This is a genomic window from Laceyella sacchari (assembly GCF_004343255.1).
In the GTDB taxonomy this organism is placed as follows: Bacteria; Bacillota; Bacilli; order Thermoactinomycetales; family Thermoactinomycetaceae; genus Laceyella; species Laceyella sacchari.
This window is the reverse complement of sequence record NZ_SMDD01000008.1, coordinates 1-46,181: the sequence shown is the minus strand read 5'-3', so window position 1 is coordinate 46,181 and position 46,181 is coordinate 1. Positions and strand designations below refer to the sequence as shown.

Genomic DNA, 46,181 nt, shown 5'->3' with positions numbered 1-46,181 from the left:
GATGGGTTGGCTCAATCCATTGTCGAAGGAATCGCAAAAGCGCTGGGATTGAGCAAAAAAGATACAACCCCGAAGCCGATGTATCGCGTCACCGTGAACGGCGCGTTTGTTGTAGATACCGCTTACCCGGCCATCATAAAAGAGAAAGTCGAAAAAGCGGTGCTTGATCAAGCCGATGAAATCACAATAAAAAAGCGCGACAAATAAAAAAAAGGAGGGGCTATGCGCCCCTCCTCACACTTCATTCAGCTTATTCAGCCGCATGATCGATACAGCCATAACCAAACTCGATGTTCATTTTTACGATCTCGACGTATGTTTTTGCGTATTCCTTCGAGATTCTTCTTTTCTCCCTTTCTGTTTCCTCGTCAACAACTTGGATTGCATCTGACTGTTTTTGCAATTCGTCCAGTTTTTCGCATAATTGTTGGTATCTTTCAAGTTTTGTCATTATTGTTCTCCTCCCAACGCCTTTTTCAGTGCTTCCTCTTTGGAGGAAGCGTAAACCACAATGTCCGCGCCTGTCTCTTCGATGATGAGAGACTCCGCTTCCTCCTCTGTTTGGATACAGAGTGAGTCAGCGAGGGCTTGTAAACCGGCGTCCACTTCAAACACTTCACGGGTTTTTATCTTCACTGCGTAGATCATATGATGCCTCCAGTTCAAAATGGTAAATCATCTTTTGATAACTCTTTTATCATTTCGCCGTCTAATTTGTTTTCTTCCTTTAACTGATGGATGGTTTCTTCCAACTCATGCAAGATGGATTCCAATAAGTGCAAATCCAACTCTACAAAGTCCTTCACAACCTCATATCTACTTTTGATCGACGCCAAAATTTCGTCCAGCTCGTCAAGGTCAAAACGCCGCCACCGACTGTTAGACCGTTCCAGCGCTTCCGCCTCACTCTTTGCCCATACCGTCACATCACCTCCTGTTTTCTCTAATAACTTACGGTTCCATCCGAACCCCCACGGGCTCGCGTCTATTAGCCATTTTTTCAACTCTTCGGAAACCTCTTCCGCTCGTTGTTCTGCAAGAAAAACAATGTATTTGTTCATTTCGTCTCCTCTCCTCCTCTTTTTAATGGGAGCGGCTCATAAATAAAACGGGATGGGGATGATTGGTATTGGGTTCCCTTCATCATCTTTAGGCCAACAAACTTCGAGTAGTTCTATCTCTTTTGGCTTTTCTTTTAACCTTTTTAGTTCCTCCTCCCTTTTTCTTCTTTCTTCTTCCTCCATCTGTTCTTCTAATTTTTTCGCTCTATCGAATGTGTTCTCTACGACGCGAACAACTTCGCCATACCCTAAATATAATCCAGCGAGCCGGTCTTTATCTGGTTCTTGTTCAGACTCATCTTGTTTTTCTTTGAGTACCTCATATAATTCGTTCAAATCTCTTTTTCTTTTCGCGATCTTCACCCCTTCTTCAAAACCTTCAATATAAGATAAGGCATACTTTTCCCTTTCATCATTATCAAACCAATGGGGGCGCGTGTGAAATTTTTTTTCAAACTCAAACTCTTCCTTAAGTTCTTGTAGCATTTCTTTTCTCAGTTGTTTCCACTGCTTTTTACTGATTTTTTTCATTATTTAACATCTCCTTTTTGATGAAGTTGGTGGGCTTCCGCCCACCATTTTTTAATCAATCGCAGTCAAATGAGTTAAGATATTCTTCGTTGAATCTCAATTCTTTTCTCTTCCATTTGTCCATCTCTCCTTTTATTTGATAGTGTGCGGCCCCGTTAGGAGCCACAAACCTCTTCTGGATATTCGCCTTGAACCAAGTGCTCAAGGCATTCTTTTATTGTTGCTTTCCACACAATGCGGACACTTTCATCGTCGGCGAATAGCGGCGATGGGTAATCCAAGACAAGGCTTTTCTTTCCGTCCTCTTCAATGCAATATAGGCAAAACTCGTTTGTTTCCGCTCCAAAGCGCACTAACGCCTCGAAGTTATTCATTGTCGGTTCGTATTTCTTGCATTCTACCATTTTTTATCTCTCCTTTTATTTGGATGGTGCGGCCCCGTTAGTTAGGAGCCGCACACTCTATTTCAATACGGATACTTTCTGAAGCACACGTGTTTGAAAATACTTTTCTTTACCACACTACCATCTGGTAGCGCTTGGTCTACTGACTCCCGGCGAGTAGTGGCTAAAATAGCCACGCGCCCGTTCTTTTCGCACCACTTAGCCAGCAAAACACATGTTGCTGGTTCGCCCTGGAACCAAGCCAGATCCCCAGGGGATGTGGTTTCTTCCAGCCAATCCAAAACAGGCTGAATGTGTTCCATCGGATATTCTCCCTCAGGAGGGATTTGGGAAAAACGGGATTGAATATCTTGCGGAGGGAAATGGATAGAACCAACTCCCCATTTTTCGCGAAGCTCTTGCTCTTGTTCTGGATTCACCTTGTGAGATAACAAGATTGCGCATTTTTTCATAATCGATCACTCCTATAAGTTTTTTTGATATAATCAACTGAACTGATTTTTTTTCAAACCACCGCTCCCGGTTGCCGCCGGGAGCTTTTTTACTCTTTTTCTTTCCGCCAGAATCCTTGGGAACCGTGCTTGTACCCCAATTTACAAGCGCCTATAATCACCGCCGCTACCACGATCCCCCAAAACATTGGTTCTAGAACAAAAAGGATTTCATTTACTCCCATGCAAACCCCTCCTTTTCCTCATCCTCCTTAAGGTTTCATGATAAACCAGTCTTCCGGCTCACCTTCCGTCAAATCCAACAGGATGTCACCGGTAGACGTCCCGTTGATCTCATCCAAGACCCTCGTCAAAAACCTTATCTCCTCTAAGTCCCGATCATCCTTAAGTTCTGATCTACTGACCAGAAGCTGTATCCGTAACTCGATCACTTTTTTAAGCATCGTCCGGCTCCTCCCCCCAACGGCCACAAGTACGTCCGTTAAAAACTTTTATATACAGACCAGAGTCGCTGTCGCAGAACCAACCTGTCAGCCCTTCTCCGAAGAAAGTACCTTCGATCTCTTCCCACCCTTCCTCAACCTCAAACCCTGGTTCCTCTAAGAACCACTCCCCACAGCCTTCCTGGCCGACTAGAACCATTTCCTTAGTTTTAGTCATCTCAATCTTTCCTTTCTCCTTTGGATTTGGTTGACACCGTGAAATGACCCACGTCTTTCCTATTTTTTTTGATTGGATTTTGCCCTCAGCACACATGTTCTTTATCGTGCCAGGGGCATAACCCCATTTTTCCGCCGCCTCTTCAACTCCCATTACTTTGTCCAGTGGATTACATCTCTTTTTACTCATGGCGGTATTTTTTTCACCTCCTCGTGTGCGTCACCGCACTTCCTGATATCATAATACAATGTGCGATGACGCATGTCAACCTCTTTTTTCAGAAAAAACATACAAAACAAAAAGCCAACGAGCGCATGGGCTTCGCTGGCTTTTTGTTGCAATTTATCCGATTTTAGGAGAAAATCTACTCAATACCTTCTTCTTTTTTCACATCAGCAACGTGTTTCCAAAGAGCGTCAATCGTAAATTCCTGAAAAAAACCGGAATTTTTGTTGATTGGGGCTCCAATCTTCCGGCCGATCTTCTCAATCTCTTTGCGCAGCTCCTTTGGGATACGCACGTTATGTGGAACATGGGTTTTGTACTTGGGTTCCTTTTTGTACTTTTCCCCGTATTTGCCTGTGCTTTTTGCCTCTTGATTTACCTCTTGTTTGGGGTCATCGCCAGGTTGTTCATCCTGGGGCAGATGATCCTCTTTTTCTTGTTCTTGGTCTTGGTCAGGAGCAAACAGTGCAAACGGATCATCATAGTCTCGTCCCATGATCTAACATCTCCTTCAGCAGATTGAAGTAAATTTTGGAATGGTCGCTTTTTGGATCAGCCAAAACATGAGGCATCCCAAATTTGGCGATTGAATCGGCAAATCTGATTGTGTTGGGTATACGTGTGTTCAACAGACGAATACCGTTCCGCTTACAAAAGATATCAGCCTGCAATAAGTAGTTGGAATGTAGCTTTGTAGATGGTTTCATCATATTGGCGATGACACCATCTACTTTTGCATGTGCGCCAAGTCTCTTTTTAGCCTGATTAACAATGTCCAATACTGCCACGATCCCTTTAACCGCAAACTTTTCTGGTACAAAAGGGATGTACAGATAGTCAGCAGAGTTGATGATGTTTAGGCCGACCGTTTTGAGTTCTGGGGGAGAGTCGAAAAAAACAAAGTCATATTCACCCTTCACTTGATTTACGATCTTTTTGAAAAACTCCAAAGGATTACGCCCGCGCAAATTGGGTAAAACGTCCAACTCAAAGTAGTTTAAGTCTTGATTCCCAGGCAACAAGTCGAGATTTGGTTTCAGATTGACTATCGCATCTTTAGCCGGCAAATCCTTCACCACACAATCATACAAGGTGTTTTCAAATTTGTTGGGGTCTTTGTTGAACGCAACAGCACTGTTTCCTTGTGCGTCTCCGTCGATAATCAAAACCTTTTTGTCGGGATAAGCTAAGTGCAGCGCTGAAACAGACTCAACAACAATTGTTGTTTTACCAACCCCTCCTTTGTTAGCTATAAACGCCAGTACTTCCCCCAATAGCTTGTACCTCCCTTTATATGGTAGATGCACTGACATTTTACCACATGTCAAAAAACCAATGAACAATCTAAGCACTGATCAAGTTTAAACAGATATAATGATGCCTTTATTACTTGACGTATTATTCCGTACATTAAAACCACTAAGAAATCATTCAATGAAGGTTACTAAACAAGCGTCCTTAATGCCAACTAGAAATGGTGTAATATTTTATATTCGATATCCAATCAATATTCATTAATTAAAAGTAACATTAAACGAATGGAGATAGGTTACAGACAACCATTTATTAAATCATACAATACACGTTTCAAACATCGGTACAAATGTAATTATCATACTTGCTAGCAAGTATGAAGGTTGCTAGCAAGTTTTGTTGTTTGCCTTAAAACATATTTGATAAAAAACATTGTTGGCATCCAAACATGATGTATGGTATGATAATACAGAATAAACAAACAACTTAATATGCTAAGGAGGTTGGTCGCTTTGGAACGTTCGATGTTAATAAAAGCGCTTCAACACTTGGCGCTAAGCGATGAAGTAGCAAGGTTGACTGGCTACCCTCAAGACTACATTCCAACGTACATGGAAAGGGGGAAGATTCCAAAGTCGATAGGCAGGTTGGGGCGACATCACGTATGGGATCGGGGAGAGCTGGTGAAGTGGGTGAAAGAAAACCCACCCACGCTAAACAAACGCGTTTCTAAAAAATGAAAAGCCCTGGGCGATCTCTCACATCACCCAAGGCGCACAACACCATGAAGGAGTTGATTGAAACGATGAAATGGTATCACGAATGGCAACAAAACGCAAGAAACCGATACCTCGAAGGATACTATCCTGGACACCAAAGAGTTCCCAATGTCATTGTTCTCAGCCTGTATGGGATCGGGTATTTCATTGCTGATTTCATCCCGTTGGTCCTCAATTTGATTGACGGAGTTTACTGGACCATTAAACGGTTGGTAGGGTTTATTGTTGGCATTCTAGTCGAAGCCAGCATATTTGTTGTTCTTGCTGGCTCAGTAGTTTTTTCTGTCACCCATTCCATCGGAGAGTTACGGAAGGTCGGTGCAACGGAAGGGTTGGAATACGTCGGCGTGTTAATGTTTGAGGTTATCTTCATCGGATCAGCAGCTACTCTTACTGGTTTCTTAATGAAGAAAAAAATACCGCGTGGCTTCATCGAGTGGTTGGGTCTGGGTTTCACCGTTATCGGATTCTTCGTGGGACTCGCCTTTGTTTGGTGGGCGAACTCCAATGGAATGGCACAAACAGTTGAAGGTCAAATGATTGCCAGGGCGGTTCCGACTCTGGTGCTCATTTGTGAAGGGATTCTTGCCTATAAGTTCGTGGTCGAAAATAAAGAAGAAGCGACTTTTACTGAAATCATCCGGCGAAATCAGTTATCAATTGAAGAGGTGAAAACGGTCATCGAACAATATATACAGAAGAAGCGAGAAGGGGTTCTTTCAGAAGAAACCAACGACCAAAATGGTAGCGACCAATCGAAAAAAATAGTCGAGTCTGTGGTTGAAAATGATCACCAAAATGGCACTGAAAATGGTACCGGAAAAACGGAAAAAATGGTTGATGAAGTGGTTGAAAAAACGGGCCAAACCACTGACCAAATTGATATCAAAAATGGTCATGAATTTGGTGAACAAATGGTTAGTGAATTGGTTGAAAATCCGGTTCAAAATGGTACAGAAATTGGTGTAGAAAATGGTCACGAATTGGTTGGCGATACAATCCAAAATGGAGACCAAAAGGACACCAAAACTGACCATGAAAACGGTGCTGATTTGGACAAAGAATTGGTCGAAAATATGGTTGACAAACAGACCAATAGAAATGACGAAATGCCAGATATGTCAACGATTAAAGAAAATCAAGTTGAACCGAAAATTGAACCAAAATCTTATCCAAAAACAAACCAAAACGTTGGCGAAAAAATGGTCGAAGAAGTGGTTGAGAACTTGGCAGAAAACAAATCCAAAAAGAGTACGGAAGTTGACCAAGAAATTGAACCAAAACTTAACCAAGAAATAAACCAAAATGATAACCAGAATGGTTCTCAATATGACACCAAAAATGGTAACCAAACAACTATTGAAACGGACAAAGAAACGGTACCACTTGAAGACCAAAAAACAAGCCAATCAGAGGACAAAAATGATACCAGAAAAAAGAACAAGTTGGTCGAAGGGATGGCTGATAAACAAACCAAAAAGAGTACAGAACAGGAACCGATAATCACGGCAGACGCAGATCCAAAAGTGATCCAAAAAGTGAGAAGAAGAGTCAATAGATGGGTTAAGAAAGAGTACTTCGGCAAGAAACCACCAGGGCGTACAAAAATCAGTAATGAGTTTGATGTTGATGACAAACTGGCACGACAGTTTGCTGCTGAACTGAAAGAAAAGTACAAAGACAAAGTATCATGAAAGTCCCAGGATCGACTGGGCTTATAGATGGATTGTTGCGAAGAGTGCGCATGAAAAAACGAAAAAAGCCCCGGGATCTCCGGGGCGTCTGACAATCTATTAAATGTAATTGCCGTTTGTCGGAAACGGTGATAGAATTGGTCTCAAACAAAAGCAAAAGAAAAGATGCGTTCCCTGCCGTCGCCAAACTTTAGGGAGGACGCACCTTCTCATCCGCAAATTCAACTTCATCCCTATTGTACTGATGGTGAATATAAAAATCAACCATGTTTTTTTAGCGTACAATCGGGGAAAATTGCGAATTTTGTAAGTAAAGCGGAATGACTGGTGCAATATCCTCCCAAACGCAGGAGCGCGAAATGGGGAGGATATTTTTATGAGCATTGCTGACCAAAGAGGAAGAGTAATGAAACGGAAAAACCCGTTCATCATGATTGATCGGAAGCCGGTTGAAGATCCGCGGTTGTCGTGGAAAGCGACCGGTCTCATGACCTACTTCGTTGGGAAGCCGGATGGCTGGGAGTTCCAGATGAGCCACATCATCTCCAGCAAAACAGACGGGGAAAAGTCGGTGCGGTCTGGGATCAATGAACTCAAAGAAGCGGGGTACATCGTCCGCGTGGCCTTCCGGCAAGGCGGTAAAGTAAAGGACTATGAATTCTTTGTTTATGAGGAACCGGTGAAGTACCCGACAACAAAGGATCTCCACATCGATCTGGATCTATGGGAAAAGTATGAGCAAGAACACCAGGATGATGAGTTAATAGATATCACTGTCGCCGCAAAAGAAATCAAGGGAATGAAAAAGCAGGTTTCCCAAAACAGGCAACCAGAGAAAAATCAAGGGGTTGAGCAGGTTTCCCAAAATGGCAAACCAGAGGATTCTCAAGGCTCCGAGCAGGTTTCCGGTTTTCAGCATCCTGAAAACCAGCATCCTGGTTTCGCAGGACTATCAATAAGTACTTTATCTATATCTAATCAAACTAAGAATTATGATGATGATGCCCAGTATCTCCAATTAAGAATCTTGTTCATAAACAATGGCGGTCAGGATATAAAGAAACACGATAAGCATTACCAAAAGTATCAAGAAGCATTGGCTGCGATTGGTTCTTTTGACAAGATGAAAAAGTTAGCGGAGAAGTACATAAACAGCGGATACCATGATGCGCCACAGATTGTTTGGTTCATCTCTGATGGATGGAGAAACTTCAATGCTCCCAAGGTCAAAAAAATGATTAGACAGGATCGTTCCGATCTCCCCAAATCGCTACAAGAGGGGCAAGAGCCTGGCGAGACGAACGAGTTGCCACTATCAGAGGAAGAGCTGGCCAAAAAGCAAGCAGCAATCAAAGAGACGTTGCGGAGGATGAACGAGCGATTGCTTGCTAAGTAAAAGACGCGAAATTTTCGTCTGTAGCGACAAAAATGGTCGTTTTGATATAAGTATACCCCCTCGCCATTTTCGTCGCTTATACAGCCTCTGGTTAGCTCTCAGGGGTATCTAGTGATGTGTGTAGGAGGGTAGACTTTGTTCGCGGGAAATCCAGGGGTGTAGAATTCGCGTAAAATCCTTATACTGGAAGTAGGAGGGATGTGCGATGATCAAACGCGTGAGCCGTAAGGCAATACGCAATGTACAAACCGGACGTGCAGAGGCGCTGAGGCGGAAATTGTCTCAGCGAAAATATATTTCACCGCAATCAACTCGGAAACCAGATGCTCATATTATCCCGAAAGAAGACTGGTTTGCGGGCGATGATATATATGCGAAACTTTTATCAAGGTGACATCTGGTTGACACGTGTGGCATTTGAAGATAGAGGGATGTGGGTATATAAGGCGCGCCCCGTGATCATCGTCGGGAATCGGGCGACGATGGATCAAGATATCATCATTGTCCCTTGTACGTCCCAAGCTGCACGCAATGACTATGATGTGCTACTGTTGGAGTGGTCCATATACGGACTACCGGTACCGACAGTCGCACGTATCGCAAAAGTACAGAATGTTCACAAGAGACACTTTATCCGCTGGATTGATGGCCTTCGATCAAAGGATTGGAGCCGTATTAAAAGAAAATTGGATAAGCTATTTTGAGTGATCGGCTGGCCAGTGGCCGGCTTTTTTTTGTGAAAAAACAAAAACAGCGGCAATAACCGCTGTCAATCGAGGGAGTTAGAAAGATACCCGCTGATGCAAATATCTTCTCCAAAGCGTTGGATGGTGACATCTTTCAATGGAACAGCTAATCCCATTCGTTCAAATCCCTGACCTGAAATTGGAGTAATACTTTCCTTGCCACCAAGTAATTTGGGTGCAATGAAGGTAACTACTTTCTGAACCAGTCCTGCCTCCAACATCGACCAGTTGAGTTGCCCGCCACCCTCAAGCAAAACAGATGAAATTCCGTTTTCGCCTAAATACTTCATTGCTTTTTTAAGATCAACATGAGGACCGCTACCTGTTCGTATCACTTTCACTCCGTACTCCAAGAGTTGTTTTTCCTTCTCTGTGTCTGCTCTATCGGCGCAAAATACCCAGGTCGGAACTTCTTTTGCCGTTGTCACCAACGGCGTATCTATTGGAATACGTAACAGACTGTCAGCTACAATGCGGGTTGGACTTTTCCCACCGCCTTCTGGCAAGCGGGTTGTTAAACTGGGTCGATCCTTTAAAACTGTTCCGATCCCAACCATGATACCATCCATCCAATTACGCATGCGGTGAACATTTTCTCTCGAAAGTTCATTTGTCACCCACTTACTATCACCAGTTGAGGTGGCAATCTTGCCATCCAGTGTCATCGCTGTCTTCAAAGTAACAAATGGCATTTGTGTTCGCTTGTGATATTCCAAAGCGATTTGTTGATCACGTTCCATCTGTAAGTCCTCCCTTTTTACAAAGTGAATCGATAAACAAACTTATACATATCCGTCCGGCTGGTAAGCAGGCAATACTCTACCAGCTTACTGGATGCATCAAAAGTTCTCCTTATGATTCGCGCGACAGGAACCCCCTCAGGCATGTTTAATAATTCAACTTCTTCTTTTGAAGGTCTGTCCACGGCTATGGTTTCTTCACAAGAGATCGGCTTTCTCCCAAACGACTCTAGAGTTTTATACAGGCTGAGCGTAGGGTTCTGTTTCACTCCTTCCAAAATTTTCGATAACTCCTCAAGTGGTAAAGAGTCAGGTAAATAGGATGTGGATATGGTGATTGGCACATTATCCCTCAGTTGTAGTACTTGATATAGCAATACTGGTGATTGCAATTCCCTGCGTACTTCTTCTGGTGCATCTTCTAAAGTGTTGAGCAACCGGAGATCAATATATTTTTTAGTAGCTTTGTTGCTATGATCTCTTCCGAACCCACGGCGGGTTGATTGGAACTCCCCACCCAGAAGCCAATCAGCAGAGACCCCAAAAAAATTAGCAAGCTCTTTGAGAGTCTCTATGTTAGGCTCATAGACCCCTTTTTCCCACTTAGAGATAGTTGTGTTGTCTATGCCTAAGTGCTTTGCCAAATCTGCTTGGGTTAGCTTTTTTCGTTTCCTAAGGCTTTTTAGCCTTGCTGAAAAATCCATGTTAACCCCCATTTTCTTCACAAATTATTCAAGTACATCTTATTACAAATTTGATTATAGTTCAAATTTTTAGTTGACGTTTGATTAAACATCAAATATCATTGAATTAACAACTTGAGTAAACATCAAATTTCAGGAAGGAGGTTGAGCTCTTGAATTTAAAGGAGTTATCCAGATATAGAATTCAAAAAAAAGTGACTTTACTGGAAATGGCCAATGAACTTGGTTTAAAAACAGCCGGTGGCTATTCCAGAATTGAATCTGGAGAAGTTCGGATGAAAGTCGATCAACTTCCCGCCATAGCAAGAGTTCTTGAGCTGGATATTTACAAGTTAATCAAGATTCTTTTTGGAGTCGAAGTTGATCTTTGCTCAACTTGCCGAAGTTCAAAGCAGAAAGAGCCTACCGCGCAGGCCTGGACAGCTCAGCGGTAAGCTCTCATCTCAGAACCAGCGAAATACTGGCTGGTTCCCATGATACCACAGGAGGGGTAACGATGGGAAAAACATATCGTGTGGGCACTTGGAAAGTGACTGGACATGTTAATTTTGCCGAGAAACCGGATGTTCGCAAGTCGGTGGCCGTTCTCCGGTGCCTGTCGGGGGTGATCAACCTGAAAGAAGTCATGGTTGCATACCCGCAATTGGGGATTGACCTGAACGGCAAACCGGTCACGGAGCTGGAGAAACAATGATCAAGACAGCAAGTCTACTGTTGTTTCTCGCTGTCTTTGTCGCGCCGCTCGTTACGATCACAAGTCTGGCTTGTGAGTCGGTTTCAAATTGGATCAAAAGGAGTGTGGAAAGATGGATGCCTTGGTTGCGAAAATGATCTACCTAAGCCTGACAGTAGTCCTGATTGCGGCTATCTGGAAAAGCGTCAGCGCGTATCTGTCAGGAAAAGAAGTCAAAAAAGAAGTAAAAGCATTTCTAATAGTTTGTTTCTTTTTGGGAGCAGCACCGGGACTTACTAAAATCGCGTCTAATCTTGGAGAATCAATAGTGTCTCCGGTTGACGCTGTTGTGAAAATGGTTTCTGGCGAAATTACCAAAAGCGTGGGGAACTAACAATGGACATATTGACTTCAATGTTTTATATGTCCATCACGTTGTTAGTAGAGTGTCAGGTGTTTACGTTCATCCTCATCGGAGTGATTGTGCGCCATTCGATCAAACAAGATTGGCGCGGTCTCAACAAAACGATCTTGAGCTATATGCTGGCGATTGCGCTGGTGATCGGCCTGCCATACGGATATATAAAACTTTCCCATCCAGTGCAAGGAGCTGAAAAAAAGGTATTGGAGGAGGTAGAAAAGTGGATATCATAATGCCGTTTGTGGTTGGCTTAGTGGCTATTGGTATCATTTGGGTCACAGCCACGGTGTTAGACAAAAAACGCCTTACCCAAAAAGAGAAGATCGAAGTGGACGAGGACTTATACAAAGAGGACTGATATAGTCCTCTTTTTTCTAAGGAGGAGGCAGAACAATGGCGAGAATGATTACGTTCAAGTTTTTTGTACGAAAGGTTGGCGGTCAACCAGCTACAATCACCAAGACAGTTGAGATTCAGGACGACATTTATAAAACATTTGGCGACGCAAAGAAGGAAGTTGAAGAGGAAGGGTACCGAGTCACTGGGTGGCATCAACTCTATTGAAAAGCGAAACGGGGTTGCCCCCCGTCCGAGCAGTGTGGCGGCTGCTCGCTGATGAGCTAGCCAATTAAAGGAGGGATGAATGGTGAGAGTACGTTATTTTCCGTCAAATTGCTTCCGGATCGTGCCGATCCAAGATCGGGAGAAGACACAAAAGGATAAGCAAGAATGGCTGAGAATCATCACTGAGCTGGCCAACTTGAACCAGAAATTTATCGAGAAGGGAGCTGGTAGAAAGGTCGTCAATTCGACCGGCGAGCAAGAATACCGAGACGTTCCGCAGTTCAGCCTGAAACTTGTGAACAAGCGTGACGGCAAGATCCACGCTTATGTCAATCTGCCAAAAGATAAGGATCAGCTTCTAAAATACCGATTAGAGAAGGCATTTGAACAAGACATTGGCGATTTTCGCATGGAGGAAGACCATCTGGAGTTACATGACACGAATTTATATACGTTCGCTATCAAAGGCTATCACCATTTGGCCGTTGATCTGGACGGATCAACCAAATTCAAAAACCTATTTCGATCGGTTGGAAAAGATCAGCTCATGTACAGCCTCACAGTGAAAGAGATCGAAGACCAGCAAGCAAAACGGGATGAGCTGGTAGATGCTCGCTTAGGGTTGACGACAACCAAAGCAAAGGTGTGGCATTATACCAAAATCGGTGCAAAGTCTGCCGCAAAGGCAATATATGACTTTTGGTATGACGGCGAAGAGAAGATCAAAGAAAAGCATCGGGTAGCACTTCAGCAGATCAAGAAGCTGTTGCCAAAGAAAGAAAATAAGCAGCCATATACAGATCGCAAATTATCTTCCGAGAAGAACCGGTTCATGTTGGTGGAAGCCTTGTTCCTCTTATGGACGGACAGTGAGGATAAAGCGAAACGATTTGAAACGGAATTGCAGAAACTGGTGACGGAGCTCCAAGGTGAGAACCGGCTGGAAGTTGTCAAAGTGAAGCCGGACCTATCCAAAGTGGCGAAAGGGCGAATTCACTACAATTTGCCGACATTGTGTTTTTACCAGGCGGAACTGAGTAAGTTCCTGTTGTTGCCGGATGTTGAGGATGAGTTTTTTTACTCTGAGACCTTGCAAAAATCTAAACCACCTGAGGCTATGTATACTAACAGGATTGGAGATATTGCATTTGCAAGAGATATGGTTACCAATGAGATCGTTTCAATTCCGTTCTCTCCAAGTGGTCCAGCGCATATAAGAAAACAGGCATTAGATGATTATTCGACGCCGGTTATTAGTCCTGGTCAAATGGGAGCAGGGAAAACAGTTCAGATTGTTAATCAGGTGATTGAAACGTTTTGTGTAAAAGCGAAGGATCAGAAAGAGTGGAGAAAGAAAGCGCGTTCAGCCGTGGTGTTTGATGTAGCTGACGGCAAAATGATTTCTTCTATCCTAAACCTCATTCCGAACTGGCTCATGGACCGTGTTAAGATTCTCAATCACTTTGATACAAATCGGCCTATACCCGTTAGCTGGCACGATGTATTGAGGTTAAGCAGACAACAAGGGCATGAAGGTGCTGAATTTATCATCGCCCAAACTGAAACAGAGCTTTTGTTGGATAGCCTTGAGGATAGATCCAGTACCATTGCCATTGATCGTTACTATAAAAATGCTTTACAAGCGAGTTACACAGTAGGGAAAGGGACTATGTTGGACGCATTACGTATTATTACCGATGAAAAATACCGAGCGGAGGTTATTCAACAACTTGAGGAAAAACACCCGGTTTTACGGTTCAATCTCATTAAAGATGATCGAAGACTAAAGGACGAAAAGAGCCTTGTACACGAGACAATTGATAACCATCTTTTGCAGATAATGAACAACACCCCATGGTTTGATTGTATTTCCCAACCGGTTCATGAAGAAATTGATTTCTGGCGTTGGATGAACGGAGATGAGGATGGAGCCTATTTAGTGTTGGTGTATATCCCCAAAAAATTAGGTAAACATTTGCGGAAATTCTTGTTTGCCCATTACTTTTTAAAAACATGGCGAATGATGGAGTTAAGGGAAATCATCCCTGAAGAAAAGCGGCGTGAATGCCTTGTGATTGTTGACGAGTTACATCAAATTATCGATCAAGAAGCAGTAAAGAAAATGTTTGGCGACATTTTTAAGGAACCGAGGAAATATCGAGTACGGTATTTTTTCACCTTTCACGGTTGGTCGTCGCTTGAAAAGGCTGGAAAGAAAAAAACGGAGATTATCCAATCGATGAAGGATAGTGGTTGCAACTTGATTATGTTGAAGGGCGGAAAGGACACTTTTGAGGATATTAAAGAGATGCTTGATCCTTACGATGTTAAGGATTTTCTTTCCCTGAGTTCTATGCAATACTGTGCTATTTTCAAAATTGCTTATGGAAAGAAAAGTCATGTGTTCATGGCCAGAATGTTGGAACCGCCAGATCAGCGCTTACCCACTTATCGGACTGTCGATTTGACCAAGTATCAAAACACAGTGTTTGGCCGTCCTAAAGAAGAGGTGCGTAAGAGCATCAAATCTGATCTGGAATTAATGTTAGCAATCACTCAGTCGAAAGACAGAAAGGAAAAGAAAAAAGAGCCAGTCGAGCTTACATTTTAAGGAGTGAAAATGATGGTTATTGAAACGCTTAGTAATGAAGAGCTTGAAACCCAAGAGAAACTGATGTTGGTTGTTTACTATTTGGGGATGGCAGATCGACATCAATTGTCAAAGCTACTTAATCTGTCTGTCTACACGATCGACCAGGCTATTTCCAAGTTGAACAAAAAGAACAAGGAAGAGAAACATTTCATTTCACTATCAGCCCCGTTTAATCGGGGCCCCAAGATGTATCAACTTGGGCCTGCCGGTTGGGATTGGGTGATGGGTTGGTTGGAAGAAGACAGAAAGTATTACGAACGAAGTGATGCACAGAAGCGGCATTATCGCGGGATGACAGATATTTTAGTTAGACTCCTAGCTGCCATGGGAAGAGAGGAAGCGTTTAACAATTTGAGATTCTATAACACCAATGATGCAACAGAGCTTTTTCTTTATCCATGGCAAGTCGCTTACGGAGAAGAGTGGGAAGATCGGAAGTTCCGTCAAGAGAAATGTAAAGGGATGCCCAAACCTGACTTTTTTATTGAGAATGGCAAGGAAGGCTGGTGGGGAGAGTTTGACACCAGAAGCGAGGGGCCGAACAGGATAAAAGGAAAGGTGCGACAATACTACCGGGCGTTTAACCAGTTGGGGGAGCGTTCGAGATCCCGAAAACCGATTGTGTGGGTAACAACATCGGACAGTCGGGTGAGGGACATGAAGTCATGGCTTGAGGACATCAAGAAAGAACCGGAGTTTCAGGACATGAAAAATCCTCCACCTGACATGTTTTTCTTTGTAGAAGGGGAAGAGACACGCTTTTTTTTAGGTCAAAAATATGATGCATGTTCCTCTACAAGTCCCCTTACAAAAGCTACTACATGTTCCCTTAAACATTCTTATGCATAGCGTAGGAATCGCAAAACGCGTGCAGGTAAAGGGCAAAAGCTAGATTTTTGATGGCGACTAATTCATAGATTACCTTTGTTTTTTGTTTTTCATCTTTTCATTAAATAATTGGGGGCGCGATTTGCATGATGACAAGTGCAATTGACACGAGCATAAAATGGGCGTGCCTGACGCTCGTTGGTACTACGTGCGTGGTGTTGGTTTACTTGGTAATTGTTCTGGCCAGCATCATCAGAGGGGATCGGCACATGAAATCGGTTCTTAATATTGGATCAGAGGAGTATGTCTTCGAGAGCAAGCAGGGAAAAGAATTTCGGTTCAAGCACCACAAATTGTTTTGGATCAGCGTGGGAGCTGCCTATGCCGCGGCGGTTACTTTGATGTTTTGGTATATCATCTTGATCCCGATTGTCTTAGCCTTAGTTGGCAAAGCGTTTGCAAAATTAGGTTTCAAAAAAGCCTGAGCCATTGCGGTTTAGGCTTTTTTCGTTTTTGAGGTGACTATATTCAAAACTGTATGAAAAATTGGTATGATAGGCACGGAGGTGAGCTAATGAGAATCAATGTAACCTTTCAAGAATCATCACAGGCACGTGAGAATGCCTTTTGGCTGGCCATCCTTACATATGTGGAACCGTTCGTTTTGTGGTTTGGCATCTACAAGATGTACTCATTGCAAATCGCCGACTTTGCTTCAGTCGCGTTGCTAACAACATTGCTGATTTTCCGTTTCATGTACACTGCCAGGACATTTACATATCCGCTGGTGTGGGGCGTATTTTTATATGCGTTTACGGATGGTCAGCTCTTACCCTGGTGGATTGATGTCTTGGGGATCGCGTTGGTTGTGGGCGGGCGCTTCTGGATGCTATTTTGCCGAGGGAGATGAGCTTTATATCATTGGAAATTGTTGCTATACTGGGAGAGAAGGAGGCTGACCGATGGAAGAAATCCTGAATCAAATCCTTACCAAGCTGAATGACATGGAAGAAGAGAACCGATTGTTTCGTCAAGAGGTAGCCGAACGTTTCAACAAAATAGATCAACGCTTCGACCGTATTGAGACGGAGCTGGAAGATGTGAAGCGTGTGGTGCGTTTGTCAGCGGAGGATATTTTGGAGAATCAAGTTGAGTTTTCAGAGAAAAGCGACCTTCTTGATCAGCGTATCCGTTTGTTGGAGGAACGTCAGAACTACACTGATAAGCGCGTGCGCAAACTTGAAAAAAAAGCGAACGAACAATAAGAAGCCAGCCCATCGCCATGATGTGGTTGGCTTAGTCTTAGAGGAGGGATAGTATTGTCACAACAAACTTTGGAACAAAAGATAGCGCTAATCAGGGATGACTTGGCGCGCTACCAAAACGGAGAGTTGACAAAGTTGGAAAAGCGGCTTGTTGCAGCGCTCAAGCGGCAGTTGAAGCAGTTGGAGGAGAAAAAGTAAAAGCCAGCCCATCGGATGTGATGTAGCTGGCTTTTTTGTTTAACAACAATCTGGTTCCGACGCATCCACTGTAGTCGGAGCGGAAGTAATCGAGTGAATAGGCATCATGATTGAAAGTACGATAATGAGTGATAGGATGATCTTTTTCATAATATCCCCCTTATTTTTGCGCCTCTAGCCCAAGCCGATAGTACAGATGTTGATACTTTAAAAATTGTGTTTGGTCAGTGAACTCATAGCATTGGGCCAACAACAAACATATCTCTTGCTCTTTCTTTTTCAATCCCTGAGCGGCAGAAAGTTTCAACGCTTCCTTTAAAGGATTCACGGCTTGACCAAGTTGATCCTGATCGATACAAAGTCGTGCATATGCTTCTAACGCATGCACATATCGATGGCTTTCATATTTGATATTCAAAGCCATGGCCAAGTATCTTTTTGCCTCGTCAAATTCTCGCTTTCGGCGATGCAGATCACCTAGGTAGGTATAACCAGTCAAAAGAAGCGGGGACTTTTCAGGAAGTTTCGTTTGTAGCTTGAGCGCACGTTTGTACATACTGATGGCGTCATCAAACTCACCTTGTTGCTCAAAGATATTGGCCTTTACAATCCTCAGTTCAAAAACACGGTCGTAAAGACTGTTATCGACTGCAATCTTCTCCCCTAAACGGATATATTCCAAAGCTTCTTTGTATTGGCGATTTTCTTTTTTTACACGGGCTTGCTGCTCGTATATATTTGCTTGTCTCCATGCTTTTGTTATCTGAGAGATGTTTTCGATGAGATAAGATAAGATATCCTCAGCTTCCCTGATTCGATCCAACTTTTCTAAGTATGATGCCTTATTCATAAGGGAAAGGAAATAGACATCCATGCGCTCGCCTTCCAGATCAAACAAATCAACAGCCTTGACGATTTCGTCATATGCAGATTTTAAACCCTTTGTCTTGTAATAAATATTGCTGAGAATATTGCGCGCGCAGCTAATGATATTCATCGCGTTCGATTCGTGCTTTTCCGCTACACTAATCGCGTTAAGTGCTTCTTTTTCAGACTGGTCATAGTATTGAGGACCGGCATAAAAATAAGCTTTGGCCTTGAGATAACAGAGGACTTGGGCATAGAGATGATCGGTATCAATATTTTGTTTAATCTCTTCTAATTCCAATATGCTTTGCTCCAAATCAATCTTCGTTTCAATATCGGACTCTATTTCTTCAAGCTTTTGACGAAGCTTGTTCAAGTCCTCATAGCCAAGAATTTGGGCGACTTCTTCTAATTGGTATCCAAACTGCCGACACAACAGACGCAGTTTTTCTTCCTTTAAAAAAGATTTCAGGCCAAAGATTCTTCTGATCGTGCTTGGAGAAAGACCTTCACAGGCCAGCTCCTCCACCTTCAAATTCCGCGTTTTCCTTTGCCGCTCTAGGTATTGGACAACCTCCCGATATTTTGATTGTGTCATTCCTCAGTCAACCTTCTCTCTTATGATATCGAAAAAATGCGGACAAATTCTTCAACGGAAAAACTGTCACAATATGATTTTTTGACCGAAATTCGCTGTCAATTTTCACTTGAGAACTTTCTTTTACCCGTATTATTCGTGACTAGAACATGATTTAAAGCTGTTTTCGGTGATTTTTGACTGCGATTTTTCACCAAAATCGGCGAATTTTAATTTCATTGAAGAAAATCGAATGTAATTTTTGGAAAATAAATTTGATCACATAGTATTTTGGTGGTTAAAATATGGATAGTGATTGCAAATGCAAGAAAATTGGGAAATGATACGAAAGGGTTTTATGTAAAGTTTTGTATCAGAATGTATGTTCGATTGTATGCTATAATAAAAAAGCCCCGAGGTGATGCAGCACATGGAATATGCGAAAAAACGCCGCACGCGCAACAACACCGTAGGCTTTAGAACTGAGCAAGAACGATTTCATTATTTGATTGGTTTGATTATCGACGGAAACGAGACTTGTCTGAATGAAATAAATATAAATGATTCCGTAAAAGAAAGAGTCCTGGCCCTCGCTTTGGGAAACGAAAACCAGGGTTACAAACTGCCTGCACAATCCTCGCCGTTGCCGTTGTCATCCGGTAGAATGCCTTCTTCTCGCAAGTAGCCTTCAATAAGATCGGTGATGATTTTTAATCGTTCTTTGGGAATGTATTTCGCCTCGCCCGTTTTTGGATCGATTACATAGGGGCGTTTTTTAATCTCTTCGAGCAGATCCACAAGGTCTGCTTTCTTTGTGTTTTTGTCGCTTGTTTGGCTTTCGTCACCTCCTAATAAGTAGTCTATGCTAACCCCATAATAGTCGGCTATTTTTTGTAGCATTTCTGTATCAGGTTCATTTCTCCCGTTTTCATAATGAGAATATCGAGCGCGAGTAATCCCAAGTGTTTTCGCTACTTCGGATTGAGTACGTTTCCCTCTAAGCTGTCTTAAACGATTGCCGAGCATTCAAATGCCCTCCTATATCCGGTCTCAATAACAGTTTGTGTTTCTAAGCCCTATTATATGCTAACTTTTGTATCATGTGAAATCGTTTATCAATTGTAGAGGGGGTTCAATTTTATTTGATACGAAAAATAACTGTTGACGGATACAAAATGTATCCGTATAATAAAAAGTGTGAGGGATACGTTTTGTATCCGAACGAAGGAGGTGAGAACATGCGAATCCGCTTACGCTTAAAGGAAGAACGCAAAAAACGAAAGCTTACACAAAAAGAACTAGCTCAAAAACTTGGCATTTCTGAGGTTTGGGTGAAGAAAATCGAGAATGGGGTTAATGATCCGGGAAGGAAACTTATGTTTAAGTTTGAGGAATTCTTCGGTGTTAGTCACCGTGAGCTGTTCCCGGATCTCTCTCAGCAAAACGGTGATACTTTTTGTATCAAGAAAACTGGATAGAATTTTTCCTTATTGAAAGGAGGTGAAACCGATGCGCAATCGAGTAGCGGGCGTTGTGGATCGCGGAGTGTTAAAATTCGCAATCCACAACAAGCAAGGTCGCCTCTGCGGATGGCTCACCATCTCGGAGCTGGTCCGCCGTCAAATGTTCCAAGAACGCGAAAGGCCCACCCCGGTGGCCGCCGTGGTGAGCCTAAGAAAAAAAGCTTAAAAAATTAAACGTACACACAGCATAACACATGGTTTCCCTGTCCCGCAAGTGAGCGGAAACCACACGAGGAGCGATGCACAAATGACAATTGAATTCCCGATCAAAGGACGCATCACTTATGAGAATCTACCAGAGATCATCCAAGAGCTGTCTAAGCCACTACCTATCGAAGCAATCCAGCATGTAGACAGACAAACCAGTAAAAAAGGATACGACGCAACGGGGTATGGTTATCAGTATGTGGTCAATCGGCTTAACGAAGTGGTCCCAGGCCATTGGCGGGCAATTGAGGAAATGGATGAACCAGAGATGCGTGAGATCAAATCAGGTGCTATGTACCGACGAACTTGCCGGATGACCATAGAAATTGGAAATTGGCATTTTATCGATGGGCAAAACGTGTTTGAAGTCCTAGCCACAGGGACTAATTACGGCGGGCACGATGCACTGAACGACACAGACGCACGGAAAGGTGCATATGGCAACGCATTCAAAAAAGCGGCGGCTATGCTAGGGATCGGGCGGAAAGCCTTTGAAGGGACGTTGGATGAAGACTATTTCAGCGCCGAAGCTCAGGAAACAGGGGCATATGCGGAAGCACAGCGACAATACCAAAATCGCCAACAACCGAAGCAAGGAGCTGGCAATAAGCAACTGCCGCGCAAAAAGCCCTCGGCGCAGAAACAAGGCAACGGAGAACTGAATGCATACAAGGAGCTGGCCGAACAAAATCAAAAGCCGCAAGAAACAAGATCAGTCAACCAGCGTGGCCGATTCTTCGCAATCGCCGCCAAACGAGGTCTGAAAGAGAAGGTACAAAAAGCCCTTGTGTTCGGATTTACCGGTAAGGAGAGCCGAAAAGAAGTGGCCGATGAAGAGTTCAAGGTCATTGCAGATTTCTTAGAGAGCGCAACCAATGAAGAAATTAAACAAGCCATTGACGACGCAGTCAAGGCCAAAATCGACCAACAACAACCAGACACAAGCGACCCAACGGACGACGAAATCATGAAATTATTAGGCGAGGGGGTCGCGTAATGAACGCACTCAATCTGTTCAAACTGGCCGAAGCGATTCGATTCAATGAATCGCTTCCCATTCCGGTCAAGTGGAAACGGGCAACAACGGTGACGGGGATCAGCAAGCGGACTGGGGGTCTGATCGGCGGAAAGATCGGCCACATTCTCCTGATGGAAGATTGGGGAGGGCGGACCAGGGGAGAATTCCTTTGCGGGGCTGAGATCAAAAATCCCTTTGCTCACCAGATGCTGAACATGAGCGAGCGGGACGTGGAAGCCTCCAAACGCGAGCGAGTCACCTGTAAAAAGTGTCTGGCGGTAGCGGAACGGATGAAAAACAACGGGGCGGCTTGACGCCCCTTCCAATACAAAGGAGCGGGTTAACGTGGGATACAGTTTGAGTTACGTGAAAAGTTTCTACGGCTTGGACTTCATCAAACGCGGGATGAAGGTAAGAACACCCAAAGGGACGGGAACAGTCACGGCCGCTTACAAAACCTATATCCGAGTTCGACTGGATGGAGAGAAGAGGCCAGACGTTTTTCATCCGACTTGGGAAATGGTCTATTACGGAGCAGACGGAAGAGTCCTGGCGGACTTCAGAGAGACGGAAACAGAGACATTCTAAGACAACGGCGGTCGAGCTGGCCGCCTTCCTGGGAGGTTATGCAATGGCAGTATATCGACACGTACAAGTTTCATTCTGGCAAGACGCACGAGTTGTTGAAGAGATGACGCCGGAGGACAGGTATTTTTACCTGTACCTTCTGACCAACCCAAACACAACGCAGATTGGTATTTATCCAATCACTAAGAAACAAATTGCCTTTGACATGGGTTATTCCATCGAAAGCGCGAACGCATTGATTGATCGCTTTGAAAACTATCATAAAGTCATCAAGTACAACCCGGAAACGCGGGAGATCGCGCTGCTGAACTGGGGGAAATATAATCTCAATCGCGGCGGAAAGCCGATCGAAGATTGCATCAACAAAGAATTACGTGAGGTTAAAGACAAAACTTTGGTCAAATTGGTTGCCCAAAAAGTTGCTAATGAACGGTTGAAATCCTTGTATTTAGCGCACTTGGACGATACGTCAGACGATACGTCAGACGATACGTCAGACGATACGTCGACGATACGGGGGCAAAAAGAAAAAGAAAAAGAAAAACAAAAAGAAAAACAAAAAGAAAAACAAAAAGAAAAAAAAGATAACACCCGGGAAAAGCGAGTAAATGAAAATCTCTGCTCTCCCAAAGACATCGAGACCTTTGTTGAAAGCCAAATGGCTTCCAACCCGTTGTCTGTAAATAGAAAATTGTTGGTTAAGTACATTGATTGCTTACGGCTCACAAGAAAGAATGGGCGGATCTCTAAAAACATTATCCAAACAGAATGGGAAAAGTGGAGCAAATTTTCTCAAGCAGTTATCACATACGCCATGTGGACACACGTTGAAAAGCATGATGACAAGAAAGAAGAATACACGCTCGGGATTATGCGGAACACAAAAGAGCATGAAGCCAACCGTGGATTGTTGATCTTGAAGAACAAGTCCAAAGCATTAACAGAGGGGGAAATGCAAAATGATGTCCTTCCGACAAGCGATGAATCCAACGAACCTGATGAATACGCCAAATATTACATCTGATGATCCGATGAACGGCGCCCATTGTTGCCTGGTTTGCCGAAAAGAAATTAAACGTCTGAATCTCACCTTGATGGGCCGTCCTTTCCGCCCTCTCCCTGTATGCAATTGCGTGAAAGAAAAGTTTTTTCGAGAAGAGAGAGAAAGGGAGCTGGCGGAGAAGCGGGCGCGGATCTTGCGCCTATACGGTGACGGGTTGATGGATGATGAGTTGAAACGGGCATCATTCACGAACTTTGAACAACGGACAGGAACAGAGAACGGCTATAAAATCGCCAAAATGTTTGTTGAGAAGTTCAAGGAGCAGGACGCGGGGTTGTATCTGTTCGGCCCCGTGGGTAACGGAAAAAGCCACCTGGCTGCCTCTATCCATCATCAATTGCTTGGCCAGGGTTACGCATCAGTTTTTATTAATGTCAATCTGCTGTTCAGAAAGTTAAAAAGTACGTTCGGATCAAACAGCCAAAAAAGCGATTTTGATTACATCAATGCGGCGATGCAATGCGAAATCTTGACATTGGATGAGATCGGACTCAAGCCGCTATCAGAATACGAGTTTGGTGTACTCTATGACATCTTGGACGGACGGAAAGGGAAAATCACCAACTTCACCAGCAACCTTGATTTCAAGCGATTGCGCGAATGGCTGTCACGGGATAAGGATGGCCGCGAGCTGGACCCGGATGGGCGGGCGTTTGATCGGATCGTGGGGAGTGCGTTGCCCATCCGCTTCCAGGCTGAGTCATCATACCGCGAGTACAAACTCCAACAACGGCTGAAAGCCTTACAAGAGGTGATCTAAATGAGCGCACAGCCTAAGAAAAAAGGTCCCGCCAAGTTTTTACCGGAGATTCAACCTAACTATATCGCATGCTTAAACTGCAATTTCGGCTGGCATCATCCGCGTGATCTTGAAGAACTGCAACGGGCTTGGGAGATGGGATTGGGTTATCAAGAAATAGCCAAAGTGTTGAAACGGCCAGAGATAGAGGTTGTCATCTACATCATGGACCAGTGGGAGAAAGGAAATTTACCCGAGCGACCAGGAGGGATCTACGGAAGGAGGCGGCGGGGATGATTGAAATCATCACCAGATCAGAGGCACCGACGGAGTTTCAGCGACAATATGAGCGATTTTGGGAGGATGAGGCATCATGATTGATCCACGACACGGCGAACAGCTTGAATTGTTTCCGGAAGTGTTGGAGGAGGTAGCGCGGCAGAAGAAGCAAGAAACACGGGAGCGAGCGCGGCAACGTGCCAGGGAGCGGCGGGAGATGAAGCAAGTGGAACAAGTACAGCCGCCGAAGCTGGCAGAGGTGATACCGTTTAGACCAAAAGGCGTGGTGACAGTGACTGATTGGGGAGGGGATGCGTCGTGATAGCCAAGCAAATGGATCTATTCGCAATTGGCAAAGAAGATTACGAAGTCAACACTAACCCAATGGTCCGCAAGTATGGCCTCACCTGGAACGGAGCAGGGTGTGGGGTGACGCGGAAGGGGCAGAAGCCGTGTAAGCACTTCGATCAGGAAACTGGCCAGTGTCTACTGAGAAACAAGGAGCATTGGAGGTTGAGGGGGAAGCACGATCGTCGTTTTGATGCATGTGGGTTGTATCAACCAAATAAGGAGTGAGCAGCATGCGAGTGCTTGACCTCTTCTCAGGAATAGGCGGGTTTCGGTTAGGGATGGAGGCAGCAGGTCATAAGGCGGTCGGATGGGTCGAGATCGACAAACACGCCCGTAAATCTTACGAGGCGATTCATCAACCAGAGGGAGAGTGGACAGCTCATGACATCACCAGCGTATCAGATGACGATATTCGATTACTTGGAAGAGAACGAGGACCAATTGACATCATCTGTGGAGGATTTCCGTGTCAAGCTTTCTCAGTGGCGGGAAAGCGAGGAGGATTCAGCGATACACGAGGTACACTCTTTTTTGAAATTGCAAGGTTCGCATCTATTCTCAAACCTAAGTATCTATTCCTTGAAAACGTCAAAGGATTGCTCAACCACGACAAAGGGCGAACATTCGAAATCATCCTCCAAACGTTGGATGAGCTGGGGTATGATGCGGAATGGCAAGTGCTTAACAGCAAAGATTTCGGAGTCCCCCAAAACCGAGAGCGAGTGTTCATTGTCGGACATCTTAGAGGACGAGGTACACGAAAAGTATTTCCTATCGGACGAGAAAGCGCAGAAACTCATTGCAAGCTCGCTGGCAGGTTAGCTTTACCTGGTAAGGATCAATGGAATAGGGTCTATGATCCGTCAGGATTAGCTCCAACACTTACCACGATGCAAGGCGGGCGGCAAGAACCTAAAATCCTAGTAACAAAGCAAGGCCAACAGATTGTGAGACGAGATGCGGCAACTTGTATTGATGCGAATTATGCAAAAGGATTAGACAATCATGGACAACGGACAGGGGTTTTAGTTAGAGCGATTAATGATCCTGGCCGAATTAAAAAGACGCAGAATGGCCGGCGGATGAAAGAACCAGATGAACCAATGTTCACGCTGACAACTCAAGATATACACGGTATTTATGACGGTTATCGTATTCGTAAGCTCACCCCACGAGAGTGTTGGAGACTTCAAGGGTTTCCTGACTGGGCATTTGATCGTGCGAAGGAAGCGGGCGTATCGGATTCGCAACTTTACAAACAGGCCGGAAATTCGGTGAGTGTACCTGTCATTTTTGAAATAGCTAAAAGGATGGAGATTGTGAAATGAGTGCTCAATTTCCTGAAGAAATTCAAATCGAAATGGTTCAGCGTTATCAAAATGGAGAGTCAGCCAGAAAGATAGCAGAATCATTAGGGTTGCATGTCACTTCTGTCACTAGAGTTTTGAAACGAAGAGGGGTAAAAATACGAAGGTGCGCAGGCGAAAACCATCATCAATGGAAAGGTGGCCGAATTGATAAAGGTGATGGATATATAGGTATCTGGAAGCCTGAACACCCCAGAGCAGATAAACAAGGATATGTATTTGAACACACTTTAGTTATGGAACAGATGTTAGGACGGCTACCTAAAGAGGGAGAACAAATACACCATATAAATGGAGACAAGAAAGATAATCGACCGGAAAATCTCTATTTATGCAAGGGTTCAAAGGAACACAAGATTGCACACTGGAGTGTTGAATGGTTGCTAAAGGATTTGATAGATAGCGGCGTTATTGGGTTTAAAGACGGAAAATATTGTTTAACCGAAGAGTTCCAAAAGGTGAGAAAACATTTTCAGGCGGGGAATTCGGTCACGGTCAATGTGATTTATGAGATCGCTAAACAAATGGAGGTGGAGCAGCATGGCAATGTCAGCGAAGGTTAAGCGCGACCCAAGATTCAGGAGAGTTCAACTTCCAAAGAACGCTACTGCATCTGCTTGCAAGGTGGCGTTGAAGAACCTGATTGATCAATTGGATGTTGAGGACAATGAGAGGCCGGCGAGGATAGTCATTAAAAACGAATGGTTGGCGATTGTGTTCCAAGATAGGGAGGCGAAGAAGGGTGAAGGTTCTCTCCAAAAAGGCGAAACGGCGTAGGCGGTGGTGGTATCTCAGACGAAAAGAAAAAAGCCCCTTCGGTGATAACACACCGGGGGGCCTCAAGCAAAACCACAACGGTATTATTCTATCACATCCGAGAGGTGAGCGGGATGACAAGTCTTGAACGGCTACGGTTATGTGAGGAGGGTTTAGGTTTAGTTCGCTTCACTGTCAATCGGGATTTTAGAAACACCGGCGCCCGATGGGAACACGGGAGATCGCGGCGGAGGTAGGGGTGTCATATCAACGTGTAGGATTTGTAGTCCGCGGAGCACTTAAAAAAATGTGGGAGGTACTGGAGATGGAATATACCGAGATCACCAAAAGCGAGTTGGCATTTTACATCCGTTCAATCAAAAAGGCAATGGGTTGGCGTTGGGAAGATATGGGGGAAAAGACCGGTATTGCCGGCAGGATGTTGGCTGATTACGCAAGCCTGCGGCATTTTCCGCGAGATCCAGAAAAAGTAGTTATGTCTATTCGGCAGGCTGTTAGGGAAGAGATGAAGCAACGCAGAGCCAAACAAGCTATCTAAACGGAGGGATGCAGGATGGGAGCGGCTAAACAACCAACGACGAAGAGATGGACAAAACCTCAGTATAGAAAAGAAGTCGAGAAATGGTTACGCGATTATCCATATCTAAAGGAATCAATCGAGGATCGGGAGATGATTGACCTGTTCCCGTCCTGTGTCCCCGTGTACGGCGAGGAAAATTTCGGGGGTGGAGGTGGTTTCAGTTCTTCTACCTCTTCTACCGAGCGATACGGAATCAAACGGGCTGAACGATGGGAAAAGCAATTGTGGGTGCGGCGGATTGAGAAGGCGCTGGATGCGCTTGATCCAGATGAGCGGGGGGTGATTGAGAAAACATACTTCGATGGGTTACCTCAGGTGATCGTGTGTAGTCAACTGAAAATCAGTGAGGCGACATGCAGGCGTATTAAGGCAAGAGCGATCAACAAATTGGCACTTATCCTAAATCTGAAATGAGGAGGTGAAACACTGCTTTTTTTATTTGGGGTAATAGCTTCTACATAAAAAAATCTAATACTACTCCTGTTTGGAAGTGTGATCGGAATTTGATCGGTTCTTGATCGGATTCTTGTTAAGTTTGATCATAAAATGATAGTAAGTAACAAACCAAATGATCCCTTCATCGGTACAAGCTCTATCTATTTTCGTCGAGGTACACTATCCCTAAAAAAGCACCGGCCAGTCACCGGTGCTTTTTCTATGTAAAAAAACCGTCTCAGCGGGCTTTGTTTTCATAAACCTATTCTTTTGCTAATGATTTTACTTGCTTGTATTGGATCGCCGAACCATTTATCAATAACTTCAGGAGTCTTTTTGGTCAATATATCTTTGATAAAGTCCATGTTGACATCTTCTTCTGGGTTGTATTCGACATAGCCAACACTACCACGGAGGTTTTTGTGGCCTAATTGATTGCTGGCTAAAACCAAATTGATGAGAATAATTCCAATTGCTGTCGGGTTTAGTTGTTCATAAGGTAGTTGCTTCCCCTTTTGGTCTCTCATGAGATGCACCCTTTCTTAAAGTAATCATTCCATTCAAGTCACACAAGATAAATTCGCTATTACCCTTTGCAAAACCTGCTTATACGCGTATTTTTGTATAATATTATCCATAAGAATTTACAAATAAAATGCAATATTGTACAATAAATATAATGGATTAACATTATACAAAAACAAAGGGATGAACCAATAATGACAAGGGTTTTTGGTTATGTAAGGGTATCGACAGAGACGCAAGCCGATAAAGGGTATGGGTTGGAGACGCAGATCGAAGCGATTAAAAAATACTGTAAAGATAACAAATTGACCCTGTTGGAGATCTTCAAAGATGAGGGGATCAGCGGAGCCAAAGCCGATGAGCAATACATGGAAGTGGATCGAGAAGGGTTCCAAGATATGTTAGCGGCTATCGCTGAAACCAAGATTGACTATGTTGTTGTTTTGAATACCTCCCGTTTATGGCGGAGCGATATTGTAAAGGTTATCGTTCATAAGGAATTGAAGCGGTTTGGTGTGGATGTTAAATCGATTGAGCAACCCACGTACAGCATCCATAAGAAAGACCCAAATGATTTTTTGATCCACGGCATGATGGAGCTGTTGGATCAATATGAAAGATTGTCTATCAGCATGAAGTTGGCCAAAGGAAGACGGACAAAAGCCAAATCTGGTACGAAGGGTTGCGGCCTATGTCCTTTGGGTTATAAATGGGTGCATACGGCGGAAGGAAAGCCTTTTGTTGATATCGATCAGGAGAAAGCGCCATTGGTTGAGTTGATCTTCAAAAAGTATCTTGAATTGAAGTCGATCCACAAGGTCAAGGCTTTCTTGGATGAGGAGGGTTATAAGACCAATCGCGGCAAAGAGTTTGGCCCCATGTCGATCAGAAACATTCTCACAAATGAGTTTTACAAGGGTATCGTTAGGCATGGGGATGTTGAGCGGAAGGGGCTTCACGAGCCAATCATCAACCCTGTAACGTTTGGTAAGGTGCAGGCGCTGCTGGATAAGAATAAAAAGCGGGTCGCCCGATAAGGGGTAGAGGGAGCGAAGACCAATTTTGGTGCCATCTACCCAGCAAATGGAAAATGACTTGTAAAAACTCAAAATCGAAAAGCAAGGGGGCTATTAAGATACTCGGAACGATTTTTCGTCGCTCAGACGGCCTTCTAGCCCCCTCTATGAACGTGATAAAGCCGCCCGCACAGGACGGCTTTATTTAATGATGTCGGCCTTTTTTGGATATAACTCATCTAAGGTGCAATCCAGAAGATCAGCCAAGTGAAACATGTTAGTCGCTTTTGGGTGTTTCTCGCCTTTGATCCACATGTAAACGACTGATCTTGATACACCAAGTTCTGTCGCGAGCCAATCAACGCTGTGGGGTAGGCCTTTCTGCTTCCGTTTCAGCAATATCATTTCGATGTTTGGGATTCGGTCGTGTTGATATGACATATATTATCCCCTTTCAAGGTCATTATAGAACTAATAGTTGAATCATTCAACTATTTGTTGACATTAGGGTTTGTTCATAATATACTGAAAGTGTAGCCGATACCGATAACGAAAAAGCCGAAGGGGTCGCATCCCTCCGGCTTCACGCAAGCATATGTTCAAGATTTCGGCTACAGTATAGCACGATCCGTTGTTTGAGGCAAGATTTCATGAGGTTGAAGATGATATGTATCGCCTCGGTAGCTGATCTCGACCGGGGATGCCGGATAGTTGATATTGAGCCAGAGCCAAGAAGCGATCTTCATGTCATCTTCAACACTGCCGGCAAAAGACAGGCCGGCGTAATGAAAAAACGCACGTTTCTCATCAAGCGACTCGTTAAAAACCGCATCAGCGAAAAAACGAGCCGCTAGGGGCGGATAACCAAGTGTAACGCCTAAAATGAACACATCCTCCCAAGTACCTTCTGCGACGCCGCGCATATCGGCGAGGTATTTGGCTTTGAGTGACTCGTTTTGGAAAAATAAATGGTTGCCGCTACAGAGAACGTGCGGGTAGTTAGACTGTATGAGTGTATCAATGTCGTCAGGTTGGTATTGGCTGGACAGATAGGCTGGTTTGATTCCTTGCAGAAAGGAGTCAAGCGAATTCACACAAACACCCCTTAAGGAGATGATTGGTATGTTGAAAGAGTATAAATGCCCGAAATGTGGAGACGAGATGAAAACGAATCAGAGCAATCCAAAATGCTATGACTGCTCAAAGAAGTACGGGAAAGACATTTATTATGAAGAAAAATAAACCAAGTCGGGGTTCTCTCCCCGGCTTTTTCTTTTATCGTATCCACGTTGGCGGAGCAAATCAAGCTGTGGGGGTGTGGTACAATAGGATAAAAAATGGAGAGTTGCATTATGGCAGAAAACAGACATGGTGACTGGTATTGGGTAATCGAGACTAAACGGGAAACACTTTGGCTTCACGCTGAAAAGTATGAGATTAAAGATGGGGCTATCACTTTCCATAGCAAAAAAGGGTTCCCACTTCTTACTGTAGCAGCTGGCGAATGGATAAAGGTTCATGCGGCAAGTGTGATAGATGGCAGCCCGGTAGGGATTGAACATACTGAGAAGCAGGGGTAATGATACCCTGCTTTTTTCATTTGACGGAGGTGGGGTGGATGTAGTGGCAAAAGGCAAGTATCAGGAGTGGTTGACCGAGGAAGCGTTGTTGTTGTTGGAGGGGTGGGCACGGGACGGTCTGACCGATGAACAAATAGCACACAACATGGGAATCAGCGTGAGGGCACTATATCAGTGGAAAAAGAAGTATGTGCAGATTTTTCAGGCCCTAAAAAAGGGCAAAGAGGTGGTGGATCGACAAGTCGAAAACGCCCTTCTTAAGTCGGCGCTTGGCTATCACTATGAGGAAGAAGCGTTAACGAATAAAGGCGAAGTGGTAACGCTTCGCAAGTATCAACCGCCAAACACAACGGCGGCTATTTTTTGGCTAAAAAACCGGAAGCCTGTTGATTGGCGGGATAAAGTTATAACCGAGCATGAAGGCAAGATTGAACACGAGATCGTGGTTGAGTGGGGCGGCTCGTCAGGAGTGAGTGACAATGAAGATTAGGATTAAGTTGTACACACCGCATGAAGGACAAATCCCTCTGCATCAATCAGAAGCTCGATTTCGAGTCGCGACTTGCGGCCGCCGGTTTGGGAAGACATATGCAGCAGTCAATGAAATGGTTGAAGAAGCGTTGAAGGTTCCAGACCAAATGACTTGGTGGGTGGCTCCTACTCACCAACAGTGTCAGATTGCATACAGATTGATGAAACGCCATTTCGAGAAAGCAATCACTAGAAAAAAAGAAAGTCCCCCAATGGAGATACAATGGATCAACGGCACGATCACCCAATTTAAAGCGGCTAAGGCAGGCGATAACCTGCGTGGTGAGGGTGTCCATTTCATGGTCATTGACGAGGCGCAGGACATCAAGGACGAAGATTGGCAAGCATCAATCCGTCCTACCCTTTCTGACAAGCCAGGACGAGCTGTCATTATTGGCACGCCGAAACGGGTGGGGCACTGGTTTCATCAGATGTTCACCCGTGGCCGAGACCCAGAATGGCCAGACTATGAAAGTTTTCACTTCACCACAGAATCAAATCCCTATATCCCACGGTCAGAGATCGAAGAGGCCAGGCGCAGTTTGCCCGAGCGGATTTTTCGCCAGGAATACATGGCCGAGTTTGTCGAGGGCGAATCCGCTGTGTTCCGGGGCATTCAAAATTGTGTAAAGGGCGATTTCGAGGAGCCGATCCCAGGGAAAACCTACCGCATCGGTTGGGACGTGGCAAAACACCAGGACTATTCCGTGATGTTCGTCATGCGGGAAGATACACGTCATATTGTGGCGTGGGATCGGTTCAATCAAGTGGATTGGGAAATTCAGGTCAATCGGTTGGAGTCGCTATATCGAAAATACAATAGTGCACCTGTTCTGATTGATTCTACTGGAGTTGGCGATCCGATTTATGAAATGATTCGTCGACGAGGAATTAAGTCAGAAGGCTACAAATTCAACAACACCACTAAGGAACAACTCATTAACCGGTTGTCAGTGGCCATTGAACGCCAGGAGATCAGCTTTCCGGAAATCCCGGTGCTGTTCGATGAATTGGTCATGTTTGAATATGAGATCACCAAAGGCGGATCTGTCCGGTACGGAGCGCCAGAGGGGAAACATGACGATTGCGTGATTGCCTTGGCTCTGGCCGCTTGGAATACGTTGAATAAAACACCTGTTCAGATTTTCATTTGAAGGAGGTGAGTAGATGGACTGGAAAAAGTGGATTCAACGCAAGGGGTTGGGGACTCCGATTTGGACAGATATAAGCGGTGTCTCGGATACGGAAAACAAATATCATCTCACCGAGATCGGATATAGGGTAAACTCTCTTTCCTCCGCTTGTATCAATCTAATTGCAACATCGCTGTCGGAAGCACCTCTTAAAATATATCGCCGGCAACCAAACGGTGAAGATATCGAACTTGAAAGCCATTGGCTTAAAAAGTTGATCGATCATCCAAATGAACATATGTCTTCATTTGAAATGTGGGAGATGCTGGTGATCCACTTGTACACAGGTGGGGTAGCTTACATTTTGCTTGACCGTCAAAGTGAAAGAGGGCCAGTGGAAAGACTGCGGTTGTTGCGTCCTGATCTGATAGAACCGATACCGGACGAAAACTTGTTTATTTCAGGTTATCGTTATCGTCCAGTATTGCCTAACGGCCAAAGAGCTGAAATTACTTATCCAGCGTATCAAGTATTACGGTTGCCTTTGCCTGATCCGCTTAATGAGCATGATGGACTCTCTCCGCTAAAACGGATCTACAAGGAACTGGCGATTGATAATAATGCAACTGACTTTACCCGTCAGTTCTTCTCCAACAGCGCCGTCCCGTTTGGGATTTTAAGCACAGATCAGGAGCTGATGGAGGAAGAAGCGCAGGCTATCGAAGATCGGTGGCATAGGAAGTTTAGTGGCTATGTAAAAGGACTGTTTCGCACCGCTGTGTTGGGTAAGGGTGCCAAATATGAACAGCTTGGCATGAATTTTAAAGATATGGAATTTGAATCGCTTCGTGCACTTGTTGAAACGCGCATTTGTGCTGCATTCAAGGTACATCCGGTGATCGTTCATTCCTGGGTGGGCATCAAGTATAGTGAGCAACGCGCGACGTATAAAGAAGCAAGGAGGCAGTTTTGGGAAGATTCGTTGATTCCTATACTTCGTCGCATTGAAGCCAAGATAAACAGCCAATTGCTGATCTATGAAGAGGGTGTCTGTGCGCGCTTTGATTTGAGTGAAATTCAAGCACTTCAAGAAGATGAAAACGAAAAGAGTAAACGGGTAGTGGCTGAGTGGGAAAAGGGGATTATCAAGCTCGATGAAGCACGCGCTGAGCTTGGTTTTAGTCCGGTCGAGGGGGAATATGGTCAGAAGTTTATATTTGAGCTAAATGCACACGACCCACAAATACCAGAGGATATGAACAAAGAAGAACCGCCTGACAATCAACAGAAGGGTTCTTTTTTTTTAGCAGAAAACAAAGCAAATCTAAAGGACTTCATCCGTGTTTTGTTATCTCTTCAAGATGTCCTGATTGAGAAGATGAAAAACGCTCTTACGAAGATGTTCCAACGCTGGAAAAAAGGGTTGAACATGAGCGGGAACATCGATGATATTCGCAATCAAATTCAGGCCAAGAGGAGCGAGTGGGAAGATGAAGTGCGGGATGTAGTTGAAGATTTCATTAGCATTGCAGCTGAGCAATCCAGCCAGGAAGCGGCGGCGTATTTGGGAATATCATTAGATCAGTTGAACCCGGAGGTGCTCAGTTTCCTTGACCGTTACATCCCGAAATTCGCCCAATCAATGGTTGAAACGTCGATTACTGAACTAACTAGCCTAGTCGCCAAAGCCCAAGAAGAAGGTTGGGCGATTACAAAGCTACGCGATGAAATCCGGGCGAAGTTCAACCAATATAGCGAAGCCAAGGCGGAGATGATCGCACGATCCGAAATTATCCGCTCATCAAACGCCGGAGCCAAGGCTACTTATAAGTGGGCTGACATCCGGCAAATCCAATGGGTGGACACTGATGACAAGCGCACATGCCCATTTTGTAAAGCTCTGGATGGGAAGATCATTGGAATCGAAGAAAATTTCTTGGATTTGGATCAAGAATTTGAAGCCACTGACAACGATGGGAAACAAGTGAGGATGAAGGCGAGTTATGAACCGGTGGGGCATCCGCCGCTTCATCCGTCATGCCGGTGTACCATTGTGCCAGTGATTGATTAGGAGGGTTTGGATGGTGAGTAAGTTATATATCAAATCTGTTAACGGAAAATTGGCAGGCGCTCAAGTAATGCTAAACAACCAGCCGTTGGATCGATTGATAAATCTAGAGCTAAAAATGAGCAACGATGGGAAAACCGTTGCTGTTGTTGAATTTGAGCCAAAGGCTGTTGAAGTCAAGGCACTTGAGGTAGAAGTGGCAAAGACTCAACCAGTAGAGGAGAAGAAAGAGCGTAAAAGTGGCAAAAAGTAAGATGATATTGCGGTGGCTGCGGCCTTGAACATGCCGCAATGTGGAGGTGATTGAATGGAACAAAAATCATATATGTCCTTTGAAGTCAAGGCGGCCGAGGACGAGTTCGGGACGATCACCGGTTACGCTGGTGTCTTTGATGTTCTGGATCGCGGATATGACATTCTCAAAAAGGGAGCGCTTGGTAAAAAGAGCATCACCGTTCCTCTGATGGCAAATCATGATGAGGGGGTCATTGGGCATGCGACCGTCACGGAAGACGAGAAGGGGCTTTATTATGTTGGAAAGCTTGCCGTGAATAGCAAAAGCCAACGCCTCAGAGAGCGAGCTGAGGAATGGTACTACGCGGTCAAAGAAGGTCATATCTCCCGCAATTCTTTCGGCTACATTCCGCTTGAAACGGAGCTGGCGAGGAAAAAGGTTGGCGGTCGCGAGCTGGTTGTGCGTGAGTTGAAACGTATAGATTTGTTTGAAGTAAGCATTGTGCCAATTCCTATGAATCCAGCTGCGGGAGTGGCCAGCGTGAAATCATATACCGACGATTCAATCATTGAGACGCTATCCAGATTGGAAGAGCGTCTTTCTTTGTTGCAAAAAAAGCTGGAAAGCCAGTCAGTAAAACATGAACCAGCCCATAAGCCTGACTTTGAACCAAAACAGAAAGTAGATATATCTTTTGCTGTTTTGAAACACATGGGCTATCTATGAGGAGGATGAACAAATGAAAGTAGTTTGCAAATACCAGGACAAAACCCAAGAGGGTCTGATGGAGCTGAAAACAGCCGCATTATTCGATTGCGGCTGTGAACGTTGTTTGCCACTTGCAGAGCAAAAAGAGTACATGGACTTGAAGGCTGAAAAGCAGATCCAAGAGGCTATGAAGGCCGCCGAGTATGATGTGGAACAGAAAATGAGGACTTTGGAAGACGGCCTTAAACGCTTTGAGGAGTTGATCGAGAAAAAGGCCGAAGAGAAAATGCACGAGAAGATCAAAGAAAAGGGGTGGGATAAGAAAGGGCTGTTGGATAACCCATACTTCGTCGCCTATATGAATAACGAGTTTAAATACAGCTCCCGCCCGAAAAACGTTTATGCAAACACGCAATTTGGGCGTGATCAGCTCAGCCCAGAAATGAAAAACTTCCTTCATTACGCAAAAACTGGACAGTTTTTGTACAAGGATTTGAGCGAGGGAACCAACACCGCCGGCGGTTACTTAGTACCGGAAGAGTTTGAACGAGAAGTAATCCGCAAACTTGAGAATGACGTGGCAATTCGTCGGGCAGGTGCCCGCATATTCACGATGAACACCAATCGACTTGAGGTTCCGGTGGAATCTACTCGCGGGTCCGGCGGATGGGTGGGAGAAGGTACTGCGTACACGGAAACTGACCCCACTTTTGGCCAGATCGCTTTGACCCCGTTTAAATACACTCGCCTTATTCAATCAACAGAAGAGCTGCTTGAGGATAGCGGCATCAATGTCGTTGAATACCTCAGTGATGTGTTCGCTCGCGACTTTGCCGAGGCAGAGGACAAAGCCTTTTTGGAGGGGACAGGAACCAATCAACCAACCGGAATTCTAAACGATCCCAATATCGTTGAAAACGATGCTGATGATGTTGCATTTGGAGATAAAGCCGCCGGATTGGGGGCTGGGGACATTATCGCGCACTTTTTCAGCCTAAAAGCGCCTTACCGCCGGAATGCTGTTTGGGTCATGAACAGCACGTCTGCTCAAGCCATTCGCGAGCTGAAAGATGCAAATAACCGTTACTTGTGGGATATCAGCCGTGGCGGTTTGACGGAAGGTGTGGCCGGTGAACTGCTTGGCCGTCCAGTCATTATCACAGATAACATCAGCGATGACGCAACCGATGGAAACCAAATTCTTTTCGGTGACTTCCGCTTCTATCTGATTGGCCAACGTCGCGGGATCACCATCCAGCGTTCCGAGCATTATGCATTCAACACTGGGTTACTCACGTTCCGTGCTTCTATGCGTGTTGATGGGAAAGTAGCGCAACCCGAAGCATTTAAACAGCTGGTCAATGCACCGGCTTAATACTGAGGGGGCGTTATGCCTCCTCTCTTCCATAAAGGGAGGCGGGGTGATATAAATGGCTATCTCGCCGTATGCGTTGACCACGTTAGCCAATGCTAAAGAGTATTTGCAGATCACAGACACCTCACAGGATGCCCGCTTGGAAATCTTAATTAACGGGACTACGATTGCAATCGAAAACTATATTAAACGTAAGGTCAAGGAAAGGACCTTCACTGACGAAGCGTATGACGGCAATGGGACGGACTTGCTTTTTCTGAAAAATAAGCCGGTCAGTTCTATCGCATCCGTGAAGTATGTGGGCAACGGTATCACTGATATTTTGGAGATGGATAATTACCGTGTAGACGCTCATGGTCGCCTATACAACGCTAGCGGGTGGGTTCGTGGTTTTCAAAATTACTTAGTAACATATACCGCCGGATACAGCACAATTCCTGATGATATTCAACTGGCTTGCTTAAAGTGGGTGGAGTATTTATACAAAACCGACATCGCAAGCTATTCTTCCGCTTTTGACCAAGCAGGGAACTCTACACAATCACCACACTGGATTCCGACGGTCATTAAAGAGTTGCTCTCACCCTACAAACGGGTGGTGATTCTATGAAGATGCATGTCGAGATCGAACTAAGCCAGGATCTTAAAAGGCTGTTAAAAGATCATCGAAGCATAGCGGATAAGGCGATTAAACAGGGATTGAACCGTGTGGCGTTGGCTGGGGAAGCGGAAGCGAAAAAGTACATCACCCAAATCGGATTAGTGGACACGGGGCGTTTGCGCAGTTCTATTAATGGTCGGGTGCGTGGGAACTCTGCTCTTGTAGGGACAAACGTTAAGTATGCCCGGATTCATGAATTTGGTGGTAAAACTAAACCGCATATCATCCGAGCAAGACGTGCAAAGGCGCTCCGTTTTACGGTTAACGGGCAAGTGTTCATAAGAAAAAGCGTTAATCATCCAGGCTCACGAATCAAAGAAAAGGCGTTTTTGCGCACCCCGATTAATGAAATGGCTAGAGACGGACGGATAGAAAGCATCTTTGCTCGCACTGTACGCCAAGCGATTGAGGGGTGAAGGCATGGCTAATTTGGCAGAAATAAGGACACGGATTAAAACGATCCTCGAAGATACTGGCCACTTTCAAAAGGTGTTTGCGTATGAGCCTAACCGCTTTGCGCAGTTGCCGGCGGCCAGCATCTTTTTTGATGGATTTGAAAATAGCCCTAGGGTTTTTGGAACGGTAAAACCCTTTGAAATTGGTTGGCGTTTTATCATCCGTCTCTATGTATTGTTGCAAGATGCGGAGAAAGCGCAACAAGAAATAGACACTTATGTAAGCAGTGTAATCACACAGATGAACTCAAATACCGACTTGGGCGGGATGGCGTTTGATAACCGTGTACAAAGTGGAGATGTTTTTGTCTCGCTTGATAAAAACCAGCCACATCTTATGGCTGAAATCAATGTGATTGTTACTACTCATGAATAGGAGGGAGTACGAATGGCAACATCAGGCCGCAACACAGTTATTCAAGTGTCAACGAACGGCACGACGTTTAACAATGTCATGGAATTGAACGAGGGAACCGCAACGGTTGAGGGGGACAACCAAGATGTAACAAGGTTCGGAGACAGTTTTGTTCGCCGTATTCAAGGGCTGAAAGATGCTTCCTATGAGCTTTCTGGCTTCCGTTCTCCGGGCGACACCAACGGCCAAGAAGCTATCTTGGACGCGCTGTTGAACGATACCACTTTGCATGTGAAGTTCCTGGGCGACGGGACGAATGGTTTCCAGCAAGAGGTGAAGGTGGCCAGCTTCGAGGAATCCAGCTCAGTAGATGGCGTAGTTGAGGTATCCATTGAACTTGAAGGAACTGGGCCGGTTACAAGGGTCACGGGGTGATGATTAATGGCAATCGCAGGTAGGAAATCACTTGTGAAAATCGCGAGCTTGCCGATCAGCATGGCAAGCCCTGAGCCTACCACGGAACTGCAAGAGGGTATCAAATATCAAATCACAGACCCAGCCAAACGCATTTTGGCTCCATTCGGGGCGGTGACGGTGTATGTGGATGCAGACGGGGGCGGGGCTGGAACTCCGAGCGCGGCCGATCCGGCAACCTACACGTTGAACCGACTGACGGGGGCGGTAACGTTTAATCCCGCGTTGCCAGCGGATGCAACCGTGACGATTCAGGGCGATTATTTGAGTCCGACGACGGTCGCAGAATCATATGAGTATTCCTGGACAATTGAAGCGGATAACCAGGACGCCTCAGCGTTCCAAGATTCATTTGTTAAGCGAAAACAGGGGCTGCTGGACGTATCCGCCGAGCTTTCCCGCTGGTATGTTGACGCGTCGCTATTTGATTTACTCGATACTGATAAAACCTTTGTTGTGGAATTTTATTCAGACAGTAACACCGCGCCGTTGAGGGCATGGATGAAAATAGCCAGTAATGAAATATCCAGTGCGATTGATTCGTTAGTAGAAGAAGCGCTTGAGTTGGAAGGAACACCAGATTCGGATAGGAGAGTGGTTTCACGTGTCTAAACTACGTGACAAAGTAGCAGGTATCAAGGATATCAAAGAAGAGAACCTATACGTCCCAGAATGGGACGTAACTTTTTTGGTTCGAGCGCTAACCGGCGCAGCACGAAACAAGATCCTCAACGCCGCGATGGACAAGAACGGCAAATTGGATCTGGACCGATTTTATCCAGATTTGATCATTGCCGCTTGCTTCGACCCAGAGAGCGGCGAGCAAGTATTTGAACCAACCGACAGGGATATGTTGTTGTCTAAAAGTGGCTCCGCATTGGAACGGATCGCCCAAAAGGCCATCAAAATGTCCGGCCTGGATGACATCGAGGCGAAAGAAAAAAACTCCTAGAACACCCAGAGCTTCGCTTTTATTTTTTCTTGGCAGAGACTCTGGGCATGACCGTTTCCGAGCTTCTTCACAGCATCTCATCAGAAGAATTGGCCTATTGGATGGCTTATTACAAACTCAAGCGCAAAGAGGAAGAAGCAGAGATGAAGAAAGCCCAAAAGAGAAGGGGGTGAGCGGATGGCAGTTGCGGCTCAAGTGTTGGTGAGGATCGCGGCTCAAGCTGAAGACTTCAACCGGACGATCAAACGGATGGAAAAACAGATGGAGCGGATGGAAAAGAGGGTTGAAAGCCTGCAAACCACCTCCCAACGGACGGGTAGGCGGATGGTCGCGGCATTCGCAGCGGTGACGCCTGCTTTGTTGCCAATCGGCGCGGCAACGGTTGCGGTTGGGGGTGCGCTGGTCGCATCGTTTGGGGCAGCCGGTGCGGCTGTGGCTGGTGCTGGCGCGGTAGCCGTTGGTGTTCTAAAGGACGTTTTCGAGGTGAGCGAAGATGTTCAGAAGATCAACGAAAAGATTGCAAAAGCTCAAGCATTGGGCGAACAGAAAAAAATCAACAAACTCCTGAAAGAACGCGCACATATCATGAGCGAGCTAGGCAAAGAACAGCAACGGGCGGCCACGGCCTTGGCTGACTTCAAGAGCTTCTGGGAAGACTTCACCAAGAGTTTTGAAAAACCGGTTATTGACATGTTCGTGGTATCGCTCGATGTGCTTAGAAAAACGCTGGAGGGAATGAGACCCGCGATCAATGCCGCAATGGGCGCAATCGCCCAACTCATGAATGGCCTTTCTCGTGCTCTGGACACGGCGGAATTCCAAGCCTTCTTTCAATGGCTTGCCCGAGAAGCGGGGCCATCCGTCATGGCGTTTGGTCAAACCACCGGAAACATCTTCCGCGGCATCATGCACTTGTTCATGGCCTTCGAGCCATTGACGCGAAGCGTGCGCGCCGGAATGGTTGGTATGTCCCAGTCATTCGCCGATTGGGCGCGGAGCCTTAAACAATCCGAGGGTTTCCGGGCGTTCCTCGATTACGTCCGCGAAAACGGACCTAGGGTACTCAATATCCTGAAAAACATCGCTATTGTTGGCGGGGATCTCATCAAAGCCTTGGCGCCGCTTGGCTCAGTGATATTGAAGACGCTGGATCAAGTTTTTGAGGGGTTGGCCAACAACTTCGGCTCGCTGGTGTCCAAGATCGCCGAAGGGTTCAAGAAAAGCGACCCCAACATCATCGGAACCGCTTTTGTTGACATCATCAATAAGGGAGTAGTGGCGTTACAGGGGAAGATGGCACAAATTGACTGGGGGAGGGTAGCACAAGCAATCGGAACAGGCATCGGCATGATTGGGCAGTTCGCTGGCGTGATCGTTCCGCGATTAGTCCAAGCGTTCACCACCATCTTCAACCAAATCCCTTGGTCACAAATCGCCACAGCCATCGCCGCCCAAGCCGGAAAGATTGCACCGCAAATGGCCGCCGCCTTAGTCGCTATCATTAATGCGATGATATCGATTTTGCCAGCCATTATGCCTGCTATTATCCGGTTTGCTTATGAATTTGCTATAGCATTTACCAAAGCGCTTTTTAACCCCTCTACATGGAAACCGCTTTGGGAACAATACGGCTGGGGATTAATCGTCCAATTGATCATGTTGATTTTCGCTCCAGCAAAGGTGGTTGGACTGTTGGGGCAGGTTCTTTCAAGGATTCCGATTGTGGGGAAGCTTTTGTCATGGCTTGTGACCAGTTTGAATTCCCTAGGCGGTCCAGCGCGTGGGAAGTTCAAGGAGAAGTTCAATGAAATTCTCCAGGGCGTACTTGATGGGGCCAAACAAAAGTGGCCACAGATTAAAACGTGGCTTCAAACACAAGCGACTAATTTGGCCAATTGGTTGAAAGATAAGGCGTCAGAGAAGTTCAAGAACGCCTCTAAGAAGTGGATGGATAAGGTGATTGAGGGTTTGAAAAACCTGCCGTCCCGCCTGTATCAATCCGGGCGAAACGCGGTTTCAGAGTTTGTTTCTGGGCTTCTCAGTAAGGTTAAAGCAGTCGAAAGCGCAGCCCGGAAGCTCGCGAATAAAGTAAAAAACTTCATTGGTTTCTCCTCGCCGACCAAAGAAGGTCCTGGGCGCTTGGCTGACCGATGGGCACCGAACTTCGTCAACATGTTTGCGAAAGGGCTAGAAAAAGGTGTTCCTAAGATTGAACGGGCGATGAATTCAATGGCTCTCACGGGCGAATCAGCCTTTTCAAAGCCAGTCAATAACGCACCATCAACAAACAAAACTTATAACATCACGATCAACAACCACGGCAGCGGCGACACAACCGGACAGTCAACCATTGCGGCGCTGAGAAGATGGGAGTGGTTGGATGCCTGAGCTTGATTATATGTGGTATGGGACAAAACCGGAAATTGCTTTTACCGCAGCAACAACCACACAAACAGAAGATTTCGAGACATTCCCCGCGACCGAACTTTTTTTAACAGTAACTAACCCTAGCACAATGGCCGGGACAAACGCGGGGTGGATGGGTGCTGGTAATCTCGCTTTCTCTGGGACAAAGTCGATCCGGAGTCAACCGATGGTGAGTGTTGCCGGCACTCACCAATACGCACGGATTGATTTAGTCTTTACAATCCCTTCATTTGCTAGGAATGTAAAGATCCAATATTGGTATTACCAGGATAGCGAAGTGGGTTTCGATGGATTAAAAGTGTACTTCAATGGCTCGCTGGTTCATAACTACATCACAAGCGGAACATATGGCCAATGGACTTTGGGAGAGATCACGACGAGCCAACGCGGCCAATGTACCTTAACTTTCGAGTACGACAAGGATGGGCAAACAGACGGTGGGGGAACCGACGCCGTATATATCGACGATCTGACTGTTTCTTGGGATGTGGACACGATCGGAGAAACGCCAGGGCAAGAGCTGGTAAGGTTTGATGGAACCACTGGCTATAGCCTTCTGTATCATCGGGTTGGCGCTTGTGCCCCATCCATTTCTTTTTCTGAACAGCGAATTCCCTTTCAGCCAGGATCAATCTATATGAACACGGATATACAACCGCGTGACGTGGAATTGGGGGTGCTAATCGAGGGGGCGTCAAAATCCGATTTGCGGGATAAAGTGCGCAATCTCACCAACAAGCTCATCAACGTGGACGGCTGCCTATTCGCCAAATATGCCGACGGATCAGAGCACCGCCTATATTGCCGCTATTCGGGTGGGCTTGAGGGGGATGAGACGCCAGCGAATATGGGCGCTGGATACTTCCAGAAAGTCATTCTTACTTTTCGCGCTTTCGATCCGTTCTGGTACGAGCCTTTACGAATCACTTCTTCATCCACACAAAATTTTGTCAGCAACCTCATCAACAACGGTGCATGGTCCGCGTATCCGATGATCTACGTGGATGGTTCATCATCTATCATCGACGTAGCTATATGGGTGACAGGCGGTTCGGAACCTGGTGAGGGAACAGCTCCCCGGCTCAAGATCAACACGTCAATTCCCACGGGGCGGAAGTTGGTGATAGACACGCGGAAGCGAACCGTTAAGCTAGACGACGGAACGAATCTATACAGTTTCATTGATTCCGTGGCCAACAGCTTTCCCTCCATCCCCAACACCGGAACGGCTTATACAATTGATGTTGACATTGATGGGACGGAGGCCAACGGCCGCTATCATGTATATATTCTGAAACCTCACTGGGGGGTGTGATATGTACCGGATCCGAATTCGAGACGTCAATTTAAAATTCATTGGCGAGATCACGGACTATATCTCGCTCCAGTACACTTTGAGGATGAATGCCCTGGGAAAGTGGGTGTTGACGCTCCCGTATTCGTCGGAGTCAACTGCCCAGTTCCTGGGGCTTCTTGTTAATGGGAACAAAGGCGTAGGTGGCATCTATGTCGAGCGGAACGGCCAATATCTTTTCAGCGGCCCGCTTCTAGATCACGAATACAATCTTGATCAAAACGGCGAAACCATGACCTTCATCGGCGGGGATGAGATGGATTTTGTCGAGCGCTCATTAGCGTTGGCCCATCCGCGAGTGTTCCAGTCACCATTCATGAAGGATGCCGCTGGCAACCATACAGACTACACCCCCAACGACCGGGGACAACAGCCGGGGGAACCATCGCGATCAAGCAGCGAAGTCTTTTGGGATATATTTGAAAAGAACAAGGCCCAGAGCGCTCATCCAACAAGAAAAATTCCTCAATTGTATGTGAGATTTACGACCGGTTCCGCCAATGATGTCGGTTCTGAGCGCTACCCATCGGGCGACTTGACCACTTTCCCGAATCCCAATCCGATCGTGACCAGGGGCGATCCTATGATGGATATCCTGCAGCAAATCGTAAACTATAGCGAGTCCACAGTGTACAACCCGGATGGGACAGTGTGGAAACCACCGCATCCAATCATCTTGGACGCCAAAATGGTTTATGAACCGGCAATCGGTACCTCCTATGGCGGCTGGTGGATCACATATGAATTCCGGGTATGCCCGAACAAAACGGCATCTATTGTTTTCTCGCGAGATCAAGGAAACATTCTCCGAATCAGGCGAACTCGAACCGCGCCAACGGCAAATATGATCCAGATTGCCGGGAGCGGCGAAGGCCCCAACCGTGTTTTTATCCATAGCGGAGACGAACCCAGCCGCCAGATCTACGGTGATCGCGAAGCATTCCGGGAGTTCAGTGGATATAAACGCTCATCAACCAGTGATCACACGCAAGAGATCGAGGAGTTGAAACCGCATCTGTATGATGAGCTAAGAAGATCGACTTCCCAGACAATCATTGAAGCTGATGTCATCTCTGTTGACGGTATGGAATACCACAAGGACTGGTTTCTGGGGGATCGCGTGAGAGTGAAAACGCCACTAGGAAATGATGATGTTCTCATCCGTGAAGTGACAGGAACCGTTGATGCCAACGGGGAGAGTATCCAGATTAGGTTAGGAACCGCTCCGGCTCCCTTATACGGACTCAATGACAAAAAGAAAGTCGCCGATCATAGGGGCTGGATTCAAAACATGACGAAGAAAACGGGGGGGTTGTGATGCGCTTCGAGCCGATTTTCAAATATTACGCTTTCCCAACTAACGCCAATATGCTCATTGTCGAGATCGATCCACAGGACGGAAGCGACTGGCCATATCATTTTCTTGTCCGTTGTGAGTTGAACCCTACCACGGGACAGTGGGAATTGTATAAAAACGAATGGGTGCCGTTGGGCGTTTCCGCACCCGATAAAACAGCCGCTATTAAAGAGGCATGTTGTCAGCTTGTAACGCGGCTGAATGAGTCGAGCACATAAACGCTTTTTCAAGAGAGAAGAAAGGGGTGAAGAAGGGGGTGGGTGCAAACCGCAAAGAAAAGGCCATTGGCATCGTCATCACGCCGCGTGAATTATATGACTTAGTTCAACAAGCCACTCTCATGCTTCAGCGAATTGAATCGCGTTTGGATGTGTTGGAGGAGAAGCTTGAGGATACGCACGCCACCGATGAGCGTAGCCGCCAAGCTCTTATTATTGCAACAGAGGCAAGAGATACCGCGCAGGAGGTGAAACAACAAATCGACTGGCTCTGGAAAACGATAATTGGAACTATGATTATAAGCGCCATTGGAGCGCTTTTTTATTTTATTCAGCAGGGAGGTTGATCACATGCGAAGTATCGCACAAAACCTGAGAAACCCTTTAACGTGGGTGTATTTGGTGTCGTTTATAAAAGTAACACTGGGAGCTGTCGGTGTTGATATTGCCCCGGAGCAATGGGCGCAATATGAAGATGTACTAAATGCGCTGTGTGGGCTGTTGGTTGCCCTGGGCATCTTTGCGTTCAACCCATACCAAAGACAAAGAGGTGAAAAGAAAGAATGAGATATATCATCATCGACCCGGGCCACGGAGGAAAAGATAGCGGTGCGGTGGGATTCGGGCTGAAAGAAAAAGATGTGGTGCTGGACATTGCCAAGCGAATGAATGACCACTTTGGCCAATATGATGTAACCGTGTCGCTGACAAGATGGGACGACCGCTTTCTTGAGCTGAATGAGCGGGCCGCCTTCGCAAATAAACGGAATTGTGACCTGTTCATATCCATCCATAACAACTCCGCCAGTGGTTCAGCAAACGGATTTGAATCATTTATTCACCCAAATGCGGCTTCTGTGACGGCGCGTTATCAAGGAATTGTGCATGATCGCGTGATGGAGTATTTGAAGCAGCACAATATTAATGATCGGGGCAAAAAACGCGCCAACTTTGCAGTGCTGCGTGAAACATCGATGTCGGCGATCTTGCTTGAAAATTTGTTTATCTCCAACGAAAAAGAAAACCGGTTGTTACGTGACGCGCAATTTTTGGATGGGTTGGCTCAATCCATTGTCGAAGGAATCGCAAAAGCGCTGGGATTGAGCAAAAAAGATACAACCCCGAAGCCGATGTATCG

At 45.5% G+C, this 46,181-nt stretch carries 71 protein-coding genes and 1 other RNA gene; 54 read left to right on the top strand and 18 right to left on the bottom strand.

Annotated elements, in window-relative coordinates:
• Nucleotides 1-207 (top strand): hypothetical protein (locus EDC32_RS16500; RefSeq protein WP_158283423.1); only part of this gene is annotated, 207 nt, incomplete at its 5' end.
• 43 nt (nt 208-250) lie between these two features.
• Here the strand turns inward: EDC32_RS16500 and EDC32_RS15780 are convergent.
• From EDC32_RS15780 to EDC32_RS15735, 11 genes are all read right to left on the bottom strand, one after another.
• Nucleotides 251-451 carry a hypothetical protein gene (locus EDC32_RS15780; RefSeq protein WP_132223862.1) on the bottom strand — a complete coding sequence of 67 codons (201 nt, stop codon included), beginning with the start codon at nt 449-451 and terminating at the stop codon, nt 251-253.
• Nucleotides 451-648 carry a hypothetical protein gene (locus EDC32_RS15775; protein ID WP_132223859.1) on the bottom strand — a complete coding sequence of 66 codons (198 nt, stop codon included), beginning with the start codon at nt 646-648 and terminating at the stop codon, nt 451-453. The genes EDC32_RS15780 and EDC32_RS15775 overlap by 1 nt, the downstream gene beginning before the upstream one ends.
• Nucleotides 649-662: 14 nt before the next feature.
• Nucleotides 663-1,061 carry a hypothetical protein gene (locus EDC32_RS15770; protein WP_132223856.1) on the bottom strand — a complete coding sequence of 133 codons (399 nt, stop codon included), beginning with the start codon at nt 1,059-1,061 and terminating at the stop codon, nt 663-665.
• 36 nt (nt 1,062-1,097) lie between these two features.
• A complete protein-coding gene (locus EDC32_RS15765; protein WP_132223853.1) occupies nt 1,098-1,592 on the bottom strand; it encodes a hypothetical protein in 495 nt (164 codons plus the stop codon).
• A gap of 155 nt (nt 1,593-1,747) precedes the next feature.
• Complete coding sequence (locus tag EDC32_RS15760; protein WP_132223850.1) at nt 1,748-1,996, bottom strand: hypothetical protein; 249 nt, start codon at nt 1,994-1,996, stop codon at nt 1,748-1,750.
• Between the two features lie 62 nt (nt 1,997-2,058).
• Entirely contained in the window at nt 2,059-2,448 is a 390-nt protein-coding gene (gene csx20 / locus EDC32_RS15755; RefSeq protein WP_132223847.1) for a CRISPR-associated protein Csx20, read from the bottom strand.
• Nucleotides 2,449-2,537: 89 nt separating this feature from the next.
• Nucleotides 2,538-2,672, bottom strand: a complete 135-nt coding sequence (locus EDC32_RS16785; protein WP_281275239.1) for a hypothetical protein — start codon at nt 2,670-2,672, stop codon at nt 2,538-2,540.
• 27 nt (nt 2,673-2,699) lie between these two features.
• A complete protein-coding gene (locus EDC32_RS15750; protein ID WP_132223844.1) occupies nt 2,700-2,891 on the bottom strand; it encodes a hypothetical protein in 192 nt (63 codons plus the stop codon).
• The gene (locus tag EDC32_RS16555) at nt 2,884-3,297 is read right to left on the bottom strand and encodes a helix-turn-helix domain-containing protein (protein WP_158283422.1); all 414 of its coding nucleotides are present in this window, start codon (nt 3,295-3,297) and stop codon (nt 2,884-2,886) included. The genes EDC32_RS15750 and EDC32_RS16555 overlap by 8 nt, the downstream gene beginning before the upstream one ends.
• A 175-nt stretch (nt 3,298-3,472) precedes the next feature.
• Complete coding sequence (locus EDC32_RS15740; protein WP_132223841.1) at nt 3,473-3,829, bottom strand: hypothetical protein; 357 nt, start codon at nt 3,827-3,829, stop codon at nt 3,473-3,475.
• Nucleotides 3,813-4,607, bottom strand: a complete 795-nt coding sequence (locus tag EDC32_RS15735) for a ParA family protein (protein WP_158283421.1) — start codon at nt 4,605-4,607, stop codon at nt 3,813-3,815. The genes EDC32_RS15740 and EDC32_RS15735 overlap by 17 nt, the downstream gene beginning before the upstream one ends.
• A gap of 492 nt (nt 4,608-5,099) precedes the next feature.
• On the opposite strand from EDC32_RS15735, the gene EDC32_RS15730 reads away from it, so the two are divergent.
• From EDC32_RS15730 to EDC32_RS15715, 5 genes are all read left to right on the top strand, one after another.
• Nucleotides 5,100-5,327 carry a hypothetical protein gene (locus tag EDC32_RS15730; protein WP_132223835.1) on the top strand — a complete coding sequence of 76 codons (228 nt, stop codon included), beginning with the start codon at nt 5,100-5,102 and terminating at the stop codon, nt 5,325-5,327.
• Between the two features lie 44 nt (nt 5,328-5,371).
• Entirely contained in the window at nt 5,372-7,060 is a 1,689-nt protein-coding gene (locus EDC32_RS15725; RefSeq protein WP_132223832.1) for a hypothetical protein, read from the top strand.
• Between the two features lie 406 nt (nt 7,061-7,466).
• Nucleotides 7,467-8,456: a hypothetical protein gene (locus tag EDC32_RS15720; protein WP_132223829.1), complete on the top strand. Its 990-nt coding sequence runs from the start codon at nt 7,467-7,469 to the stop codon at nt 8,454-8,456.
• A 205-nt stretch (nt 8,457-8,661) separates the two neighbouring features.
• Entirely contained in the window at nt 8,662-8,850 is a 189-nt protein-coding gene (locus tag EDC32_RS16490; RefSeq protein WP_158283420.1) for a hypothetical protein, read from the top strand.
• 16 nt (nt 8,851-8,866) lie between these two features.
• Entirely contained in the window at nt 8,867-9,160 is a 294-nt protein-coding gene (locus EDC32_RS15715; protein ID WP_246026976.1) for a type II toxin-antitoxin system PemK/MazF family toxin, read from the top strand.
• Nucleotides 9,161-9,225: 65 nt separating this feature from the next.
• Here the strand turns inward: EDC32_RS15715 and ribD are convergent, their stop codons facing one another.
• Both ribD and EDC32_RS16485 read right to left on the bottom strand, forming a co-directional pair.
• Nucleotides 9,226-9,942, bottom strand: coding sequence for a bifunctional diaminohydroxyphosphoribosylaminopyrimidine deaminase/5-amino-6-(5-phosphoribosylamino)uracil reductase RibD (gene ribD, locus EDC32_RS15710; RefSeq protein ID WP_132223824.1), 717 nt, complete (start codon nt 9,940-9,942; stop codon nt 9,226-9,228).
• Between the two features lie 17 nt (nt 9,943-9,959).
• Entirely contained in the window at nt 9,960-10,646 is a 687-nt protein-coding gene (locus tag EDC32_RS16485) for a helix-turn-helix domain-containing protein (protein WP_158283418.1), read from the bottom strand.
• Nucleotides 10,647-10,798: 152 nt separating this feature from the next.
• On the opposite strand from EDC32_RS16485, the gene EDC32_RS15700 reads away from it, so the two are divergent.
• The 13 genes from EDC32_RS15700 to EDC32_RS16470 all read left to right on the top strand — a co-directional run bounded on the left by EDC32_RS15700 (nt 10,799) and on the right by EDC32_RS16470 (nt 17,248).
• Complete coding sequence (locus EDC32_RS15700) at nt 10,799-11,080, top strand: helix-turn-helix domain-containing protein (protein ID WP_132223821.1); 282 nt, start codon at nt 10,799-10,801, stop codon at nt 11,078-11,080.
• A 62-nt stretch (nt 11,081-11,142) separates the two neighbouring features.
• Nucleotides 11,143-11,340, top strand: coding sequence for a hypothetical protein (locus tag EDC32_RS15695; protein ID WP_132223818.1), 198 nt, complete (start codon nt 11,143-11,145; stop codon nt 11,338-11,340).
• 112 nt (nt 11,341-11,452) lie between these two features.
• Nucleotides 11,453-11,713, top strand: a complete 261-nt coding sequence (locus EDC32_RS15690) for a hypothetical protein (protein WP_132223815.1) — start codon at nt 11,453-11,455, stop codon at nt 11,711-11,713.
• A gap of 2 nt (nt 11,714-11,715) precedes the next feature.
• Nucleotides 11,716-11,973, top strand: coding sequence for a hypothetical protein (locus EDC32_RS15685; RefSeq protein WP_132223812.1), 258 nt, complete (start codon nt 11,716-11,718; stop codon nt 11,971-11,973).
• Nucleotides 11,961-12,098 carry a hypothetical protein gene (locus EDC32_RS16480; protein WP_158283417.1) on the top strand — a complete coding sequence of 46 codons (138 nt, stop codon included), beginning with the start codon at nt 11,961-11,963 and terminating at the stop codon, nt 12,096-12,098. The genes EDC32_RS15685 and EDC32_RS16480 overlap by 13 nt, the downstream gene beginning before the upstream one ends.
• A gap of 35 nt (nt 12,099-12,133) precedes the next feature.
• A complete protein-coding gene (locus EDC32_RS16475) occupies nt 12,134-12,304 on the top strand; it encodes a hypothetical protein (protein ID WP_158283416.1) in 171 nt (56 codons plus the stop codon).
• 1 nt (nt 12,305) lies between these two features.
• An RNA gene (locus EDC32_RS15680) (hammerhead ribozyme type II) lies at nt 12,306-12,370 on the top strand.
• A 55-nt stretch (nt 12,371-12,425) separates the two neighbouring features.
• Entirely contained in the window at nt 12,426-14,915 is a 2,490-nt protein-coding gene (locus EDC32_RS15675; RefSeq protein WP_132223809.1) for a type IV secretory system conjugative DNA transfer family protein, read from the top strand.
• A 12-nt stretch (nt 14,916-14,927) separates the two neighbouring features.
• Nucleotides 14,928-15,806 (top strand): replication-relaxation family protein, encoded by an 879-nt coding sequence (locus EDC32_RS15670; RefSeq protein ID WP_158283415.1) that lies wholly within the window; start codon nt 14,928-14,930, stop codon nt 15,804-15,806.
• 125 nt (nt 15,807-15,931) lie between these two features.
• Nucleotides 15,932-16,270 (top strand): hypothetical protein, encoded by a 339-nt coding sequence (locus EDC32_RS15665; protein ID WP_132223803.1) that lies wholly within the window; start codon nt 15,932-15,934, stop codon nt 16,268-16,270.
• 89 nt (nt 16,271-16,359) lie between these two features.
• Nucleotides 16,360-16,695 (top strand): hypothetical protein, encoded by a 336-nt coding sequence (locus EDC32_RS15660; protein WP_132223800.1) that lies wholly within the window; start codon nt 16,360-16,362, stop codon nt 16,693-16,695.
• A 52-nt stretch (nt 16,696-16,747) separates the two neighbouring features.
• Nucleotides 16,748-17,050, top strand: coding sequence for a hypothetical protein (locus EDC32_RS15655; RefSeq protein WP_132223797.1), 303 nt, complete (start codon nt 16,748-16,750; stop codon nt 17,048-17,050).
• A 54-nt stretch (nt 17,051-17,104) separates the two neighbouring features.
• Complete coding sequence (locus EDC32_RS16470; protein WP_158283414.1) at nt 17,105-17,248, top strand: hypothetical protein; 144 nt, start codon at nt 17,105-17,107, stop codon at nt 17,246-17,248.
• Nucleotides 17,249-17,408: 160 nt separating this feature from the next.
• Here EDC32_RS16470 and EDC32_RS15650 read toward each other — a convergent pair whose 3' ends face one another.
• Nucleotides 17,409-18,713, bottom strand: coding sequence for a tetratricopeptide repeat protein (locus EDC32_RS15650; protein ID WP_132223794.1), 1,305 nt, complete (start codon nt 18,711-18,713; stop codon nt 17,409-17,411).
• A gap of 594 nt (nt 18,714-19,307) precedes the next feature.
• Entirely contained in the window at nt 19,308-19,718 is a 411-nt protein-coding gene (locus tag EDC32_RS15645; RefSeq protein ID WP_132223791.1) for a helix-turn-helix domain-containing protein, read from the bottom strand.
• Between the two features lie 212 nt (nt 19,719-19,930).
• Between EDC32_RS15645 and EDC32_RS15640 the strand changes: the two genes are divergently transcribed.
• The 14 genes from EDC32_RS15640 (at nt 19,931) to EDC32_RS15575 (ending at nt 27,598) form a co-directional block, all read left to right on the top strand.
• Entirely contained in the window at nt 19,931-20,170 is a 240-nt protein-coding gene (locus EDC32_RS15640; protein ID WP_425460180.1) for a helix-turn-helix transcriptional regulator, read from the top strand.
• 31 nt (nt 20,171-20,201) lie between these two features.
• Entirely contained in the window at nt 20,202-20,381 is a 180-nt protein-coding gene (locus tag EDC32_RS15635) for a hypothetical protein (RefSeq protein ID WP_132223788.1), read from the top strand.
• Between the two features lie 81 nt (nt 20,382-20,462).
• On the top strand, nt 20,463-21,419 hold the full coding sequence (locus tag EDC32_RS15630; RefSeq protein WP_132223785.1) for a hypothetical protein: 957 nt from the start codon (nt 20,463-20,465) through the stop codon (nt 21,417-21,419).
• Nucleotides 21,419-21,754: a hypothetical protein gene (locus tag EDC32_RS15625; RefSeq protein ID WP_132223782.1), complete on the top strand. Its 336-nt coding sequence runs from the start codon at nt 21,419-21,421 to the stop codon at nt 21,752-21,754. The genes EDC32_RS15630 and EDC32_RS15625 overlap by 1 nt, the downstream gene beginning before the upstream one ends.
• 31 nt (nt 21,755-21,785) lie before the next feature.
• Nucleotides 21,786-22,028, top strand: coding sequence for a hypothetical protein (locus EDC32_RS15620; RefSeq protein WP_132223779.1), 243 nt, complete (start codon nt 21,786-21,788; stop codon nt 22,026-22,028).
• A gap of 43 nt (nt 22,029-22,071) precedes the next feature.
• Nucleotides 22,072-23,052 carry a replication protein gene (locus tag EDC32_RS16550; RefSeq protein WP_211341944.1) on the top strand — a complete coding sequence of 327 codons (981 nt, stop codon included), beginning with the start codon at nt 22,072-22,074 and terminating at the stop codon, nt 23,050-23,052.
• Entirely contained in the window at nt 22,988-23,851 is an 864-nt protein-coding gene (locus EDC32_RS15610; RefSeq protein ID WP_132223776.1) for an ATP-binding protein, read from the top strand. The genes EDC32_RS16550 and EDC32_RS15610 overlap by 65 nt, the downstream gene beginning before the upstream one ends.
• Entirely contained in the window at nt 23,852-24,127 is a 276-nt protein-coding gene (locus EDC32_RS15605) for a hypothetical protein (RefSeq protein WP_132223773.1), read from the top strand. It begins immediately after the preceding gene.
• A 76-nt stretch (nt 24,128-24,203) separates the two neighbouring features.
• Nucleotides 24,204-24,431, top strand: coding sequence for a hypothetical protein (locus EDC32_RS15600; RefSeq protein ID WP_132223770.1), 228 nt, complete (start codon nt 24,204-24,206; stop codon nt 24,429-24,431).
• Between the two features lie 259 nt (nt 24,432-24,690).
• A complete protein-coding gene (locus EDC32_RS15595; protein WP_132223767.1) occupies nt 24,691-25,788 on the top strand; it encodes a DNA cytosine methyltransferase in 1,098 nt (365 codons plus the stop codon).
• Nucleotides 25,785-26,390 (top strand): HNH endonuclease, encoded by a 606-nt coding sequence (locus EDC32_RS15590; protein WP_132223765.1) that lies wholly within the window; start codon nt 25,785-25,787, stop codon nt 26,388-26,390. The genes EDC32_RS15595 and EDC32_RS15590 overlap by 4 nt, the downstream gene beginning before the upstream one ends.
• Nucleotides 26,368-26,604, top strand: coding sequence for a hypothetical protein (locus EDC32_RS15585; RefSeq protein WP_132223762.1), 237 nt, complete (start codon nt 26,368-26,370; stop codon nt 26,602-26,604). The genes EDC32_RS15590 and EDC32_RS15585 overlap by 23 nt, the downstream gene beginning before the upstream one ends.
• Before the next feature lie 304 nt (nt 26,605-26,908).
• On the top strand, nt 26,909-27,142 hold the full coding sequence (locus EDC32_RS15580; protein ID WP_132223759.1) for a hypothetical protein: 234 nt from the start codon (nt 26,909-26,911) through the stop codon (nt 27,140-27,142).
• Between the two features lie 15 nt (nt 27,143-27,157).
• A complete protein-coding gene (locus tag EDC32_RS15575; RefSeq protein WP_132223756.1) occupies nt 27,158-27,598 on the top strand; it encodes a sigma-70 family RNA polymerase sigma factor in 441 nt (146 codons plus the stop codon).
• A 275-nt stretch (nt 27,599-27,873) separates the two neighbouring features.
• Here EDC32_RS15575 and EDC32_RS15570 read toward each other — a convergent pair whose 3' ends face one another.
• The gene (locus tag EDC32_RS15570) at nt 27,874-28,146 is read right to left on the bottom strand and encodes a hypothetical protein (RefSeq protein ID WP_132223753.1); all 273 of its coding nucleotides are present in this window, start codon (nt 28,144-28,146) and stop codon (nt 27,874-27,876) included.
• A gap of 192 nt (nt 28,147-28,338) precedes the next feature.
• Here EDC32_RS15570 and EDC32_RS15565 point away from each other — a divergent pair, with 192 nt between their 5' ends.
• Nucleotides 28,339-29,181 (top strand): recombinase family protein, encoded by an 843-nt coding sequence (locus EDC32_RS15565; protein WP_132223750.1) that lies wholly within the window; start codon nt 28,339-28,341, stop codon nt 29,179-29,181.
• 180 nt (nt 29,182-29,361) lie between these two features.
• Here EDC32_RS15565 and EDC32_RS15560 read toward each other — a convergent pair whose 3' ends face one another.
• Both EDC32_RS15560 and EDC32_RS15555 read right to left on the bottom strand, forming a co-directional pair.
• Nucleotides 29,362-29,601 carry a helix-turn-helix domain-containing protein gene (locus EDC32_RS15560; RefSeq protein WP_132223747.1) on the bottom strand — a complete coding sequence of 80 codons (240 nt, stop codon included), beginning with the start codon at nt 29,599-29,601 and terminating at the stop codon, nt 29,362-29,364.
• 170 nt (nt 29,602-29,771) lie between these two features.
• On the bottom strand, nt 29,772-30,254 hold the full coding sequence (locus tag EDC32_RS15555) for a hypothetical protein (protein ID WP_132223744.1): 483 nt from the start codon (nt 30,252-30,254) through the stop codon (nt 29,772-29,774).
• Nucleotides 30,255-30,512: 258 nt separating this feature from the next.
• Between EDC32_RS15555 and EDC32_RS15550 the strand changes: the two genes are divergently transcribed.
• From EDC32_RS15550 to EDC32_RS15455, 20 genes are all read left to right on the top strand, one after another.
• Complete coding sequence (locus EDC32_RS15550) at nt 30,513-30,740, top strand: hypothetical protein (RefSeq protein ID WP_132223741.1); 228 nt, start codon at nt 30,513-30,515, stop codon at nt 30,738-30,740.
• Between the two features lie 34 nt (nt 30,741-30,774).
• Nucleotides 30,775-31,230 carry a helix-turn-helix domain-containing protein gene (locus EDC32_RS15545; RefSeq protein ID WP_246026975.1) on the top strand — a complete coding sequence of 152 codons (456 nt, stop codon included), beginning with the start codon at nt 30,775-30,777 and terminating at the stop codon, nt 31,228-31,230.
• Nucleotides 31,220-32,425, top strand: a complete 1,206-nt coding sequence (locus tag EDC32_RS15540; RefSeq protein ID WP_132223735.1) for a phage terminase large subunit — start codon at nt 31,220-31,222, stop codon at nt 32,423-32,425. Before EDC32_RS15545 ends, EDC32_RS15540 begins: the two co-directional genes overlap by 11 nt.
• A 13-nt stretch (nt 32,426-32,438) precedes the next feature.
• Entirely contained in the window at nt 32,439-34,475 is a 2,037-nt protein-coding gene (locus EDC32_RS15535) for a phage portal protein (RefSeq protein WP_132223733.1), read from the top strand.
• A 10-nt stretch (nt 34,476-34,485) separates the two neighbouring features.
• Nucleotides 34,486-34,725, top strand: coding sequence for a hypothetical protein (locus EDC32_RS15530; RefSeq protein ID WP_132223730.1), 240 nt, complete (start codon nt 34,486-34,488; stop codon nt 34,723-34,725).
• A 54-nt stretch (nt 34,726-34,779) separates the two neighbouring features.
• Nucleotides 34,780-35,433: an HK97 family phage prohead protease gene (locus EDC32_RS15525; protein WP_132223727.1), complete on the top strand. Its 654-nt coding sequence runs from the start codon at nt 34,780-34,782 to the stop codon at nt 35,431-35,433.
• A gap of 13 nt (nt 35,434-35,446) precedes the next feature.
• The gene (locus EDC32_RS15520) at nt 35,447-36,790 is read left to right on the top strand and encodes a phage major capsid protein (protein WP_132223724.1); all 1,344 of its coding nucleotides are present in this window, start codon (nt 35,447-35,449) and stop codon (nt 36,788-36,790) included.
• Nucleotides 36,791-36,845: 55 nt separating this feature from the next.
• A complete protein-coding gene (locus tag EDC32_RS15515; protein ID WP_132223721.1) occupies nt 36,846-37,400 on the top strand; it encodes a head-tail connector protein in 555 nt (184 codons plus the stop codon).
• Nucleotides 37,397-37,867, top strand: coding sequence for an HK97 gp10 family phage protein (locus tag EDC32_RS15510; protein WP_132223718.1), 471 nt, complete (start codon nt 37,397-37,399; stop codon nt 37,865-37,867). Before EDC32_RS15515 ends, EDC32_RS15510 begins: the two co-directional genes overlap by 4 nt.
• Nucleotides 37,868-37,871: 4 nt before the next feature.
• On the top strand, nt 37,872-38,282 hold the full coding sequence (locus EDC32_RS15505) for a hypothetical protein (protein ID WP_132223715.1): 411 nt from the start codon (nt 37,872-37,874) through the stop codon (nt 38,280-38,282).
• A gap of 12 nt (nt 38,283-38,294) precedes the next feature.
• Entirely contained in the window at nt 38,295-38,696 is a 402-nt protein-coding gene (locus EDC32_RS15500) for a phage tail tube protein (RefSeq protein WP_132223712.1), read from the top strand.
• Nucleotides 38,697-38,729: 33 nt separating this feature from the next.
• Nucleotides 38,730-39,347, top strand: a complete 618-nt coding sequence (locus EDC32_RS15495; RefSeq protein ID WP_132223709.1) for a hypothetical protein — start codon at nt 38,730-38,732, stop codon at nt 39,345-39,347.
• Nucleotides 39,340-39,687: a hypothetical protein gene (locus tag EDC32_RS15490; protein WP_132223706.1), complete on the top strand. Its 348-nt coding sequence runs from the start codon at nt 39,340-39,342 to the stop codon at nt 39,685-39,687. Before EDC32_RS15495 ends, EDC32_RS15490 begins: the two co-directional genes overlap by 8 nt.
• Before the next feature lie 177 nt (nt 39,688-39,864).
• Nucleotides 39,865-42,075 carry a phage tail protein gene (locus EDC32_RS15485; RefSeq protein ID WP_132223704.1) on the top strand — a complete coding sequence of 737 codons (2,211 nt, stop codon included), beginning with the start codon at nt 39,865-39,867 and terminating at the stop codon, nt 42,073-42,075.
• A 151-nt stretch (nt 42,076-42,226) separates the two neighbouring features.
• Nucleotides 42,227-43,429 carry a phage tail domain-containing protein gene (locus tag EDC32_RS15480; RefSeq protein WP_158283413.1) on the top strand — a complete coding sequence of 401 codons (1,203 nt, stop codon included), beginning with the start codon at nt 42,227-42,229 and terminating at the stop codon, nt 43,427-43,429.
• Between the two features lies 1 nt (nt 43,430).
• Complete coding sequence (locus tag EDC32_RS15475) at nt 43,431-44,786, top strand: Gp37-like protein (protein ID WP_132223698.1); 1,356 nt, start codon at nt 43,431-43,433, stop codon at nt 44,784-44,786.
• Complete coding sequence (locus EDC32_RS15470; protein ID WP_132223695.1) at nt 44,786-45,043, top strand: hypothetical protein; 258 nt, start codon at nt 44,786-44,788, stop codon at nt 45,041-45,043. Before EDC32_RS15475 ends, EDC32_RS15470 begins: the two co-directional genes overlap by 1 nt.
• Before the next feature lie 38 nt (nt 45,044-45,081).
• Nucleotides 45,082-45,390: a hypothetical protein gene (locus EDC32_RS15465; RefSeq protein WP_132223692.1), complete on the top strand. Its 309-nt coding sequence runs from the start codon at nt 45,082-45,084 to the stop codon at nt 45,388-45,390.
• A gap of 4 nt (nt 45,391-45,394) precedes the next feature.
• Nucleotides 45,395-45,610 (top strand): hypothetical protein, encoded by a 216-nt coding sequence (locus EDC32_RS15460; protein ID WP_132223689.1) that lies wholly within the window; start codon nt 45,395-45,397, stop codon nt 45,608-45,610.
• A partial coding sequence (locus EDC32_RS15455) for an N-acetylmuramoyl-L-alanine amidase family protein (protein ID WP_132223686.1) occupies nt 45,607-46,181 on the top strand: 575 nt, incomplete at its 3' end. The genes EDC32_RS15460 and EDC32_RS15455, both read left to right, overlap by 4 nt.

Bases quoted from the DNA above. Each gene is read 5' to 3' on its own strand.
- EDC32_RS15770 (WP_132223856.1), bottom strand. From the start codon at position 1,061: ATGAACAAATACATTGTTTTTCTTGCAGAACAACGAGCGGAAGAGGTT.
- EDC32_RS15595 (WP_132223767.1), top strand. From the start codon at position 24,691: ATGCGAGTGCTTGACCTCTTCTCAGGAATAGGCGGGTTTCGGTTAGGG.
- EDC32_RS15610 (WP_132223776.1), top strand. From the start codon at position 22,988: ATGATGTCCTTCCGACAAGCGATGAATCCAACGAACCTGATGAATACG.
- EDC32_RS15485 (WP_132223704.1), top strand. From the start codon at position 39,865: ATGGCAGTTGCGGCTCAAGTGTTGGTGAGGATCGCGGCTCAAGCTGAA.
- EDC32_RS15600 (WP_132223770.1), top strand. From the start codon at position 24,204: ATGATTGATCCACGACACGGCGAACAGCTTGAATTGTTTCCGGAAGTG.
- EDC32_RS15585 (WP_132223762.1), top strand. From the start codon at position 26,368: ATGGCAATGTCAGCGAAGGTTAAGCGCGACCCAAGATTCAGGAGAGTT.
- EDC32_RS15480 (WP_158283413.1), top strand. From the start codon at position 42,227: ATGGGTGCTGGTAATCTCGCTTTCTCTGGGACAAAGTCGATCCGGAGT.
- EDC32_RS15560 (WP_132223747.1), bottom strand. From the start codon at position 29,601: ATGTCATATCAACACGACCGAATCCCAAACATCGAAATGATATTGCTG.
- EDC32_RS16485 (WP_158283418.1), bottom strand. From the start codon at position 10,646: ATGGATTTTTCAGCAAGGCTAAAAAGCCTTAGGAAACGAAAAAAGCTA.
- EDC32_RS15660 (WP_132223800.1), top strand. From the start codon at position 16,360: ATGAGAATCAATGTAACCTTTCAAGAATCATCACAGGCACGTGAGAAT.
- EDC32_RS15780 (WP_132223862.1), bottom strand. From the start codon at position 451: ATGACAAAACTTGAAAGATACCAACAATTATGCGAAAAACTGGACGAA.
- EDC32_RS15765 (WP_132223853.1), bottom strand. From the start codon at position 1,592: ATGAAAAAAATCAGTAAAAAGCAGTGGAAACAACTGAGAAAAGAAATG.
- EDC32_RS15530 (WP_132223730.1), top strand. From the start codon at position 34,486: ATGGTGAGTAAGTTATATATCAAATCTGTTAACGGAAAATTGGCAGGC.
- EDC32_RS15760 (WP_132223850.1), bottom strand. From the start codon at position 1,996: ATGGTAGAATGCAAGAAATACGAACCGACAATGAATAACTTCGAGGCG.
- EDC32_RS15580 (WP_132223759.1), top strand. From the start codon at position 26,909: ATGGAATATACCGAGATCACCAAAAGCGAGTTGGCATTTTACATCCGT.
- EDC32_RS15520 (WP_132223724.1), top strand. From the start codon at position 35,447: ATGAAAGTAGTTTGCAAATACCAGGACAAAACCCAAGAGGGTCTGATG.
- EDC32_RS15640 (WP_425460180.1), top strand. From the start codon at position 19,931: ATGCGAATCCGCTTACGCTTAAAGGAAGAACGCAAAAAACGAAAGCTT.
- EDC32_RS15525 (WP_132223727.1), top strand. From the start codon at position 34,780: ATGGAACAAAAATCATATATGTCCTTTGAAGTCAAGGCGGCCGAGGAC.
- EDC32_RS15695 (WP_132223818.1), top strand. From the start codon at position 11,143: ATGGGAAAAACATATCGTGTGGGCACTTGGAAAGTGACTGGACATGTT.
- EDC32_RS15550 (WP_132223741.1), top strand. From the start codon at position 30,513: ATGGCAGAAAACAGACATGGTGACTGGTATTGGGTAATCGAGACTAAA.
- EDC32_RS15635 (WP_132223788.1), top strand. From the start codon at position 20,202: ATGCGCAATCGAGTAGCGGGCGTTGTGGATCGCGGAGTGTTAAAATTC.
- EDC32_RS15775 (WP_132223859.1), bottom strand. From the start codon at position 648: ATGATCTACGCAGTGAAGATAAAAACCCGTGAAGTGTTTGAAGTGGAC.
- EDC32_RS15625 (WP_132223782.1), top strand. From the start codon at position 21,419: ATGAACGCACTCAATCTGTTCAAACTGGCCGAAGCGATTCGATTCAAT.
- EDC32_RS15500 (WP_132223712.1), top strand. From the start codon at position 38,295: ATGGCAACATCAGGCCGCAACACAGTTATTCAAGTGTCAACGAACGGC.
- EDC32_RS15460 (WP_132223689.1), top strand. From the start codon at position 45,395: ATGCGAAGTATCGCACAAAACCTGAGAAACCCTTTAACGTGGGTGTAT.
- EDC32_RS16475 (WP_158283416.1), top strand. From the start codon at position 12,134: ATGGCGAGAATGATTACGTTCAAGTTTTTTGTACGAAAGGTTGGCGGT.
- EDC32_RS15515 (WP_132223721.1), top strand. From the start codon at position 36,846: ATGGCTATCTCGCCGTATGCGTTGACCACGTTAGCCAATGCTAAAGAG.
- EDC32_RS15570 (WP_132223753.1), bottom strand. From the start codon at position 28,146: ATGAGAGACCAAAAGGGGAAGCAACTACCTTATGAACAACTAAACCCG.
- EDC32_RS16490 (WP_158283420.1), top strand. From the start codon at position 8,662: ATGATCAAACGCGTGAGCCGTAAGGCAATACGCAATGTACAAACCGGA.
- EDC32_RS16550 (WP_211341944.1), top strand. From the start codon at position 22,072: ATGGCAGTATATCGACACGTACAAGTTTCATTCTGGCAAGACGCACGA.
- EDC32_RS15655 (WP_132223797.1), top strand. From the start codon at position 16,748: ATGGAAGAAATCCTGAATCAAATCCTTACCAAGCTGAATGACATGGAA.
- EDC32_RS15540 (WP_132223735.1), top strand. From the start codon at position 31,220: ATGAAGATTAGGATTAAGTTGTACACACCGCATGAAGGACAAATCCCT.
- EDC32_RS15510 (WP_132223718.1), top strand. From the start codon at position 37,397: ATGAAGATGCATGTCGAGATCGAACTAAGCCAGGATCTTAAAAGGCTG.
- EDC32_RS15740 (WP_132223841.1), bottom strand. From the start codon at position 3,829: ATGGGACGAGACTATGATGATCCGTTTGCACTGTTTGCTCCTGACCAA.
- EDC32_RS15665 (WP_132223803.1), top strand. From the start codon at position 15,932: ATGATGACAAGTGCAATTGACACGAGCATAAAATGGGCGTGCCTGACG.
- EDC32_RS15670 (WP_158283415.1), top strand. From the start codon at position 14,928: ATGGTTATTGAAACGCTTAGTAATGAAGAGCTTGAAACCCAAGAGAAA.
- EDC32_RS16785 (WP_281275239.1), bottom strand. From the start codon at position 2,672: ATGGGAGTAAATGAAATCCTTTTTGTTCTAGAACCAATGTTTTGGGGG.
- EDC32_RS15605 (WP_132223773.1), top strand. From the start codon at position 23,852: ATGAGCGCACAGCCTAAGAAAAAAGGTCCCGCCAAGTTTTTACCGGAG.
- csx20 (WP_132223847.1), bottom strand. From the start codon at position 2,448: ATGAAAAAATGCGCAATCTTGTTATCTCACAAGGTGAATCCAGAACAA.
- EDC32_RS15690 (WP_132223815.1), top strand. From the start codon at position 11,453: ATGGATGCCTTGGTTGCGAAAATGATCTACCTAAGCCTGACAGTAGTC.
- EDC32_RS15565 (WP_132223750.1), top strand. From the start codon at position 28,339: ATGACAAGGGTTTTTGGTTATGTAAGGGTATCGACAGAGACGCAAGCC.
- EDC32_RS15505 (WP_132223715.1), top strand. From the start codon at position 37,872: ATGGCTAATTTGGCAGAAATAAGGACACGGATTAAAACGATCCTCGAA.
- EDC32_RS15720 (WP_132223829.1), top strand. From the start codon at position 7,467: ATGAAACGGAAAAACCCGTTCATCATGATTGATCGGAAGCCGGTTGAA.
- EDC32_RS16555 (WP_158283422.1), bottom strand. From the start codon at position 3,297: ATGAGTAAAAAGAGATGTAATCCACTGGACAAAGTAATGGGAGTTGAA.
- EDC32_RS15630 (WP_132223785.1), top strand. From the start codon at position 20,463: ATGACAATTGAATTCCCGATCAAAGGACGCATCACTTATGAGAATCTA.
- EDC32_RS15750 (WP_132223844.1), bottom strand. From the start codon at position 2,891: ATGCTTAAAAAAGTGATCGAGTTACGGATACAGCTTCTGGTCAGTAGA.
- EDC32_RS15725 (WP_132223832.1), top strand. From the start codon at position 5,372: ATGAAGGAGTTGATTGAAACGATGAAATGGTATCACGAATGGCAACAA.
- EDC32_RS15575 (WP_132223756.1), top strand. From the start codon at position 27,158: ATGGGAGCGGCTAAACAACCAACGACGAAGAGATGGACAAAACCTCAG.
- EDC32_RS15590 (WP_132223765.1), top strand. From the start codon at position 25,785: ATGAGTGCTCAATTTCCTGAAGAAATTCAAATCGAAATGGTTCAGCGT.
- EDC32_RS15535 (WP_132223733.1), top strand. From the start codon at position 32,439: ATGGACTGGAAAAAGTGGATTCAACGCAAGGGGTTGGGGACTCCGATT.
- EDC32_RS15645 (WP_132223791.1), bottom strand. From the start codon at position 19,718: ATGCTCGGCAATCGTTTAAGACAGCTTAGAGGGAAACGTACTCAATCC.
- EDC32_RS15685 (WP_132223812.1), top strand. From the start codon at position 11,716: ATGGACATATTGACTTCAATGTTTTATATGTCCATCACGTTGTTAGTA.
- EDC32_RS15475 (WP_132223698.1), top strand. From the start codon at position 43,431: ATGTACCGGATCCGAATTCGAGACGTCAATTTAAAATTCATTGGCGAG.
- ribD (WP_132223824.1), bottom strand. From the start codon at position 9,942: ATGGAACGTGATCAACAAATCGCTTTGGAATATCACAAGCGAACACAA.
- EDC32_RS15470 (WP_132223695.1), top strand. From the start codon at position 44,786: ATGCGCTTCGAGCCGATTTTCAAATATTACGCTTTCCCAACTAACGCC.
- EDC32_RS15650 (WP_132223794.1), bottom strand. From the start codon at position 18,713: ATGACACAATCAAAATATCGGGAGGTTGTCCAATACCTAGAGCGGCAA.